The 49,879-nt window shown below is 44.0% G+C and carries 40 protein-coding genes (1 of these 40 running past the window's edge); 7 read left to right on the top strand and 33 right to left on the bottom strand.

All coding sequences use genetic code 11. The features are described 5' to 3' along the window. Positions 1–297 precede the first annotated feature (297 nt). Together D5281_RS10925 and D5281_RS10920 are read right to left on the bottom strand one after the other, a co-directional pair. Positions 298–1,371, bottom strand: a complete 1,074-nt coding sequence (locus tag D5281_RS10925) for a GmrSD restriction endonuclease domain-containing protein (RefSeq protein WP_160560191.1) — start codon at positions 1,369–1,371, stop codon at positions 298–300. A gap of 227 nt (positions 1,372–1,598) precedes the next feature. Next, positions 1,599–2,390 carry an SIR2 family protein gene (locus D5281_RS10920; RefSeq protein ID WP_160560190.1) on the bottom strand — a complete coding sequence of 264 codons (792 nt, stop codon included), beginning with the start codon at positions 2,388–2,390 and terminating at the stop codon, positions 1,599–1,601. A gap of 994 nt (positions 2,391–3,384) precedes the next feature. On the opposite strand from D5281_RS10920, the gene D5281_RS10915 reads away from it, so the two are divergent. After that, complete coding sequence (locus D5281_RS10915) at positions 3,385–3,789, top strand: ACT domain-containing protein (protein ID WP_160560189.1); 405 nt, start codon at positions 3,385–3,387, stop codon at positions 3,787–3,789. A gap of 85 nt (positions 3,790–3,874) precedes the next feature. On the opposite strand, the gene bioA is transcribed toward D5281_RS10915, so the two are convergent. The 14 genes from bioA to D5281_RS10845 all read right to left on the bottom strand — a co-directional run bounded on the left by bioA (position 3,875) and on the right by D5281_RS10845 (position 20,705). Next, entirely contained in the window at positions 3,875–5,071 is a 1,197-nt protein-coding gene (gene bioA, locus D5281_RS10910; RefSeq protein WP_160560188.1) for an adenosylmethionine--8-amino-7-oxononanoate transaminase, read from the bottom strand. A gap of 144 nt (positions 5,072–5,215) precedes the next feature. Further along, entirely contained in the window at positions 5,216–5,902 is a 687-nt protein-coding gene (gene bioD, locus D5281_RS10905) for a dethiobiotin synthase (protein WP_160560187.1), read from the bottom strand. Then, positions 5,895–6,869: a biotin synthase BioB gene (bioB, locus tag D5281_RS10900; RefSeq protein ID WP_160560186.1), complete on the bottom strand. Its 975-nt coding sequence runs from the start codon at positions 6,867–6,869 to the stop codon at positions 5,895–5,897. Before bioB ends, bioD begins: the two co-directional genes overlap by 8 nt. Before the next feature lie 68 nt (positions 6,870–6,937). Further along, a complete protein-coding gene (locus D5281_RS10895; RefSeq protein WP_160560185.1) occupies positions 6,938–7,486 on the bottom strand; it encodes a biotin transporter BioY in 549 nt (182 codons plus the stop codon). A gap of 313 nt (positions 7,487–7,799) precedes the next feature. Beyond that, positions 7,800–8,624 carry a GNAT family N-acetyltransferase gene (locus D5281_RS10890; protein WP_160560184.1) on the bottom strand — a complete coding sequence of 275 codons (825 nt, stop codon included), beginning with the start codon at positions 8,622–8,624 and terminating at the stop codon, positions 7,800–7,802. A 515-nt stretch (positions 8,625–9,139) separates the two neighbouring features. Beyond that, positions 9,140–10,576, bottom strand: coding sequence for a hypothetical protein (locus D5281_RS10885; RefSeq protein ID WP_160560183.1), 1,437 nt, complete (start codon positions 10,574–10,576; stop codon positions 9,140–9,142). Positions 10,577–10,590: 14 nt separating this feature from the next. After that, positions 10,591–12,093, bottom strand: a complete 1,503-nt coding sequence (locus D5281_RS10880; RefSeq protein WP_160560182.1) for an MBOAT family O-acyltransferase — start codon at positions 12,091–12,093, stop codon at positions 10,591–10,593. Between the two features lie 289 nt (positions 12,094–12,382). Continuing rightward, a complete protein-coding gene (locus tag D5281_RS10875; RefSeq protein ID WP_160560181.1) occupies positions 12,383–13,294 on the bottom strand; it encodes a BadF/BadG/BcrA/BcrD ATPase family protein in 912 nt (303 codons plus the stop codon). A 36-nt stretch (positions 13,295–13,330) separates the two neighbouring features. Further along, complete coding sequence (locus D5281_RS10870) at positions 13,331–14,407, bottom strand: SIS domain-containing protein (protein ID WP_160560180.1); 1,077 nt, start codon at positions 14,405–14,407, stop codon at positions 13,331–13,333. 159 nt (positions 14,408–14,566) lie between these two features. Further along, a complete protein-coding gene (locus D5281_RS10865; protein ID WP_160560179.1) occupies positions 14,567–16,309 on the bottom strand; it encodes a glycoside hydrolase family 9 protein in 1,743 nt (580 codons plus the stop codon). Between the two features lie 31 nt (positions 16,310–16,340). Next, on the bottom strand, positions 16,341–17,201 hold the full coding sequence (locus D5281_RS10860; RefSeq protein ID WP_277935297.1) for a carbohydrate ABC transporter permease: 861 nt from the start codon (positions 17,199–17,201) through the stop codon (positions 16,341–16,343). A 13-nt stretch (positions 17,202–17,214) separates the two neighbouring features. Then, a complete protein-coding gene (locus D5281_RS10855; protein WP_160560178.1) occupies positions 17,215–18,075 on the bottom strand; it encodes a carbohydrate ABC transporter permease in 861 nt (286 codons plus the stop codon). 49 nt (positions 18,076–18,124) lie between these two features. Continuing rightward, entirely contained in the window at positions 18,125–19,492 is a 1,368-nt protein-coding gene (locus D5281_RS10850; RefSeq protein ID WP_160560177.1) for an ABC transporter substrate-binding protein, read from the bottom strand. Between the two features lie 22 nt (positions 19,493–19,514). Continuing rightward, positions 19,515–20,705, bottom strand: a complete 1,191-nt coding sequence (locus D5281_RS10845) for an MFS transporter (RefSeq protein ID WP_160560176.1) — start codon at positions 20,703–20,705, stop codon at positions 19,515–19,517. A gap of 507 nt (positions 20,706–21,212) precedes the next feature. Here D5281_RS10845 and D5281_RS10840 point away from each other — a divergent pair. From D5281_RS10840 to D5281_RS10830, 3 genes are read left to right on the top strand one after another with little or no spacing between them, the layout of a single operon-like run. Further along, the gene (locus tag D5281_RS10840; RefSeq protein WP_160560175.1) at positions 21,213–22,211 is read left to right on the top strand and encodes an SIS domain-containing protein; all 999 of its coding nucleotides are present in this window, start codon (positions 21,213–21,215) and stop codon (positions 22,209–22,211) included. Between the two features lie 2 nt (positions 22,212–22,213). Continuing rightward, positions 22,214–23,077, top strand: a complete 864-nt coding sequence (locus D5281_RS10835; RefSeq protein WP_160560174.1) for a PfkB family carbohydrate kinase — start codon at positions 22,214–22,216, stop codon at positions 23,075–23,077. Then, positions 23,077–23,832, top strand: a complete 756-nt coding sequence (locus tag D5281_RS10830; protein ID WP_160560173.1) for a GntR family transcriptional regulator — start codon at positions 23,077–23,079, stop codon at positions 23,830–23,832. Before D5281_RS10835 ends, D5281_RS10830 begins: the two co-directional genes overlap by 1 nt. A gap of 237 nt (positions 23,833–24,069) precedes the next feature. Here D5281_RS10830 and D5281_RS10825 read toward each other — a convergent pair whose 3' ends face one another. The 7 genes from D5281_RS10825 to D5281_RS10795 all read right to left on the bottom strand — a co-directional run bounded on the left by D5281_RS10825 (position 24,070) and on the right by D5281_RS10795 (position 33,001). Then, the gene (locus tag D5281_RS10825; RefSeq protein ID WP_330584951.1) at positions 24,070–24,987 is read right to left on the bottom strand and encodes an ABC transporter permease; all 918 of its coding nucleotides are present in this window, start codon (positions 24,985–24,987) and stop codon (positions 24,070–24,072) included. Further along, complete coding sequence (locus tag D5281_RS10820; protein WP_160560172.1) at positions 24,977–25,990, bottom strand: ABC transporter permease; 1,014 nt, start codon at positions 25,988–25,990, stop codon at positions 24,977–24,979. The genes D5281_RS10825 and D5281_RS10820 overlap by 11 nt, the downstream gene beginning before the upstream one ends. A gap of 49 nt (positions 25,991–26,039) precedes the next feature. Then, entirely contained in the window at positions 26,040–28,064 is a 2,025-nt protein-coding gene (locus tag D5281_RS10815) for a dipeptide ABC transporter ATP-binding protein (RefSeq protein WP_160560171.1), read from the bottom strand. Between the two features lie 620 nt (positions 28,065–28,684). Continuing rightward, the gene (locus tag D5281_RS10810) at positions 28,685–30,250 is read right to left on the bottom strand and encodes an ABC transporter substrate-binding protein (protein ID WP_160560170.1); all 1,566 of its coding nucleotides are present in this window, start codon (positions 30,248–30,250) and stop codon (positions 28,685–28,687) included. 427 nt (positions 30,251–30,677) lie between these two features. Beyond that, entirely contained in the window at positions 30,678–31,391 is a 714-nt protein-coding gene (locus D5281_RS10805) for an ABC transporter permease (protein ID WP_160560169.1), read from the bottom strand. 3 nt (positions 31,392–31,394) lie between these two features. Further along, the gene (locus tag D5281_RS10800) at positions 31,395–32,204 is read right to left on the bottom strand and encodes an ABC transporter ATP-binding protein (RefSeq protein ID WP_160560168.1); all 810 of its coding nucleotides are present in this window, start codon (positions 32,202–32,204) and stop codon (positions 31,395–31,397) included. Continuing rightward, positions 32,201–33,001 (bottom strand): MerR family transcriptional regulator, encoded by an 801-nt coding sequence (locus D5281_RS10795; protein WP_160560167.1) that lies wholly within the window; start codon positions 32,999–33,001, stop codon positions 32,201–32,203. Before D5281_RS10795 ends, D5281_RS10800 begins: the two co-directional genes overlap by 4 nt. Before the next feature lie 150 nt (positions 33,002–33,151). Between D5281_RS10795 and D5281_RS10790 the strand changes: the two genes are divergently transcribed. Next, complete coding sequence (locus D5281_RS10790) at positions 33,152–33,466, top strand: DUF4258 domain-containing protein (protein WP_160560166.1); 315 nt, start codon at positions 33,152–33,154, stop codon at positions 33,464–33,466. 2 nt (positions 33,467–33,468) lie between these two features. Next, positions 33,469–33,696, top strand: a complete 228-nt coding sequence (locus tag D5281_RS10785) for a YgiT-type zinc finger protein (RefSeq protein ID WP_160560165.1) — start codon at positions 33,469–33,471, stop codon at positions 33,694–33,696. 179 nt (positions 33,697–33,875) lie between these two features. Here D5281_RS10785 and carB read toward each other — a convergent pair whose 3' ends face one another. From carB to D5281_RS10735, 10 genes are all read right to left on the bottom strand, one after another. After that, positions 33,876–37,100: a carbamoyl-phosphate synthase large subunit gene (gene carB, locus D5281_RS10780; RefSeq protein ID WP_160560164.1), complete on the bottom strand. Its 3,225-nt coding sequence runs from the start codon at positions 37,098–37,100 to the stop codon at positions 33,876–33,878. Between the two features lie 212 nt (positions 37,101–37,312). Then, on the bottom strand, positions 37,313–37,993 hold the full coding sequence (locus tag D5281_RS10775) for a polysaccharide deacetylase family protein (RefSeq protein ID WP_160560163.1): 681 nt from the start codon (positions 37,991–37,993) through the stop codon (positions 37,313–37,315). Between the two features lie 101 nt (positions 37,994–38,094). Then, positions 38,095–38,724 carry a metallophosphoesterase family protein gene (locus tag D5281_RS10770; RefSeq protein WP_330584949.1) on the bottom strand — a complete coding sequence of 210 codons (630 nt, stop codon included), beginning with the start codon at positions 38,722–38,724 and terminating at the stop codon, positions 38,095–38,097. A gap of 165 nt (positions 38,725–38,889) precedes the next feature. After that, positions 38,890–40,809: a BMP family ABC transporter substrate-binding protein gene (locus D5281_RS10765; RefSeq protein WP_160560161.1), complete on the bottom strand. Its 1,920-nt coding sequence runs from the start codon at positions 40,807–40,809 to the stop codon at positions 38,890–38,892. Between the two features lie 260 nt (positions 40,810–41,069). Continuing rightward, the gene (locus D5281_RS10760) at positions 41,070–41,246 is read right to left on the bottom strand and encodes a DUF4250 domain-containing protein (protein WP_160560160.1); all 177 of its coding nucleotides are present in this window, start codon (positions 41,244–41,246) and stop codon (positions 41,070–41,072) included. 29 nt (positions 41,247–41,275) lie between these two features. Beyond that, positions 41,276–43,864 carry an ATP-dependent chaperone ClpB gene (gene clpB / locus D5281_RS10755; protein ID WP_160560159.1) on the bottom strand — a complete coding sequence of 863 codons (2,589 nt, stop codon included), beginning with the start codon at positions 43,862–43,864 and terminating at the stop codon, positions 41,276–41,278. A 197-nt stretch (positions 43,865–44,061) separates the two neighbouring features. After that, complete coding sequence (locus D5281_RS10750; RefSeq protein WP_160560158.1) at positions 44,062–45,423, bottom strand: MATE family efflux transporter; 1,362 nt, start codon at positions 45,421–45,423, stop codon at positions 44,062–44,064. After that, complete coding sequence (locus D5281_RS10745; RefSeq protein ID WP_160560157.1) at positions 45,420–46,535, bottom strand: acyltransferase family protein; 1,116 nt, start codon at positions 46,533–46,535, stop codon at positions 45,420–45,422. The genes D5281_RS10750 and D5281_RS10745 overlap by 4 nt, the downstream gene beginning before the upstream one ends. 116 nt (positions 46,536–46,651) lie before the next feature. After that, a complete protein-coding gene (locus tag D5281_RS10740) occupies positions 46,652–47,800 on the bottom strand; it encodes an Mbeg1-like protein (RefSeq protein ID WP_160560156.1) in 1,149 nt (382 codons plus the stop codon). A gap of 68 nt (positions 47,801–47,868) precedes the next feature. Beyond that, positions 47,869–48,996 carry a DUF3810 domain-containing protein gene (locus D5281_RS10735; RefSeq protein WP_160560155.1) on the bottom strand — a complete coding sequence of 376 codons (1,128 nt, stop codon included), beginning with the start codon at positions 48,994–48,996 and terminating at the stop codon, positions 47,869–47,871. 198 nt (positions 48,997–49,194) lie between these two features. Between D5281_RS10735 and D5281_RS10730 the strand changes: the two genes are divergently transcribed. Then, positions 49,195–49,879 carry the 5' portion of an alanine/glycine:cation symporter family protein gene (locus D5281_RS10730; RefSeq protein WP_160560154.1) on the top strand. It continues 641 nt past the right edge of the window, so 685 of the gene's 1,326 nt are visible here — the first part of the coding sequence; its start codon is at positions 49,195–49,197; the stop codon falls past the right edge of the window.

Here is a 49,879-nt window from a genome sequence, read left to right as displayed (position 1 = left end):
AGCAGGCAAAAATATATGAGGCTCTCGGAGTGAAGGTACCAACCTCGTCATGTTAACTCCGAGAATCCAGGACTTAAGTCAAAAAAACGGCAACAAAAATGCAGCGCCCCAGAGTTGCGAGGCGCATGTTAAATAGGTTCTTCACATCCTCTAGATACATTGCACGCAGAGATAAATTCACATTAACATACATATTCTCTTTGTTTTCAAATTAAATTCAATCAATTTTCGAGTCCTTAATAATTTTTATTTGAACAAAAACTCAAGCATCAACTTTCACTGTAATCACAATTCGTTTTATATTGTCCTATATCCCAAAAATCTAAGCATAGCATTTATACGCTTCTTCCTTGATGATTTCGAGCGACTTGCAGATTGCATTGATTGCTGATAGACAATAGTTTCTTCTATTTGTTGACCTCCTCTTAAATCCTCATAAAAAAAACATAGTTGCTGTTTAATATAATCGGTTTCTTCTATTCTTTCATTAACTACATACAATGCGATATACCAGAGTGCATAAATATGACTTACGCCTTCTATATGATACTTATCCAAATCAATATTCCAGTCTTGTAACAGTTTTCCAACCTTACTAAATTTACCTTTTGTAATACTAGATTTTTGAGCATCATATTTCTCTGCCTCATCTTCGAAAACCTTATCAATTTCTGATTCATTTCCATCAATAATCCCATTACGCAATGTCATAAGAAACAACTCTGTAATAAATCCTATATCATCCATTCGATTCTTATTTAATTTTGCAGTTAATTTTTTTATGAAACAGTCATTCCTATAATACTCAATATCATTGTAAAGTAATGAATCATAATACTGAGCTTTTCGCAATTCCTGTGGATTTAGGCGGCTCCCCTCTCTGTTTAATCTATCAAAAATATTATCAACTATCTTTACATCTGGATTTTCGATGTATTCGACTGATAATGAATATGCCCAAAAATCTGCTAAAATTGCCTTAATATCATCATCTGCCTTGGCTTTTTCTTTAATTTGTTCAAAAGCTAATCCATTAAGTTCCTCCTTTCCGTATATATCACTGCCATAGCTCAACGGAATAGAAACCTTATTATTTATAAAATCGATAATAGTTGATAATCTTTGTTTCCCATCAATAACATCGTAAGTTGTAACACCAGTATCCGGATTTATCTTCTGTTCTAAGAAAATGGGGGGAATAGGAAAATTTTTAAGAATAGTATCAATCAAAAATGATTTTTGTTCACCATTCCAAACATTAAAATCTCTTTGATAAGGTGGATCTAAACGATATTTTCCTAACTGATATTGTTCAAAAAAATTAGATATAGTAATTGATGTTGATTTTCGGTTATATCTCATATTTCCCATTATAACTCCTCCTTTAATAATGCCCCTTTACTATAATGTATATAATTAGCAAACAAACTGCTTAAAACTGCATCTAGTGACGTGGGCGGGGCAGGATTAACATATTTAACTTCCATTTGTGAGTCTATTGAAATAAGAATATCATCAATTTCATTTCTATCTACATGCCAATACGATATACCAAATAAAATTATTTCATCCTTTGAGGTACTGACTTTAGTTATTTCCTATACCCCTTGACGTATCTCCTTTATCCATCCTAAATTAAGTCGAGTTGAATCTCCAGCAGGTGGAATAATGGCATTTACAATAGGATAATCCTCAGACAAATCATATTTTATTTCAAAATTCTCTGCCTCTTGAGCAATTGACTCTTCTACCGCTGCTCTTATAGAATATGGACTGGATTCTTGTACCTTTATTCGAAAAGAAAAGCTTATAGAACCATGCGGTTTATATATTATTATATTTGCTCCAGTATTGACAAATCCATAGACATCAAACATGATTCCCTTTAAAGCCAACAACCTTTCAAGCAAAACATCATAATTATACGTTATCACATACACTTTTCTCCCTTTTTTTGTTTGACTTATAATATAATCCAAAAGTTCAATACCTGCAGAAACTTTTATTAGTTCTTCGTCTGTTATTAAATTATTATAATATATAAACAAATAACGCAGATATGTAGAAAGCTCACTATATGCACTTATATGTATACTTGGCTCCTTTTCTCCCGGTCTTTTCTCCGCTGACAAATTAAATACATTTGCGCATGTAATTATGTCTGTAATTAATTGCAAGGATTCTTCATACGAGTTATAGGTTCTAGCTCCTAATGTCCACAAACTCGGTGTGTACTTACGAGATAAAAATCCCTTTTCTGCCGTTTTAGGGTAACATACATTTGCTCCTTTGCTAAACAAATTTACTAAATCAATTTGATTTTCTTTGTTTAATTTTTTAATAATATCGATAGAAAAACCATTTCCTAACAGTAAATAACTATTTCTCATATTGTCCTCTCAAGGTATATTAATTTATATTTTTTATCCACAGTCTAATCTTTGGTAGTAAATTTAACTATTATATTTATTTAACCTATATCGTCTTGTTCTGTTTGCTCCAATAGTTTCAATTTTACCTTGCTCTTGTAACACTTAAAACAATTGCCTCTCTCTACTTTCCTTTATATCCAAAAAAGTGATATATCTCTACAAGAACTTTCTGATTGTTCCTATAAGTATTGGAATATCATCTCTAACTGCAGCTTTGAATATTAGCCAAAATTCACTATTACTCGACTTAAACTCTGGTTCATCATTGGTAATACCCCAAATTAAAGTGCCATCAAAACTATTAGCAAATGCGCTGGCACTTTTCAGTCAGCTCTTTACCTACTTTCTTTCTACCTACGCTACATTTCTTATCATATTCAGTTACTTCTCCAATTAATTTCTTTAAATCAATCCGCATCATTAATATCCCTTCCGGCTGTATAATATGAGAACTGATTCTATGTCTCTACAAGCCTATGCAAGAAGTCAAGAGTCATATGTTATTTTCAATCATTATATCAAATCGAATGATGATATCCCTTTTTATTTTATCTAAAAACTTTATTGTAAGCAACGAAAAAATCAAAATATATAGACTGTCCTCTATATGATACCAGCGTTTTTTGAGAAATCAATACTGTTCACGGTTCAGGAATATGCATAAACTGCATTTTTACTGAGAACATAATTCCCTATGTAAAGGTAATTTTAACGCAGCAAAACTTAAAATATTTTCAATTTATTAGTCATATAAAATTTTATAAAAATGTGATTTATGGTTGACAATTATAAACATAATAATTATCACTATATATAGCAATGAATGATATGTAGCAATGTATCTACTTAGTATCGTCTGCAGAACAAACTGTTCTCACACAAGAAAATGCTCAAAATACGGGCATTTACACACAGATTAATTTCACTACAAAACAACGACATGGAGGTCAGCATGGAACGCAAACACACACCCGCCTCACAGGCCGGCTTAACGATCAAAAAAATAGACTTTGCCTTCTCCGTATGCAAAGTAAAAGACTATTCCCAGGTAAATCTCCAATCAGAATTTTGTTTTACGGGTAAGACCGATGACGAAAATTCCCTGGTCTGCATCACCGACCATGTGCCCGGTAACGTGATTACCCGTGACGATGGATGGAGAGCCTTTCGGATACAGGGAATTTTGGATTTTTCACTGATTGGAATCCTTTCAAAAATAGCTGCCCTTATGGCAGAAAATGAGATTGGGATTTTTGTCCTATCGACCTATCATACGGACTATATTTTAACAAAAGAGTATCATTTCGAAAAAGCATTAAAAATATTATCTGAATCGGGTTACACGATCGTTGGATAGCCGGCTGGAAATTCTCTCTTTTTCATGAAAACAACTCCTGCTTCTCAGACTGTTACCAGGAGCAGGAGTTGACAAGCTGAAAATATTAACAAAACCATGCCTTCATGGTTCCAAGCACTTTAAGCAGTTCTTCCTCCGTTATAATATAAGGAACCATCGCATACATATAATTCAAAAACGGTCTGCTGAAAACACCATGTGCATAGGCAAACTGCTGGTATCCCTTTAAATCAGAAGCGTCATAAACCTCCACACATACGCACCCACCCATGATGCGCACTTCCTTCACCCGCGGATCTGCAAAGCCGGCCATTTCACGCCTTGTGACTTCCTCAATTTTACGGATTTTGGCCATATAATTTTCCTGTTCAAACAGTTCGATCGATTTAAGCGCCACACTGCACGCCAGGGCATTTCCCATGAAAGTAGGGCCATGCATCAGCGCCTTCTCCGGCTCGTCTCCATAAAAGCCATCGTACACTTTTTTGTTTGCCACCGTAACCGCATGTCCAATGTAGCCTCCGGTCAGCGCTTTGCCCAGCACAAGAATATCCGGCAGCACCAAATCCGCCACAAAGCGGTTTCCGGTACGGCCAAAGCCGGTGGCAACCTCATCAAAGATAAGCAGCACATCATAAGCGTCACATAATTCTCTCGCCCTTTTTAAGAAACCCACATCATACATGCGCATCCCCCCTGCTCCCTGCAAAAGAGGTTCCACAATCAGGCAGTTAAGCTCATGATGGTATTTTTCAAAAGCTTCTTCCAAGGCCGGAATCTTTGTAGGAACATGTATCACATTCTTCGACTCTCCATAAGCCTCCAAAATAAAATGATAATCCTCATCATCCCCCACTTCCATGGTTTTAAAGGTATCGCCGTGGTATGCATGCGTCAGGGAAAGTACCTTGGTCCGCTGCATTTCACCCCGGTTTACATAATACTGTAACGCCATCTTAAGGGCAACTTCCACGGCCACACTTCCCGAATCGGAAAAAAAGCTGTAGTCCAAATCCCCCGGCAGGTAGCTTTGCAGCTTCTTGGCGAGTTTTTCCACCGGTTCATGAGTGAGGCCCCCAAGCATCACATGTGAGAAATTCTCAACCTGGGTTTTTATAGCTTCGTTCAGCGCCGGATGCTTATAGCCATGAATCACGCTCCACCAGGAGGAAACCGAGTCTATCATCGCTCTTTCCTGCGTTTTTAAATAAACGCCCTCCGCATCTATAATTTTAAAAGGCGTTTTCATTGTCTTCATTTGTTGATATGGATACCAAATCATATAAATCCCCCATTCTTGCGCCCTCAAATCTGTGCGGAGAATGCCTGTCTTTTGGGCATTCTCCGGCGTGAAACTTAGAACTTCTTAGCGAAGCGTCCTATGGCGCGAGCTTTAGAAGTTCTTCTCACGCTAATCCCCCATTCTTTATGCCTCGTACAAAGACTCTAGCAGCTCCAAGTCCATATGCAGTTCCCTGCTCCCATCCTCAACACAGGCAAGCACAGGCAGACCTGTCATGTGCTCGCACATGCGCAGGTTATCTTCCTCCATCACGTTTCCCCTGTGGAAACGATTCAGGATAATGCCCTTTACAGGCAGCCCTCTTGTGCGCATATACTCCGCCGTAAGCACCACATTATTTATCGTTCCAAGCCCTGCATCCGCCACAATGATACTAGCTAGTCCCAGCTCTTTTATCACATCTTCCAGCTGGATTTTTGCCTCGTCAAAACAGATTGGGCAGCAAATACCGCCGCTCCCTTCCATTGTCACATAGTCATACTGGCCACAGACTTTCAAAAACCCTTCCCTGACCACTTCCATTTTTACCGGATTTCCTTCCAGCCTTGAAGCTAAGTGAGGGGAAACCGCCGTTTCGTAGACATAAGGGCACATATCCGCAAGAGGCTGGGAAATGCCGGACATATTTTTTACAAAAAGGCCGTCTCCCGGAATCAGACTTCCATCCGCCCTGCGCTCATTTCCGCTCATAGCCGCTTTATAATAAGCAGCCTTTTTTCCGCCCTCACTCAACTTCTTTACAATCAATCCGGAAACATAGGTTTTTCCTACATCCGTTCCTGTTCCGGTAATAAATATCTTTTTACTCATTACAAAGCCTCGTTTCAAATCCTAGTTTTTTGATTAATTCCAAATCTGTCTCCACCGTAATTCCCGCAGTAGTCAGCATGTCCCCGGAGATTGCGGCATTCGCCCCGCTCTGAAAGCATCCCTCGCCTTTATCCCCTATAAGGCCCCGTCCGCCTGCCAAACGGATCGCGCCATCCGGTATCAAAAACCGGAACAGAGCCACGCATCTACATACCTCCTCATTGGTAAGAGGCTTTCTGCCCTCATAAGGTGTGCCGGGAATAGGATTCAGCAAATTGACCGGGATGGATTTCACCCCAAGATCCCTTGCGGTCAGCACCATATCAATGCGGTCTTCCATCGTCTCTCCCAGCCCTAAGATTCCGCCTGAACAGACAGACAGCCCCGCTCTTTTCGCTGCCTTCAAGGTTTCTATCTTTTCCTCATACGTATGGGTGGTACAGACCTTGGGGAAATACCTTGCAGAGGATTCCAGATTACAGTGGACCCGAGACGCGCCCGCCTCCTTTATCTTGCGAAACTGGGCTTCATCCAAAAGGCCAAAGGAGACGCATACCTCAATTTTCACCTTCTTTTTGATTTCCCGGATACTTTCGCAAACCTGGTCCACTTCCGCCTCCGACAAACGTTTTCCTGAAGTTACGATAGAATAGCGCAGGACGCCGCGCTGCGCATTGTTTCTGGCTCCCTCCAGAATTTCCTCTGTGGAAAGCAGGGGATAGGTCTCCGTACAGGCAGTCTCATAATGGGCGCTTTGCGCACAATATTTACAATCCTCCGAACACCTGCCGCATTTTCCATTGATAATCGTACAAATGTCAAAACCATTTCCACACATAGTTTCGCGTATCTCGTCCGCCGCCTTTTGCAGCTCCATAAGCGGGGCTTCCCACAGGTTGATTGCCTCCTTTCGTGTGATCAATCCCCCATTCAATACTTTATCTTTCATTTCCTCTACAAAACTCATATGAATCCTCCTTTATCCTTCCGCATCTCAGATAGGCCAAAGATTATATGTATCAGATGCCTCTTTATCTACATATTTGCAATAACCGGTTTCAAACGCTTTGCCAGAATTGCCGCTATAAAACACAGGCAGATATCCCCAGGAACCGCCAACAAAAAGCAATAAAGGAACAGCGGCCATAATCCAATGGGCGTATGAATTACAAAATTACAGATTACATAATAATAAACCATTCCTGCCCCATAGACAATCCCAAGACCAATAAAATTAGCCACAAGAATTTTCCCAAGCGTAATGCCTTCCAGCTTTTCCGTCATTTTTCCGGTCACGTAACTTGCCACCACAAATCCAATGATATAGCCAAAGCTTGGCTTTAAAAGATACCATAGTCCGCCGCCCTCTGCAAATATGGGAAGTCCCACAAGCCCCAAAAAGGCATATAAGCCAACGCTGATTGCTCCCAGTTTCCCTCCAAGCAAAAGCCCTGCCAGCATTGTAAACAAGAATTGCAGGGTAAAAGGCACCACAGGCACCGGAATCTTTATAAATGCTCCTACCGCCGTCAACGCCGTAAACAATGCACATAATGCCATACTTTTCACTTTTGTCTGTTTCATCACAATCCTCCATTCTTGCCCACAGCCTGTAAATTAGGGTGTGGGCACAATCACTGTTCCTTCGCTGCATGTTCAATGTTCCATATAAAGGTAGCAAAAAAGCAAGATAATGTCAACTAAATATTATTTTTAGTTTACATTATCTTGCTTATGCCGACATCTACAGTCGTTACAAAGATTACGCTGACAAGAAACTTAAAAAGTGTAAAGCCCATGGTATTGCTATGCCACGATCAAAGGCTTTACACTTTTATTACAATAGGCCGCTCCGCAAAGACAACAGCGTCTGTTAACATAAGGTTCGCTCGGTGCGTTAACCATTCTTTGAGGATGTAGTGTTGTTCATTTCCTCTACCACGTGGATAGGTTTTGTCGTCATTTCCACCCAGGCCGGCACGAATCCGCTCCTAATCGCGTTTCGTACAGACCGGATATTTGACCAGGCGGAACAATAAAACGGCACTTTTCCCCTGTTTAAAATTTCAATTGCCAGCCGGCTTGTAAGTGCGGACGCTATCCCCTTTTTCCGATAATCCGGCAGCACGTCAACGCCAATCTGCCACATGGTATCACAATCGGCGGAACAGCCCGCAAGTCCCACAAGTTTTCCCGCATCAAAGGCCCCAATGCCCAGCACATCCAATTGCTTTCTGTCTTCACACAGAGCATTGCGCCACTGCGGCGTATATAATTCTCCAAAATCAGACTGCTCTAAGACTTTAAGTTCGTAATTACATTCCCCACAATGAAGCCTTTTTAAGTCCGGCAGATAATACTCCGCCATAAAACATACCGTCTGGCCCTTTTCCCTTAGCCGACTATCCAGCCAGTGCATGTTTGGCGTTTCAAAGCAGTGATAAAATTCAAACTTACCGATATATGTTTCTACCATATCCTTAAGTCCATCCGTTACAGATGCAACAATATTATTCCCGTAAGAAACAAGATTACAGGCAATGGGCTCTTTATAATATTTTCTTGCGCCGGTTCTCAGAGCAAACGGAACTATCACATGCTCCGTTCCAAGAAAATCCGCCGCTCTGCAGTTTATATCTATTGCAGACTGTTCCATGGCAATCTGCCAAATATCTTCATTCGTAAATTTCTCTCCGAAATGTGGCAATGTTTGATAACTCATTTTATTCCTCCATGGCGCTGCCCTTAAGCAACTTAAATCCCCACAAAAAATGCGCTTTCGTCTTCTAATGAAGCGCTTGCTTATCATAAGCCGGCTCACGAAGCATGACAGTATTTGTTACATTAGGCCAAACCGCATAGGGTGATGACCGCTGTTACAATAAACTGACTTGCAAAGCGTGACAGCGTCTATTTTTATATCGTCCGGCTTGCCAACATCCGTAATATCTCCACTTCTCTAAATTTATGTAACAGCTGTCCCAAGAATCGGAAAACCGGCTCATTTTGTATGTGGATGTTTATTACCAGGAAGATGCTATTGCACAAGAAGTATGCCGGCTGCTCGGATATGGCAAAGCTGAACATCTGTACGATAATCAATTCACACAAAATTATGTCCTGATAACGTAAAAATGATACTCTTTTCATCCGGTAAATATCCCGCTTTTTAGGGCACCCCGGATAGCTGGGATTCTGATAAAAGGCTTCTTTTCCAATTCCCGGCGCAGTCTTTGCTTATTGAAATATATGCATATCCACCACTTCACCCGTATTTTTATCCAAAACGGTTATTCTAATTTTGCCTTCGTCTTTATTTTCAATTTCATAAAGCTCCTTTTTATCCAAATATAAGCTGAAAGCGCCCTTATCAATACAGGATATTTCACCTATACCAGTGCTTATCTCTGAATCATCAAAATAAAAATACTCTGCATTTCCACTTTCATTGTCCAGTACAATTAAATTACAGTTATGAAAAGCCCGCTCAACATCTATTCCTATATTTTGAAACATTGCCGCATTACCATCTTCATGCAATATGTCAGAATGATTGATTTCGAATATTGTTTGATAATCTTCATCTGCCAAAAATATAAGATAATTTATAATACTTCCCTGCAAACGCAAATGTTCCTTTTTGCTTTCGGTAAATCTATGATAATCGTCCCACCAACGAACATAATTATCATCTTCTCTATGATCTTGCAGCTGAAAATGTTCTGATAAATATGCTCCAATATAAGATGTTAATTTTTCAGCGCCGGAAAAATTAACATGGATATTATTATCTGATGTGTCATATAAATCGGATTCAAAATTAATAAGATTCTCTTTCGTAAAATCTATATAAGGTATATTATATTCTTCAGAAATATCATAAACAGAGTCCGCAAAATACTTTGCTTCATCCGAACAGTCATAACCGGTGTTAATCAATAATAATGTTATATCCCTTTCTTTACATAATAATATCATTCTCATTAAATAATCTGCTGATATTTCATCATAATAAATTTCCTCCCCCTTATTTAAGTATACATACTCATTTCTTTTTGCAACCCCAGCCAGCGGATATGCACCTTTCCAAACGGCGGATCCTTCTTCTAACTTGGCCTGACCGTAAAAATCTTCTTTCTCCAATGATACCCAGCGGGTGTGATATTCTCCTAAATCCCAAAGTAATTCCCAGCGTTTATCATAAATATAATTTCCCTTCCCATCTTTCAATTCTTTATCATCAAACAAATCTTTTACCATTCTATATTTATTGATGCTTAAAGGAAATGCGTCAAATGTTTCATGCACCTGTCCCCAGACTTCACCAAAAATTCTCCCTGGCCACATATCGAAAACATCCATCACAACTACTTTGGGCATTTGATAATCTAATGCATTCACAAGGGTCCAATAACACACCGGTATTGTATTACCATTGCCAGCCAGATTAAACGAACTTATCCCATAGTCATTCCAAAGCTCCATTGGAAAAAAAGTATATCTTACATGACTGGAGCCTAAAAACAAAACGTCAATCCGAGCATCTTCCGCAAAATATGCTGCATATCTGTTATCACTTTCTTTTAACTGAAGAATAGATGAAACTTTATTTAGGCTAACCGTAACAAGCGTCAGTAAAACAATTGCGCTTATCACCTTTTTTATTTTATCCAAAGCTCTGTCCCCTCCTAAAACTGAAAATAAATAAAATTGGCAGCATCATATGTTGAGCCCCAGATTCCAAATACAAAAAGCGCAATAATTGCAGCATCTATAATCAGCCATCGGATCCACACATACTGTTTGGCTATCACTTCCCTTATAGCAATATGCTTTGATTTACAAAAATCTACTATCATCAAAAGAATAATTCCATAAATCATCAGCCAAAAATTTTTTTGATCCAGTCCACAATAGTAAATAGAGCCTTCGAATAAAATCCATGCATTTTTTGTTGTAAACATAGCCTTAATTACTTTAACAGCGTCCGCCATACTCTCCGCCCTGAAGAATATCCATGAGAAATCAACCAATATAAACGTTGTCAATATCCGGATTAACTTATGCCCCAAGGATTCTTTATCTAATTTAAGCAAGGTACCTGCCTTATATCTGACTGGCTGCAGAATTTCCCCAATGATTTGGTAAAGCCCGTTTAGCCCTCCCCAGACGACAAATGACATAGACGCCCCATGCCACAATCCACTTACAAGAAATACAATCAATTTATTTATGTATTTTCTCACTTTCCCCTTTCGGCTTCCGCCTAACGGTATATATAAATAATCTTTAAACCAGGATGTAAGAGAAATGTGCCACCTTCTCCAAAAATCGGATACGGAACCGGCCAAATACGGAGATTCAAAATTATCCATTAGCTCAAAACCTAATATTTCAGCCGTACCCATAGCAATTACGGAATATCCTGCGAAATCACAATAGATTTGAAATGCAAATAAGACTGTTGCAACTACTATGTAGCAGCCGGCAAAAGTTGTAAGATCTCCATATACGGAATCAACAAAAATTGCAATCCTATCCGCCAGCACCACCTTTAAAAAATATCCCCACAGCATCAATAATAAGCCGTCCCTTGCTCTTTCAAATTCAAATGGCCGGGGAGTGGAAATTTGCTTCAATAAATTTTTTGACCTTTCAATCGGGCCTGCTACTAACTGTGGAAAAAAAGATACAAACAACGCATATTGAAAGAAATTCTTTTCTGCACATATTTCATCACGGTAAACATCCATGATATAACTTAACGCTTGAAATGTAAAAAAAGAAATGCCAACCGGAAGCACTACATCAATCGGAGAAACATACAAATACAAATCAAGCTTTATCAGTGAAAAAAGCTTTGTTAATATTGCCAGGCCGAAATTGAAATATTTGAAATAAAATAAAACAATCAAATTTAATGCAAAACCGCCTGCCACAATTATATTTTTCAGATTTTTTTCTTTGTTTTTTTGATATCCTCCAGATTTTACTTTTTCAATGAGTAATCCACTTACATAGGTAACAATGGTAGCGTATAAAATCAGAAATATGTATTCGGCATTCCAACACATATAAAAGTAATAACTTGCTGCCAATAACCAATATGGCTTTATTTTCCGTGGCATGATAAAATAGACCAACGTAACAATCGGAAAAAATATTAAAAACTCAGCAGAATTAAATAGCATAATTGCCTCCGAACAATTTTTATCTATTCTCTAGTTTATCACAAAACTCTAAGTTTTCAACAACTTAAAAGCGCACCGTAATAACTCCCGCTCCTTTTCGACCTTCATGCCAGAACATAGAAAATAATTGAATTTGAGAAAAAGAAGACACAATAAAAATTACCCGGCAAAACCGGGTAAAAAATTTTTGTTTTTAATTGTCTGCTTAACGGGCAGCACACCAAAATCTAATTGTAATATCTTTATGAATACTATGCATTCCGTGCTTCCTGCCCAACAAGTTAAGGCGTTACCTTTGCGCCACCTCCAGTGCAATCTCAACCGCCTGCTTTTTCGGAATCCTGATTTCCACATTGGGAATATGCTCTCTCACCAGCTGGGCCACTCCTTCTTCCACCATTTGGTTTTTGCAAAGCACGCTCCCCCAAAAAATAAGCGTCAACGTATCCTTCTTGTCTACGGTCATTTTACAGTAATTATCCCAGGCGATTTTGTAAAGTTCGTCTATGGTCTCCTCCAAAATCTTCCGGGCAGTTTCGGAGCCCGCCTCCATGGCTTTCTCCGCCAAAGGCGCTAAATCGGCAATGGCATTTTTGGTCATAATATTGGCGTTTAACATATTATTTAAAACCTCCAAATCGGAAATCCCGGTAGCTTCATAAAACATCTGATATAATATTTCATCACCCCTTCGTCCGTCCAGGTAATCTCCTGCCGCCTTCACGATCTTAAGGCCGATGTGGAAACCGCTCCCTTCATCGCTCAGAATATGGCCCCAGCCTCCTGTGCGGACCATAACACCGTCCCTGCTTAGACCAAAAGAGATAGAACCGGTCCCGCCAATCAGTATCATGGAAGGCGCCCTGTATACCTGCAGAAAAACCTCGCAGTCATTGAACACAAACAATTTGGAGTCCCTAAATCCCATCCCCAGGAAAATCTCTCTGACACTCTCCCGCAGGGCCTCGGAGTCAATTCCCGTAGCCGCCACGCAAATACCTTCGCACTCTGCGGGCTCCAATTTCCTCTTTTTCAGTACTGGAAACACCAGATCTTCATATTTTCTCTGAGCTGTTTCCTCTCCCCCGGAAAAAATACTGACTCCTGCGGATTGGAAACGTTCCAGCACCTGCCCTTTGTCATCGCTCAAAATAATCCTTCCGCTGGTTCCTCCTATATCCAAACCTGCATAATATTTCATGAACGCCCTCCTTTGCCCCGAACCTGATACCTGTCCTTATTGAATACCGTTTTCGTTTTTCGCCTTGATTTGCATCACAGCATCCAGTCCCATAAATTTCCGGGAACCTCTGCCGGTCAGCCCTAAGTTTTCCGTAACCGCCGCACTGATTACCTGCATGGGCAAAATCTGTTCAAATGGCTGGGTATACCACTTCCCGGTCATCTTTAACAGGCAGTCCCGTCCGTCCTTTGATTCTTCCAGCCCCACCGTGTACACCGATTTACAAATGTCCCGGTGGTATTTTACCAGACGCTGCATTCTTTCATAATCGGAGTCATCCGGTGTGGGCAATAAATAAAATCCGCTGACATTTTCGCTAAGGGAACTGGCCGGGCCGTGCAAAAATTCTTCAAATTCATAAGCCACTCCCGGAATAAGCAAAGTTTCCATCACCTTAAGGGCGCCTTCCGCCGCAATCTTTGCCCCCTGCCGTTTTCCGGCCACATAGATTAACTCCATCTTACCCATCATTTCCATATTCTCCTGCACCCATTGTCTTGTGCGCACAATGTTTTCAGACAGATATTCCGAAGCCTGGGTAAGTCCTTCCACATATTCCTCATACGCCTGCCCGGAAATTTCCCCGGAGCGCTTTCCTTCCTCCAAAGCCATCAAATAAAGGGTAAGGAGGGTAATCGTGTAACCTTTGGTTTTAGGTCCAACGGTCTCCTCCCCGCAGGGAACCTCCATATAACGCTCTCCTTTGCTGTTGGCATAGCCATAGGGATTTCCCGTCATCACAAGGGTAGGAACCCCATGAAGCTTTTCAAATACTTCAAGGATATTGGTTGAGTTTCCTCCCTGGGATATGACAACTGCCAAGGGATTTAAGCCCTGAAGCTTTTCCACCTGGGAAGGCACAATCACGCTGACCGGTTTTGCAAGAATCTTTTCCATAAAAGGAGCGGCGGCGCACGCCACATTGTAGGAAGTGCCGCTGGCAATCAGACAGATTTGCCCCGGATTATTTTTCACTGCCATATCACAAAAAGCGGCGGCTATTTCCTTCCCGCGTGGGAGAACCTTCCGGAACAATTCCGCCTGCTCTGCAATGTAGTCCATCATTACCATAATTCATTCCTCCATTTGGTTCTATTTTTTGAATCATGTTAAAGCTTCGGACAGCACCTTTGCGAGCTGTCCTTATGTTAAACAAACGTTGCCTCGTTCTTTGGCCTTTATTGTAAAAAACGCGCAGCCTGTGCGCATTGCCGGGCCGTGGATAACGTTTTATTCTTTCTTTAAAGCCGTTGCATAGATAAACCAGCTTCCATGGGGAATCCACTGCTCCGCCCAGCGCCAGTTGTCGTTTATCTCCGAAGTCGGATGCTGCACAAAAGCGATTCCCTCCTCATCCGCAGGAGCGCTTGTGATACCGTTCACAATACCGCCCGGACAATTGATAAAATCATATCTGTTTTTGAAGAAATACTGGATGTTATTTCTGCCATATCCTTCTATCATGCAGCTGTCAAAAGGATTCAACCCCATGATCCAGTCAAGCGTATCCTGGGCCATACGGCGGCAGCGGACCCCCAGCGTTTCATCCGCCGTCACATAGGAAAGCTCCATGCTGGCTGCTGCAATAGACGCAATGCGCGCGTTGTCTCCCTGCCACCAGGGAGCCGCCGTACTGCTGTGGGGGAAGAAAAACTTTTCTACAATCTGATTTCCTTCCTTACTTTCCAGAACAGGATATCCAAAAGGATTGGAGCGATTATCCGTTACCATGAGTTTCCATCTCATGATATCCTCCGCATATTTCACCGCCTCCGCTTTCCTTCCATCTTCCGGCTCTATCTCCGCATACTGCAGCAATGCAACCACAGGCATCCCCTCGTCAGCAGCATGATAATAGGGAACCTCTTTCGTCACTTCCAGCCGTTTCAGTCCGCTGCCGGTGGGCGTTGTGCGGGCATAAATTTTCTTTGCCATTTGGCGGGCTTTTTGAAGATAATCATATTCTTTTGTGGTGATATATAGCTCGGTAACTGCCATCAAGGCGCAGTATTCATCCACCAGGTTCCATTTTCCATCGTTCACATAACGCTCATTGTTTTCAGACAAATAGGTCCATGCTGATTTTGCGGCCTGTATGTATTCCTTTTGCGTATGCTCCCCACTGGGATAGTAATTCCGTCCTGCTATGGCAAGGGCGGCAATTGCCAATCCCCCGCCGCTTCTTAGGCTCACCTCATAATTTTCATCGCCTATCATTTCTTCCCCTGCAGTCTCGGCAACATCACTGAACTGGTCACTGCTTCGTTTGTACTCAAACCCAATCCTGCGGGTGCCTTCCACACTGGCCAGTGCATCGCTCCGGTTTATGGAGCGGAAAAAACTTCCGGAGGGCGCGCGCATACGCATCACAAAATCCGCTCCAAAAAAGCCTTCATCCAGCATCCGGCGTTTCAGCATGGAGTATTGCTCATTTTTACTCTCCGTAAGAAAGTCGTGGGCTTTAAAAAAGGTATAAGCGCTGAAGGGAATTTGTTGGGGATTATGATAAGCGCTGTGGGAGAGATGGGAAAAATGAATGCCGTAATCTCCCGTGGCATCATACCATCCCCCATGAGCGTCCACCTCTCCTTCTCTTGGCCCCTTAAAGGGCAGACTTTTATCATCCACCAACCATTCACCGCTGGAGCGCTGGGCCTTGAAATAGTAGCTTACGGCGTTCAGCATTCTCATTGTAACCAGACATTTACTGATTTCAAATTCCTGGGAATAATGCTCCCCCACCTGTATGCGGTATGTCCCCTCCAACGTAATCTGGGAAAAATCCGCCCGGTAGTAAATGCCCGTATTCCAGTTAGCCACCGGGCCAACCAAAACCGGAACGCCGGTATATATCTTATTTCCTTTCAAATCCAGCACCGAGAATGCTTCCGCTCTTTCTTCTTCCCGGCATTTTATTACCGCTTTCTTAGGCCCCGCCGCGCTGTAACCTATATGATTCGTCAGAATATCCATTCATCAAACTCCTCTCTCTTATCAAACCTTCTTACCCCTTAACGGCTCCCGCCGTAAGGCCGGAAACCACCTGTTCCTGGGCAAATATATACAAAACCAGAGGCGGAAGAATCGTCACTACAATAGCGGCCATCATCGCGCCATAGTCCGTGCCAAACATATTGCTTACCATGGAAAGTATAACACAAATCGGTTGTTTGGAGCGCTCTGAAACATAAACCAGGGAGGTAAACAAGTCATTATAGCTCCATATAAAAACCATGATTGCCACTGTTGCCAGCACGGAGCGGCACAGGGGCAGAGAAATATAGGTAAATATCTGAGGAACGCTGGCCCCGTCAATAACCGCCGCCTCGTCCAGCTCCATAGGAAGGGAGCGCATAAATCCCTGTACCATAATAATGGAAAAGCACAGATTCCCGGCAGTCTGCGGCAATATCGCCGCTATACGATTTCCATGTACAAAGGGAATATTACTTAATGTAACAAAATTGGGTATGACAGTTGCAAAACTGGGAACCAGCAAACAGGCGGTAAGCACTGCCATAATGTACTTCCCCATCTTGTTCTCCATACGCCCCAGCGCAAAGGCTGCCATACTGGAAACTGCCACAACCAGTACAACCACTGCGCCGGAAATAATAAAACTGTTCAAAAACGCTTTTGGAATGTTTACGTCCGGGTAACTCATAATGGAAATAAAATTGGCTAAGCTAAGTGAAGCCGGCCATTCCAAACTGTTGCGGAGAATCTCATCAGATGGTTTAAAACAGTTTATCACAACCCAGTACAGGGGAAGAAATGTCATGGCCGCCCATCCAAACATAAGGAGCCATTTAAACATAACGATAATCCATCCTATGGGAGTGTGCTGCGGTATTTTGCTTTTCATCGGGCTCCTCCTTTCAATACGTTTCTTTTGGTTCTAAAATCCTGCGCGTGACAGTTGACAGCAATACGCCGAAAGCAACCATTACAATCGCGATGGCGCTGGCGTAGCCGCCGTTATAATTGCGGAACGCCGCGCTATACATGTAAGTGCTGAGCAGCTCGCTGGAATTCATAGGTCCTCCGCCTGTGATGACGTAGACCATATCAAACACCTTAAAGCACCCGGAAATGACCAAAATCACCACCGAAGTAATCACATCGCGAATCATGGGAATTGTAATATAAACGGCTTCCTGAAAGGGAGTGATGCCGTCCAGCTTCGCGGACTCGCTGATTTCCCCAGGGATTTTGGACATCCCTGTGAGGAAAATAACGAAGTAAAACCCTACATATTGCCACATAATCGGAATCGTAACCAGGAAAATAGATGTTTTTTCATTGATCCAAACCTGTTTTTCCCCTCCGAACCAAAGGATGATCAAATTCAGCAGACCGTACTCGTAACCGTAAATCAGCCGGAACATCAGCCCTATAGCAGTGGCAGAGATTAGAATCGGAATAAAATATACCGTGCGCAGAAACTTAAACATCTTTTTTGTCTTTGAAACCAAAATCGCCAACAGGAGCGATACTCCTACCTGGAATAAAAAAACCCCCGCCATCATAATAAATGTGTTCCGAAACGCAACCAGGATCACCGGATCATGGAATAAACGATCATAATTGGCTAATCCTGCAAAGCTCTGCTTTGGTGAAAAATTTTTCCACGATGTAAAGCTGTAATATATCGTCCGAAACAGCGGATAAATCAAAAACGTTAGAATAAACACCGCTGCAGGAGCCAAAAACAGGTAAAAATATTTCTTGCTCTTCATGGCAAAACCTCCTCCCTTTTTGGAAACCGCAAGATTGCGCTAGCCTTTCTTATTCTTCATTCAGGCTGCGGGATTGTGCCAGAATATCTTCCGGAGAACTTTGCCCTGTGGCAATATACTGGATACCCGGTTCCGTCATATTAAGCCATGCCTCGCGCACCACCTGGCTGTCGCAGGCAGCCACAAATTTAGTTGCCGTATTTAACATATCGTTTGCACTGATTTCAAGGGGGCTTGCACCTTCGGGCGCGTCACATGTAATGGCTGAACTTCCACCTACCGCAATCATACGGGTCATAACCTCCGGGCTGGTCATGTATTTCAAGAAATGAAGGGTGACATCATCCCGCTCCGCTGCCTCTTTGCTCATGTACCATCCGCTTCCGAAGCCTGAAAGAGCCACATCACTGCCTCCTTTGCCGCCAGGAAGGGCCGGCATAGTAATCATACGCATATTTTCATTATCTTTCAGTCCGGAAACTGTCCAGGAGCCATTGATCATCATCGCTGCCTTGCCATCCGCAAAAAGGACACGGATATCGTCTTCTGTCATTGTCATACAGTCGGCCGGGAAAGCACCTTTGTCATACAAATCTTTCATTGCCGCCAGAGCCGGCGCCCAGGAATTATCAAAATAATCCTTCTGTCCCTCTGCGCCTACCTGGGCCAGAATCAGCTGCTCTACCATGTAGCTTGGTTTCATCAGCGAAGTAGCAAAAGGAACAATATCATTCTCCACAAACACATCGATGCAGGCTTCTATGTTTTCCCAGCTGGTGGGTTCTTCCAGGCCATACTGGTCGAACAGTTCTTTATTATAGAACATTCCTTCAAAATAGCCGATGTATGGGATGCAATACTGCATTCCGTCTTCGTTACGTCCTGCTTCCATAGCGCCCTCTTTCAGATTGGCGCTCCATTCAGGATCCGCATCCATATAAGGCTTCAAATCCACAAACAATTCCGAATCCAAAGGCATTTTTGATTCTTCACCATTGTAATACAGCATCAAATCAGGGGGTGTCTTTGCCGCTACATCGGATTGCACCTTGGTACGGAATAAATCCTGTGTACCGGAGGTAGGCTGGCTCTCATCTACGATGGTAACGCCGGGATGCGCTGCCATATAATCGTTGATCACTTCCTTATATACCGGAGCCCACTGATCAGACCCTGCCAAAAAAGTAACCACGCGGATTGTCCCTTCATCCTCTGCCTCTGACTCCTTTGACATTTCCGGCGCTTGCTGTTCATCCGCCGCATCCATCTCCTCCTGGCCCGAAGCTTCTTCCGTTGCCGGAGCATCTGCGCTTTCACCGGAACCGGAATCTGAGGCGCCTCCGCATCCGGCCAGCAAACCAATGCTCATAGCGCAGGTTAGTGCCGCTGCCAGAATTTTTTTCATTTCTTTCTTCATATTTTTTTCCTCCTTTTTATTTTTAACGAAGGCTTACGCCATCGCTAAGTTCCTTGATTTTTCTGCTCCAAATTACAAATATGGCCGTTCCTGCCCCTATCAAGATGCTGCTAAAAAGCATCATCTTATCCGCCCCCATGTATTCGCTGATAAAACCGCCTACTAAGCCAAACAGTATCCGGGAAACCACATTTCCAATCAGTACGTTCAGCGTCTGTCCCGTAGCGCGCATATCCTTTGGCACTGTTTTCCCGATATAAGTGATAATACAGTAAGAAAAGCTGGTGTATCCTATGCCGTGAAGCAGATTGACCGGCACAATCAGCGCAGGCGTCTTTAAAAAGAATAACAGCAGCCAGCGCAGAGCCGTCACACTTCCCGCCATTACCAACGTTCTCTTGATTCCCAGCTTTTCTGTAATACGGTGTATCAGTATCAGCATGGGGATTTCGGAAACCGAGCTGGCAAACATCATAATACCCACCAGAGAACTATTGCCGCCTACCGCATCCGAAGTAAAATAAATCGCGTAAAAATTATGATAAAAATTAAGGCCGATAGAGAAAGACAGATTAAACAAAATCAATCCTACCAACGGCTTATTCCGAAGCAGTTCCCAATAGGAAGACTTATTCTCCTTTGTCCGGAAACCTTCAATCTTTGGCAGCTTTAAGCATATCAACCGGCAGATTGTCAAAAATGCCGCAACCATGCAGAAAATAGGACGGTAATTATCCTGCAAAAAGAAACCAATCACCAGGACGGTAAGGCAGTAGCCAATGGTTCCCCCTATGCGCACCTGCCCGTAATCCCACCTTTTGTCTTCCAGATATTCCAGAGCAAAATTATCCTGTAAGGGCATCAACGGATGAAAGAAAACGGAAAACAAAGTAACCGCCGCTGCCAAAAATAAAAAAGAACTGTTCAGATAAAAGATGAGCGCGATAACAGCTGCTCCTATATATAACAACTGCAAAACACTATTTTTCGTTTTAGTCCTATCGCTAATCAGTCCCCAAAAGAGCTGTGCGCACAAGATGCCAATCGTGGAGATCGATACCGTCATTCCAATCTGGCTCTCGCTAAGTCCCACAGAACTTAAATAAAGATTTACATAGGTATTGTAAATGGCCTGGCCCGCGTAAAAGAGAAAAAACAAAGCAAACAAAGGAACGGGAAATCTGTCCTGCTTTTCATTCGTCTGAACACTCATTAGCGCTGCCTCCTTTACATTTTTGGCTCTACGGTCCGAAATTATGTCCGTCGAAATCTATCATTGTCTACTGTTCTCACAATTGATACATAGCACTTGCTTTGTGCTTTTGATGTATTGTAATTACATTATGATAATAAAAATCATATTATAGTTTGACTTTTAAGTCAATACTGAATTAATTACAGTTTTGACCAATAGTTTTTAGGCATTTTGTACAAATCATCATTTTTATACAAATATTGCTTAGAACAAATTTACTATTATATATAAAATAGAACGTAATAATTATCCGAATCACAAATAATTCACTTGGCGAGATCAGCTAATTTCCAAGGAAGTTCACCTTTATATTCTTTGAAACAACCTGTTTTTTTCAAAAATATTGACATAACTCTAACGCGCTATTATAATATTGTTATTACAATAGACCTGTAAGCAACGACGGCAAGAAAAATACCCCGTTGTCTGCAAATGGGGTTTTTATAAAAGATAGGAGAAAGCTCTATGATTAATTTTAACGAATCACAAATAATTGAAAACGCACATTACATTTACCAGCAGCGCAGCAAAATTGAGGCAATTGCAGATGAAATCTGCGAAAGAGGCTTTGACCTTCTTTTTTTTACATCCTCCGGCGGTTCCATGTCCATGCTTTCGCCTTTTGATTTCTGGCTCAATTACACCTCCAATTTGCCTACGGCGGCCATGCTCTCCGCCGATTTGCTGATTACTGGCTGCAACCGGTTAACCGAAAATTCCGTGGTATTCATGACTTCCAAATCCGGAGATACAAAAGAAACTATGGATGCGGCGCAATATGTAAAAAATAAGGGCGCTTTCATTGTATCTGCAGTGGGCGTGGAGAACTCTCCGTTAGAAGCGGTCTCCGATGCCACAATACTTTACGCCGCAGGACGCCCCCAGGAATTGATTTTTTACCTGTTAATCGGGAAAATTCTATATAATAAGGGTTTCTTTCCGGCCTATCCGGATTTCGCCCATAATATGAAAAATTTAGGCGCCGCACTGGCAGATGTCCGCAAGCAGGCAGACGAAAAATGCAGACAGTATGCCGCCTCTTATCATCAGGAGCCTTACAATATCTGGATTGGTTCCGGGGATTTATGGCCCATGGCCTACTCTTATTCCATGTGCGTGTTGGAAGAATCTCAGTGGATTCCAACAAAGTCCGTCAGTTCCCCTGAATTTTTTCACGGAACTTTAGAGCTTTTGGAAAAAGATGTGTGCGTAACTTTGCTGCTCACCGAAGGCCCCACCCGCACAATGGATGAGCGTGTAAAGCGCTTTGCGCAAAAGCACACAACCAAGCTGACCTGCTTTGATGCCAGGGACTATCAGCTCCCCGGCATTAAGGACGAATACCGCTCTTTGCTCTCCCCTGTTGTTATGGCGGCAGTCCTTCAGAGAATCAGCAAAAATATTGAAGTGATTACCTCTCATAGCCTCGACATCAGAAGATATTATAGAAAGGGCGAGTATTGATTATGAAATTTCTTGGCTTAGGTGATAATTCTATCGACTATTATGTAAACAAAGGCGTCATGTATCCGGGCGGCAATGCAGTCAACACTGCCGCCCATGCGGCCCTTTTGGGCCATGAAGCCGCTTATCTGGGAAATTTCGGCGATGATGAGTATGTCCAGCTTATCCGATCCGGCCTGGATTTTGCCGGCGTTTCCTACCTGCTATGCCCCGTTGTCAATGACAGCCACACCAAAATATGCCATTATGAAATGATAGATGGGGAACGGCGTTATCTTGGTGTTGACACAGGGGAACTATGGTCCGGCCCCATCAAACTGACGCCGGAAATTTTAAATTCCATAGGCAAGTATGAGTTGATTCACAGTTGCGCTTATGCTAAAATAGCTAATGAAGTTTACAAGCTTTCTGCCTTACCGGCAGTCTTCACCTACGATTTTTCGGAAAAGGAAAAATACCACACATCGGAATATTTGGATCTAATTTGTTCGGACTTGGATTTGGCCCTTTTTTCCTGCAGCCACCTCGGTGATGGGGAAATGATGGATTTTACCCGCATGGTCCATCGCCATGGCGCCAGACATGTACTGATTACAATCGGAAACCGCGGCCAATATTTTTCCAATGGTTCTATCGGTATCCGGAATCCGGCCAATTATGTTAAGGCCAGGGATACCACAGGCGCAGGCGATGCATTTTTAGCCTGTTTCGTAACAAAACTTTACGAACAAGGCTGGCGTAAAGGGCAGATCATGCCGGAGAAACCCGTCCGCGCAGCCCTGGAGGCTGCCGCTGTTTATTCCTCTGAAAACTGCAGGAAGGAGGGCGGTTTCGGTTACAGAGCTATGAAAAAGGAGAATTGCTGATGACCAATGCCATCTCGTTGATTACCATAGATAAATATAATCAGGTTCCGCTTTATTTTCAGGTAAAAGAATCTATTCTCTCAGCTATCCGCAGCGGAAAATTCCTGCCCGGCGACAAGCTCCCAACTGAGGAAGAACTATGTAAAGAATTTGGCATATCCAGACCGGTTGTCCGGCAAGCCTATGCCGAATTGACAGCCGAGCATATTATTGAGCGTAAGCGCGGCCATGGAAGCTATGTAAAACAAATGAATATTTCCAATATGAATTTCCATCACCTTATGAATTTTGAGGAGGAAATGAAGATACTCGGCAAAAAACCGGGTACCCAATTGATTCGCGCCGAAGTGATTCCTTATGACAAAAATATATATGATCCTCTGGGCTTGGAGAAAGAAGAACCCTGTTTTTTGATTCTCCGTGTCCGTTATGCGGATCACCAGCCTTTTTCATTGATTTCCAATTATATTTCACTGGCCAGGTTCCCGGGTTTGGAGCGCTTTGACTTTGCGGTGGAATCCCTTTACCAGACACTTGAAAATCATTATCATACCAAGATATACAAGGCCAATCGGACTATGCGTTCCCAGATTATCGATCCTACCGCCGCCAACCTGCTTCGTACCCCAAAACAGTCTGCGGTGCACATTGTTACCAGCATCGATTATGACAGCCTTGATAAGCCCGTGGGAATGTCCATAGAAGTTTTTCCGGGTGAAACCCATGAATTTAGTTTTACGGTATATCGGCGCTGACTGCCGTAAAATGCCCTAATGACGATTTGAAAGGGAATCTTTTCAGAAAACAAAAATTTTATAGCTGCTGATGTGAAGCTCCCATACTCTGGGAGTTTTATATTTGATTTCTATTTGTTACAATTTCTTCCACCCAGCTTACAATCTCACCCGATAATTCCAGTGCTTCTTTTGCATGTTTTCCTCAAGAAACTTCGTGAAAAGTAACCATGTATAAAAACTTTAACCACCTTAACCCTACAAATTACTCTCACTTCCTCCCACTCCCCGCTTCAGGGCGCTGCCAAGGTTGGTAATGCACACCAAGGTTGCAACCAAGAACACACCCGGAAAAACAATCATCCACCAGGCGCCGGATAAAAGCGCCTGGTCCGCCAGGGTAAGCATGCTCCCCCAGGAAATAATGTCAAGGGGCAGACCAATCCCCATAAAGCTTAACGTTGACTCCGATAGAATGGCGCTGCGCACATTCATCACCACCATAAACATAATCGCAGAAATGAAATTGGGCGCTAAATGATTCCAAAGCACATGAAAAAAGCCGGCCCCCATACACTTTGACGCTATCACATATTCACTGCCCCGTATCTGCCTTACCTCCGTGCGTACCACCTTTGCAATACTTGCCCAGCCGGTGATGCCAATGACAAAAGAAATGCTCCATACATTTACCTGACCCAGAACCGCCTGCAGCAAAACCACTAAAAGCAGGTTTGGCACGCTCAGCAATATTTCCGTAAACCGCATAAGCAGCATATCCAGCCATCCGGGCGCAAGGCCGCTGACTGCCCCGAATATAATGGCTGTCAAAGTGGAAATTGCCGTTGCCAAAAAACCAATCAGCAGAGAAATCCGTCCTCCATACCAGAGCATCGAAAACAGGTCCCTTCCCATGGTATCCGTGCCAAACCAAAATTCCTTATCCGGCCTGTGGCTGTAGTTTGCCAAATCCATATAAAGAGGATCCTTTGGCATAAAAAGTTCACAGCCAAGACACCCCAGCACAATCACAGCCAGAAGGCAGAAGGAAAGCGCCGGCTTTTTGGAATACCTCTTTGCCAACTTCCCACTCCCGGCTGCCTTTCGGGATTCTTCCGCCCAGGATAAGGGCGGCGCATACGCTGCTCCCACCAGCTCAAACAATTTATCCTCCAAACCCTTCCACCTCCGATGTTTCGTTTTCCCTGCCCGGCCTGATGCGGGGATCTATCTGTTCATTGATTGTCTGTGCCGCCATATTACACAAAATAACTACCCCGCCGGAAATCATGCACAGCACCATCAGCAGGTTGTAATCCTTAAATCTGGCACTTTCATAGGACAGCGTTCCAATCCCCGGATAGGAAAAAACCGTTTCTATAATATAGGTTCCCCCCATAATATGCGGAATCGAAATTGCCATGATGCTTAGATACGCCGGCATAACATTCCTTAAGCACTGCCCAAACATGATCTTACACTTGCTTAGTCCTTTCGCCTTGGCTAACAGCACATAATCGGCCCTGACTTCCTCTAAAATCTTATTGCGAATCATAAAGGCATAGTACCATAGATGCCCCGTCACCACAATCGCCATGGGAAGAACCAGATGTAAAATACGGTCCCCTATCTCTCCCTCGCGGCCCGCCGTGTAAGCGCCGCTGCTGGGCAGGATACGCAGATAAACCGCAAAAATGAGAATCAGTACCAAACTCAGCCAAAATTCCGGTATGCAGCTTGTAACGATACCTATTTTGCAAATCATCCTGTCAGGGAACCGGTCTTCATACCACGCACACAATATCCCTAAAAACAGCGCCAGCACAAAAATAAGGATAAAGCCAATCCCCCCAAGAATCAATGTGTTGCCAATTCGTCCTCTGATGACTTCCATCACATCCATCTTATATTTGTAGGAAATGCCAAAATCTCCCTGTATGGCGCCCTTGGCCCAACGGATATACTGTACAAAAACCGGGGCCCTAAGACCCAGCCTTTCCTCCGCAAAGGCCCTCTCTGCCGGGGTCATCTTCTCAGCCCGCTCCCCGTAATAGGATACCAGCGCGTCTCCCGGCGCAAGGCGGGCAATGTAAAATACCACAAAGGATAAAACCGCCATACTTAAGATAAATCCCAGCGCTTTCCTGCCATAATAAAAATATATTTTTTTCCCGCTCATCCGCCATTTCCTCCCTCTGCCGGTTAACGCCTCAAAATTACAATTGCTGTCAAGCATTCTTAAGGACAAAGTGCATGGGCCCTACTTCCACCATTTCCCCTTTTTCAGGCCACTTTATTTCATCAAAATCAGGTGATTTTCTGTCCTTCTCGAGACGGGGGTCAGGGATGGGGATTGCCGACAAAAGAGCCTTTGTATAGGGATGTACAGGGGTTTTAAAAAGGTCTTCCGTTTTAGCCTCCTCCACCAGTCTGCCCTGGTACATCACGCCCACCCGGTCGCACAAATAGCGCACCACCGATAAATCATGGGCAATAAACAAAAAAGTAAATCCATGCTCCTTTTGCAGATGCTTAAAAAGATTAATAATCTGCGCCTGTATGGAGACATCCAGCGAAGCAATCGGCTCATCCGCCACTAAAAGCTCCGGCTCCATAGAAAGCGCCCTTGCTATGGCAACCCTCTGCCTCATACCGCCTGAAAGCTCCGGAGGATATTTGCTCAGATAAGAAGCGTCCATGCCCACATATTTCATCTGGAACTCCGCCTCTTTATGGTAACTTCCCCGGGGAGTTTTGATATGGTGGATGCGCATCGGCTCCTCAATAATGCGGGACACCTTCATACGCTGGTTCAGGCTTGAAGCCGCGTCCTGGAAAATCAGCTGCCTGCTTGCCTCCAGCAATCTCCGGTTGGCCTTCACCTGCTCTTTATCACATATATTGATTCCCTGATACAAAATCTTTCCTCCCGCAGGCCTGTAAATGTTCATGACACAGCGCGCAACGGTGGATTTTCCGCAGCCGGATTCTCCCACAAGGCCAAAAACCTCCCCTTTTCTGATTTGAAAAGAAATGTCATTCACCGCAGGAATCACCGTCTTTTTTCCCAGCTTAAATTGATGGGTCAAATGCTGCACATCCAAAATCACTTTGTCCCCATTTTCCCCCTCCTTACCGGCAGTGCGCTGTTCTGATAAAGACTTTCGTATGTAAATCTGCCGGTAACCATTCGGCGCAAAGGTCCCCAGCCCGGTCAGAGGGCTTTCCACCTTAGGCGAACGCATATCCAATAGCCAGGTGGCGGCATAATGGGTATCACTTATCTGAAACATGGGCGGTTCTTCTTTATAGTCAATTGCAAGGGCAAATTCATTGCGGCATGCAAAGGCATCTCCCCTGGGCATCTTTAGAAGATTAGGCGGCATGCCGGGAATGGTATATAATTCTTCATCAGGCCTGGCAAATATAGGAAGCGAACGCATTAGTCCCCAAGTATAAGGGTGTCTTGGGTCATAAAAAATTTCTTCCGCCCGTCCAATCTCAACAATTTTGCCCGCATACATCACAGCCACACGATCCGCCGCCCGGGCCACCACCCCTAAATCATGGGATACAAGTATCGCAGCCATCCCAAGTTTTCTTTGTATTTCACAGAGCAGATCAAGAATCTGCGTCTGAATCGTAACGTCAAGGGCTGTTGTAGGCTCGTCTGCAAATAAAATCTGCGGTTCCCCTGCCAGCGCTATCGCCATAACCAGGCGCTGACGCATCCCCCCTGAGAAATGATAAGGATACAGCTCATATCTTTCCTTTGGCTGCTTGATCCCCACAAGCTCCATCAGCTCAATCACCCGCCTGTAAATATCCTCCTTTTTCATTGGCAGATTTTTTCCCTGACCCTTACCGCGTTTTTGCCCCTTATAATGGACAGCCACCGCCTCCGCAATCTGCTCTCCCACCGGAATCGTTGGATTGAGCGTTGTCATAGGATCCTGAAAAATCATGGAAAAGAAATTTCCCCGTAACTTTCGCATGTCCCGTTCCCGGTACCTTGTAACATCCGTCCCATTTGCCAAAATCCTTCCTTCTTTTATCCGGGCATTTCCTGGCAGCAGCTTCATAATGCTTTTGCACAGAACGCTTTTTCCGCATCCCGACTCTCCCACAATGGCTAATATCTCCCCCTTTTTAAGGGAAAAAGAAGCGCTTCTGACAGCCTTCACTTCACCTGCGGGCGTATCAAAGCTTACGGATAAATTTCTTATCTCCAAAAGTTCTTCTATCGTACTCATTCTTCATACATTCCTAACGCACACTTATTCCTATTTTGCAGTCAATGTTTTACAATCATTTCCCTATTTTGTCGCAATGGATGTCTCATTTCACAGGGCAGCTTACTACAACAAATGCTATCATACTCCGCAAACCGGATTCTTGCAACAAATACTGTCATGCCCCACAAGCCGGCTTTTTGTAACAAGATAAAGGGCCAGCTGGCCGACCCTTTATAAGGAACTATCCTAAGATGCCGCTAATTTATTATTTTACAACTTTTTTCGATCATTTGAACCATAAATTTTTTAACACACGTAAATCAAATTTCAAGGATGCTGTGTGCTGGCAAGCAAAACACCAGCTCAGACGGTAAAATATTACTTGAACTGACCTTATAAAAACGCCACGTATTTATACGTGTGCGCTTAGCGAGGTTCTGCATGAGCTTAGCGTCTGTTGCGTTTTTATAGAGCGAAAGCGCGTCAGTGAAGGTAATATTTTTCCGTCTGAGCGTGGTTTTATTTAGTCTTGCACACAGCATCCTTGAAAATTGATTTCCGTGTTTATAACATCAAATAGAATGTAACAGTTCAGCCTTTCGGCTTCCCTGTTACGTAATCTCCCCATTCAGGCAGACTTAATTGTCTATCGTCCATTCATATATATTCCAGAAAATCCCTACCCCGTGATGCCCCATGACCGTATCGGTGGAAATTCCTGAAATTCCGGCATTCGCCACATAATCCGCATCAATATAGCAGATAAAGGCAAAGGCCGGATCCTTCGCCAGCTCCTCCTGGAATTTATCATATGCCTGTCTGCGCACCTGCTCATCATCAGACCTGCGCGCCTCGGTCAGATATCTGTCAACCAGCTCGTTGGAATAGCCGTTATAATTTGCCCTCTTATCTGTGCCAAACACTTTATAAGTGTGGTCATCCGCATCAAAGGGGCTGCCCCATCCAATCAAATAAGCCTGCTGTCTTCCCCAATCCACCACTGTCGGGACCTCCACATTCACATCAAGGCCAATTTCCTTAAGCTGCTGCGCCGCTGCCTGTGCAATGTCAAGCCGCACCTGGTCGCCGGCGCCCACGCTGATGGTAAAGCCAAGCTTTTCCCCATCTCTGTCATAAAACCCGTCCTCTCCCATTTCGCAGCCTGCTCCCTCTAAAAGCTCCTTGGCCTTTTGGGGATCATAGTCATAGTGTTCTACATCCCCGTTATCATAAATGTTTCTCTGGAGCGGCCCATAAGCAACAATCCCATGTCCTAAAACCACTGCGTCCAAAATCGCTTGTCTGTCTATTCCATAACAGATTGCAGGAATGATATCCCTGTTCTTTGTCCAGTATTCATTCCAAAAATTAAACAAAATTCCCCTGTAATCAGAAGTTTTCATGTGATAAACCTGATAGCCCTCCCTATCTGCAAAGCTCTCGGAATCTCTGGGCGTAAGCAGAGCAAGGTCAAGCTCACCGCTTTGCATCTGCAGGGTTTTTGCATTGTCGTCCGGAACGATTTTAAAGATTACCTTGTCAATGTTGGCAGCACCCTTAAAATAGTCTTCATTTTTCACAAGGGTTATGGCCTGCCCTTCGTCCCAGCTCTCCAGCTTATAGGGTCCTGTGCCCACAGGGGACCGGAAAAAGGCTGACTCCTGCATATCCTCCCCCTCAAGTAAGTGACTTGGCAGCACCGCCATGGTCATATAATCCAAAAACGCTACATTAGGAGCCGCCAGTTTAAAAGCAATCGTCACATCATCTATCACTGTGATTTCTTCCACATCCTCAAAATTAGGCGCATTTTCCGAACCGTTTTCCGGGTCCATAATCGCCTCAATGGTAAACTTCACATCCTTAGCTGTAACCGGTTTGCCGTCATGCCATTTTACCCCTTCCCTCATATGGAAGGTGTATATATTGCTTTCGTCATCAAACTCCCAGTTTTCCGCTAAGCCCGGAACCACCTTGTTCTCACCGTCATGGGCTGTTAAGCCGTCAAAAATCAAAATATTAATCTCGCCATGCTCATCCATAGCCGGATTGATGCGGGTGTAATCGCCGCTGCCATATACCAGCGTTGTTCCCTCAATTTCCTGTTCCATCGCATCACCTTGCATGTTTCCTTGCCCGCTGCCGCATGCCGCCAGAGAAAAGATCATCATAAAAGAAAAAAGAACCGCAATTATTTTTTTCATATCCGCCCTCCATGTTGCCATAACTTTTTAAAGCAGAAAAAAACCATTTGACATGTATTCTTACACGTCAAACGGCTTCTGCCATTTACATACATAATATGAAACCCAATAACATCCATTCAGCTTTTCACTTCTGAAGCTTAACTTTCCGGTGCATTCTTGCACCCTGTTGCCTTCATGACAACATACTCTCTCACACTCCGCGGGCCAGCTTAACGTAACAAACACCGCCACGCTCCGTGAAACAGCTTTTTACAGCAAAAGTATTGTAACGTGAAAATTTCGGACTGTCAATAGCTGCATCCTGATAATTATGGAAATAAAACAAAAATTTATACTCTATTATCCAGTAAATATCCCGCTTTGTAAGCGTCAAAGCTCAGGCAGTCTAAGGCCGATAAAGTATGGAAACTCTCGTATAGTTTTATTATTTATCAATCTTGTGCAGCAGTACAACACACAGACAAACAGCCAAAACAAAAATCACTGACAATGGCAACAGCTTGTCAAATTGAAAAGCGCTATCTGTCATCAGCCCGTATCCCCATGAAGCCGGAAACGCTTTTCCCATTGTTTTAAATATTGGGGGGAGCATTTCAACCGGAAACATAATCCCCGAAAGCATGGTGGAGGGAACAAAAACAATGATGGAAAACATGGAAGTTTTCGCCTGGTCTTTTACAGCCAAACCAATGATACTGGCTATGCTGAGCGATACCACAATAAAAATGGCAAGGAAGATAAAGTACATCCCCGGTTTTTTTGGTATTTGGGCATTGAACGCAAGCGGCGCAGCAATATACAGGATCATGCTCATAAGAAGCAGATGAACAAACGCCGATATATTGGTCAATGCAATACCCAGGTATAATGGAACACCGTTCGCTTTATAAACCTTTTTTATATCGCTGCTATAAATTTCAACAAGGGAAGGAGGCAGGCCAATCAGCGCGCCCATCGTCACACCAAATACAGTCATAGATTGAATCAGTGTATCCCTTGCTTCTGGCAGAACCGATGTGAATATGCCGCCCATGATTGCAAAAAATAGTAAAGGAACAATATAGCAGGTAATGAGTAATGTCTTACTCCGTATATCTAACTTCCACTGTAAAGAAACTCCATATAAAAAAGCGCCCATTTCTCATTCCCCCTTTGCAATTTTCATAAAGTGCTGTTCCAATGAACCGCGGTCAATCTGAATATCTAAAATCGTTTCCCCTTTTTCCCTGTACTCTGTAAGCAGTGCAAGTAAAGTTTCCCCGATATTATCAGACGCATATTTTCCAGTGCCGGATTCGGTTTGAATGGTGATGGTATAGTGTTTCCCCACTGTTTCATTCAGCTGCTTGATGGTTCCAATAAAGGAAATCCTGCCTCCGGAAAGAATGGCCATCCGATCACACAAATTCTCAACCTCGGCCATATCGTGGCTTGTTAATATGATTGTCTTTCCAGCTTCTTTTAACTGCCGGATTTGTTCATGTAAAGACACCCGTCCTTCAACGTCAAGCCCTGCGGTTGGTTCATCCAGGAAAAGGATATCCGGATTCCGCATCAGGGCAAGGGCCAAATGAAGCCGCCTCTTCTGGCCGGTGGATAATTGATAATACTGCTTTTGGGAAAAGTCAAGGATGCCAAGAGCGCCAAGCATTGTATTATCAAGCGCAACTTTATTCCATTTTGCAAACAGCTTAACAGCTTCTAATGCTTTCATATGCCCCGGCAAAGAAGCCGATTGTAATTGGATGCCCACCTTGCCAATTATAGCGATGTTTCCGCTGTCATATTTTCTTAGGCCCTCGATACATTCAAGCAGCGTAGTCTTACCTGCGCCGTTTACGCCAAGCAGAGCAAAAACCTCACCCTGCCGTACGCAAATATCTAAGCCATTCAGCACAAGATGCGTTCCGTAACTTTTCTTTAAGCTGCTTATTTTTATAGCTTCGTTCATTCTCCGCCCTCCTGAAATGGATCAATGCCTGATTGGGAAAAGTAAAAACCCAATGCCTGCTCAACATAACGATTGGCAAGGTTTTGCTTCTCTTTCCATTTTGGGTCTGTACCCTCAAATCGCCCTAATTCAATGAGCTTTGGGAGCATACTCATATCTCCGTCTGTGAAATCCATTATCATATCCCAATAAGCTTTTGCAAAGCTCTGCCCCTCATCACTGTCCCCAGGAACACCCGCATTTTGGAGCCTTATCGCTTCATTTTGAAGCTGTATGAAGGTGTCCATGAATACCCTTCCGCTGTCCTTATCAAAACGGCTGCGGATGTGGTCAAGGGTCTGGTCATCAAAGTGTTTAATCAGCCAATAAAAATCATTTTCCATCTGCAGATTCACAATGATGTCGGCGTACTTTTTGAAATTGACCGACTGCATTTGAAGGACTTCTTCCCGTAACCCTTCCAGCTCCCGCAACGATTCGGACAGGCTCTCTATTTTTTGCCGGACAGCAACCGCTTGTTTTTCCAAAACATCAGCAATTTCAGCCGGTGTATCAAGGGAAATCAGCCGGTTCTTTATATCGTCCAGAGAGAAACCTAAACGTTTGAGCGATAAGATCTGATGTAGTTTTACCATATCCTTATCTGTATATAGCCTGCGGCCTCCTTCGCTCATGGTGGAAGGCGAAAGCAATCCTGTCCTGTCATAATGCTGTAATGTGCGTACGGTGACGTCCATCTTTTTTGCCGCTTCGCCAACCGTCATATAGCCTTGTGGTATCGCTTTATATTTGTCCATGTCACACCTCCTGCTCATAGTGTATCTCATTACCCTACGTCACAAGCAAGTGTTTTAAGAAATTTTTTTGGGAATAGTAATTTTTAGTGAATCTTGAAAAAAATATGGGATTTGCTATAATAAGAATATCTCTAGAAAAGTTGGTATAATATGATTACGATAGAACAATTAAAGGCCTTGAACAAACCCGAAAATATAGCGGTAACAGAACATGCCCGAATACGTTTATATGAACGGCATCTTAATATTGATGATATCGTAAACGGCATCAATTCCGGAGAAATCATTAAGCAGTATTCGGATGACAGGCCATTGCCAAGCTGTCTGATATTGGGCTTTTCTGTGAAATCAAAATATATTCACATAGTTGCAAGCTGTGACACAGATTTTATATATCTGATAACTGCATATTTTCCCAATCCCACTATGTGGGAAAATGATTTAAGAACAAGAAAGAGGTGTTAACTATGGTATGTATAGCGTGTGGGGCAAAAGCTGAAAAAGGATACACAACAAGCGTAACGGATTTAGGGAAATGCCTCTTAATTGTTAGAAATGTTCCCTGCTATAAATGTACGGAATGTAATGAAATCATCTACACAGGCGATGTTATCAAGCGTTTAGAACAGCTCACAGAACAAGCAAAACAATTTTCACAGGAAATTTCTATTGTAAACTATAGCAGCGCCGCATAAAAATAGCAGAGCTCCGATTTTTTCTGTATTATGAGAAATCCGCCCTCCTCCAAAGGTGATATGGAATAGGGCGGATTTTTTAACACTAAAAATTCCCAAATCCGGAGCACTTGCCAAATGCAACTGTTCGGAACCATTGTTTGCATTTCATCAAAGTTGGATAAACCTGCTTCATACAATTATTTCTCATAAATTTCCCCATGCAGCTCCTGTAAGGATTTAACTTGGCTGCTTGCGTGGGTTTTCACATAATGAATCCCTTCCGCCGCAACCCTTGCAGCCGCAACGGTGGTAATATAAGGAGCCTTGGCCTTGATTGCCGCCTTGCGCAAATAACTGTCATCATAAATGCTGTCTTTTCCCACAGGGGAATTGATGATCAAATCGAAATCTCCATTGGTAATCATATCCCCCACATTGGGCCGGCCCTCAAAAAGCTTCTTTGCCATCTCGGCCTTGATTCCCGCTTCATTCAAAAGATTGCAGGTTCCTTCCGTTGCCACAATTTTGAATCCGTCTCCTGCAAGGCTTCTGGCAACCTCCACCACTTCGTCCTTGTCCTTTTTGTTCACGGAAATGAGCACTGTCCCCTCAACAGGCAGCTTTGACTGCACTGCCTCCTGGGCCTTATAATAGGCTTCGCCATAGGAACTCGACATGCCAAGGGCTTCACCGGTGGAACGCATCTCCGGACCTAAAATGGGGTCAACCTCCGGGAACATATTGAAAGGAAATACCGCTTCTTTTACCCCATAGTTGGGAATCACCTGTTCTTTCATATTCGAAATTGGGGAAGGGCGTCCCGTCATTTCAGAGGTAATAATATCCGTTGCAAGATGTACCATACGGATATTGCAGACTTTTGAGACCAGCGGCACCGTCCGGGAGGCTCTGGGATTTGCCTCAAGCACAAATACCTTTCCGTTTTCAATCGCGTACTGCATATTCATAAGCCCTTTAACATGCATCTTTGCCGCTATCCTTTTCGTGTATTCCTTAATGGTCTTAACCAGTTCATCCGGAATATGCACGGAGGGAATGATACATGCCGAGTCGCCGGAATGGATGCCTGCAAGCTCTATGTGCTCCATAACGGCCGGCACGAAAACCCTCTCCCCATCGCTGATGGCATCCGCCTCGCATTCCATGGCATGGCTTAAAAACCGGTCAATCAAAATAGGCCTGTCCGGTGTGACACCCACCGCCGCATTCATGTACTCTGTCATGCTCTCATCATCATAAACCACCTCCATGCCTCTGCCCCCTAACACATAGGAAGGGCGCACCATGACTGGATAACCGATTTTCTTTGCAATGGCAAGGGCTTCTTCCACATTGACCGCCATCCCTGATTCCGGCATGGGAATTTCCAGCTTTTCCATCATTTCACGGAACTGATCCCGGTCCTCCGCAAGGTCAATGACAGAAGGAGAAGTGCCTAAAATCTTTACCCCATTCTTTTCCAGATCTGATGCCAGATTTAAAGGCGTCTGTCCGCCAAACTGGGCAATCACCCCCAGAGGCTTTTCTTTTTTATAAATGCTTAAAACGTCCTCAAGGGTCAAAGGTTCAAAATACAGCTTGTCCGAAACATCATAATCCGTTGACACGGTTTCCGGGTTACAGTTTACAATAATGGTCTCAAAACCCAACTTTTTAAGGGCTATGGAGGCATGTACACAGCAATAATCAAACTCAATTCCCTGACCAATACGGTTAGGCCCGCCGCCCAAAATCATGATCTTGGGCTTGTCCGCACTGACAGGATTTGCATCCGGTGCGTTGTAGGTGGAGTAATAATAAGCGCTGTTTTCCGTTCCGCTCACATGCACGCCCTCCCAGGCCTCCTCCACCCCCAGCTCAAGGCGCTTATCGCGGATTTCTTCTTCAGGGATTTCAAGCAGCTGACTTAAATACTTATCGGAAAATCCATCTTTTTTGGCGGTAATCAGCATTTCATCCGCAGGCAGCCCTCCTTTGAATCTGATAAGGGCTTCTTCTTCCTCCACCAGCTCCTTCATCTGTTCGATAAAGTAAGCCTTCACCTTGGTAATCTCGTAAATTTCCTCTACGCTTGCTCCTTTGCGCAGGGCCTCATACATCAGGAAATGCCGCTCGCTTGAAGGCGTGATCAGTCTTTGGAGCAGTTCTTCCTTTGATAAAGTATCAAAATCCTTGGCATGCCCCAATCCATACCGGCCTGTTTCCAGGGAGCGGATCGCCTTTTGGAAAGCCTCTTTATAAGTCTTTCCAATGCTCATAACCTCGCCCACAGCGCGCATCTGGGTTCCTAACTTGTCCTCCACCTTCTTAAACTTCTCAAACGCCCAGCGGGCAAACTTAATCACCACATAATCGCCATCCGGTACATATTTATCCAATGTCCCGTACTTACCGCAGGGAATATCCTTTAAGGTAAGGCCTGCTGCCAGCATAGCGGAAACAAGGGCGATAGGAAAACCGGTCGCTTTGGACGCCAGCGCCGAAGAACGGGAGGTACGGGGATTGATCTCAATTACGATAATACGGTCGCTTACCGGGTCATGGGCAAACTGTACGTTGGTTCCACCGATTACCTGCACGGATTCCACAATCTTATAGGCCTGCTCCTGCAATCTCTTTTGGCATTCCCCGGAAATCGTCAGCATAGGCGCTGAGCAGAAAGAGTCCCCCGTATGCACGCCAAGGGGGTCGATATTTTCTATAAAGCAGACTGTGATGATATTGTTATCTGCATCCCGGACCACCTCCAGCTCTAATTCTTCCCAACCTAAAATGGATTCTTCCACCAAAACCTGTCCTACCAGGCTTGCCTGCAAGCCTCTTGCACATACCACCTTTAATTCTTCCTTATTATAAACCAGGCCGCCCCCGGCTCCGCCCATGGTATAAGCCGGACGCAGGACCACCGGATATCCCAGCTTTTCAGCAATAGAAAGGGCCTCCTCCACAGAATAGGCAACCTCGCTGCGTGCCATTTCAATCCCTAGGCTGTTCATGGTCTTTTTGAACTCTATGCGGTCTTCTCCCCGCTCAATGGCATCCACCTGCACACCAATTACCTTCACGTTATATTTGTCCAGAACTCCTGCGTTATATAGTTCCGCGCACAAATTAAGCCCCGATTGTCCTCCCAAGTTAGGAAGAAGTGCATCTGGGCGTTCCTTTTCAATAATCTGTGTCAGCCGCTCTACGTTAAGCGGCTCAATATAAGTCACATCTGCTGTTTCCGGGTCTGTCATGATGGTTGCCGGATTAGAATTGACCAATACGATCTCATATCCCAGCTTTTTAAGAGCCTTACACGCCTGGGTCCCCGAATAATCAAACTCACAGGCCTGTCCAATGATAATAGGCCCCGAACCAATAATTAAAACCTTATGAATATCTGTTCTTTTCGGCATAAACATCCTCCATTCTTATTAAGCCGCAAATTTTATCCGTACGCTTTTTCTGCTACTGTGCTCCATTTTAACATTACAAGAAGAAACTGTAAATAAATAACTTATAAGTGCAGCTGACTTTTGGTAACTATTCGTTACTTTTCACGGGTCAGGAATGCGCATTTACTGCGCATTCCGTGAGAACATGTTCCATAGGAACAAGCATCAGCTCTTTAATCAAATAAAAGTTCATCCACCGTAACAAACTCATACCCTTCCTTCTGCAGCTGGTCCACAATTTTAAGCGCCGCCGTTACCGTGCTTTTATATTGGTCGTGCATCAGGATAATCTCATTTTCGTCAGCCTTAGCGCAGACCGTATCCACAATACAGGATACATTGTTGCTGCACCAGTCAAGGGGGTCAATGGTCCACAGCACCGGAAACATATTAAGCTCCTTTTCAAATTCCTTGTTCCAGCTGCCATAGGGCGGCCTTACATAAATGGTATCCTCCCCGGTTACCTGCTTAATGGCTTCGTTGGTCTTTATGATTTCTTCCTTGAAGCTCTCTGTGTTTTTGGAGGTAAGCTGGGTATGGTTGTAGGTGTGATTCCCTATCAGGTGACCATCCTCATATATTTTTTTTACAATCTCCGGATATTCCTCCACATTTTTCCCGGTTATAAAAAAGGTGGCCTTGGCATCCCGCTCCTTTAGCCCCTTAAGAAGCTGCTCCGTATAATATGGATGTGGGCCATCGTCAAAGGTAAGCGCTATCTTACGCCCATCCTTATCTTCCGAAAGCTTCCCCATTGTAGGAATGATTTGCTGACGCGCTACGCCATAAATGCACAGGGCCGCCAACATGATAAGCAGGAGGATACAGGCCAAAATTCTTTTTTTTAAATGCATATAAAAAAGTCTTCTTCCCCGTCTCTTACTTCTATTTATATGCCATCTTTAAGCCGCCATGCATTCATTTGTTGTGAAAATCATTGGCAGTAGTTCAGCCATCACCAATGCTCTATCAGATGTTCCCTTGGGTTATCGTCCTCAAAGTCAAACAAACATTTTTCAAAGGCATTGATCACATGGGTGTCCTGATATTTGTCATACCGCTTATGCTGCCTTCCATAAGACATATGCACATGTCCGTGGAGAAAATATTTCGGCCGGTATTTTTCAATCAAAGTCCGAAACACCTGAAAGCCCTGGTGGGGAAGGTCTCTCCCATCGTTTAACTGATAAGCCGGCGCGTGGGTCACAAGGATATCAAAGCCACCCTTTCTAAACAGCTGAAACCACAGCTTTGCCACCCGCTGGCGCATCTGCCGTTCCGTATACTGATTCGTTCCCGTATTATAACGCATGGAACCGCCCAGCCCCAAAATCCGAATCCCTTCATGGACATAAATCCGGTCTTCTATGCAGATACAGCCGTCAGGTGGAATTTTCTCATATTTTCCATCATGGTTCCCATGCACATACAAAACCGGCACGTTGGTTAAAGTCACCAAAAAAGAAAGGTAACGCGGATCCAAATCGCCGCAGGAAATAATCAAATCAATTCCTTCTATTTTGCTCTTATCGAAATGATCCCACAAAGATTTCGATTCTTCATCCGCAATTACCAATATCTTCACGCTAACCTCCATGATTCCGCTTTGCGGAATCTCAAATCAGAATGAAAAATGCCGCCGCTTTGTGGCGGCATAAATCTGTATGGAGAATGCCAGTATTTGGGCATTCTCTGAAACATGAAGCAACCCTTAGGCGGCGTTTTTGAAGCCTTGGAGTTGTTTCCTGTTTTATTCATTGGTCCCAGCCGTATTTTTTACGCCCTGCTGTTTGATAACAGGTTCGGCCTGCTCTTTTAGTTCTTCCATTTTGGGTATCGAGCCAATTACATTTTCCGCCAGCCAATCCATGGTCATAATTTCCTCCGGCGAAAGACTCCTGTTCGGGTCATCTACTACTATGCCCGTTTGCGAATACAAAATACCGGAAAACGGATTGAAAGCCTCTGCGCTAATGGTTGTTTTTAAAAGCTCAATCAACCGCTTCGTGCCGATAGGCAGGTTTTGGGAACAGATTACATCTATCACGCCCGCCGACATGCCCCACCAATAATTGATGGCCTTTACCTGTGAAGAATCATCATCATATTTCCATTTTCCTTCCATTATCGTCCGTATCAGCCGTTCATAAAACTTTCCCCAATGACACAGTGGCATTGCAAGATTCCTGGGGTTCTCCCCATCCATATGGTAAATACCAAAATACCGGGAAGCCTCCTCGGGAATCACCATGTCCTTTCCTGAAACGCAGGATGCGCCTGTCTCCCTGATCCTTTCATCTATATCCGTCCCCTTTTTGGAGGACCATTCCAGATAAACCTGCGCCCGCGGGTTGATCATCTTCGCACCTAAAGCAAAGGCATTGATATTTGCAATCGATCCATAAATAGGATAATCCTCTATATAAACCATGCGGCTGTTCTCCGCCATGGCGCCGGCAATGGCCCCCATCAGGAATTTTGCCTCGTGGGTCCGCGGATAATATGTGCGAATATACCGATGAGAAGTATTCAGGGAACAGTTCAGAATCCGCACATCCGGATTTGCAATAGCGGCCTTTACACTGGCCTGCACAAAAGCAGGGGTGGTTGTAAAAATCAGGTTGCATCCTGCCTTTATGGCATCCTCCAGCTGGGCATCTATGTTTTCCTGGGTGACATTTTCATAAAATATGGTGCTGGCCTCATCCGGAAATGTCTGCTCTAAATAAAGCCTTCCAAGCTCATGGGCATACGTCCATGCGGAAGTCCCCGGGGTCTTCTCATAAATAAATGCTATCTTAAGCTTGGACGGGCCTAAAGGGATAAGCAGGCTCAGCAGAGGCTTTTTCTCCTCATTTGGCTTCATCTTAAGGTCAATCTCCTGCTCCTGGCCAAGAATCTCAAATTCTTCCCAGCTCTTGGCAATCAGCTCTTTTATCTCGTTGGTGGTCTTTTCCTCAATCGCGTTATATCCATACAAGGTAATAAACGCCAAGAAAGCATCCCCCGGCGTGTTTCGCAGCTTACCGCCGCCCTTTGCCTTATATTCCGAGCTAAACCGCGTATAGACCGCGCTAAAATCAAGTAAATCCTCCTCCGTCCACACTTCATCCGGCTCTTTTCCCACAGCCTCCTGAAGCTTCGCAAAGCTCCCCTCCTGGGAAAACCAAATATAATTAATGGGAGCCTTTTGATAGAAATTCATAAATTCATAATAAATCTTATTTTCCTTATCGTCCGTGCGGTTTGGTACAATACGAATCACATTCCCCGGAATGGAGACCACCTCAAAGTACTTCATAACACTGACCCGCTTGTTGCCTTCTTCCACATAAAACTTGTTCATATATTCGTAAGCCTTAATGGGGTCCCTGATTCCCTCCTCCACATGGCTGGTGCTCAGGCTCGCCCATTTACTGGCAAATTCGCTGCCCTCCTGGAGGATAGGCATAAAGTTCCCTGCAAAGGAATTGCTTCTGCCAACCGTTTTCGTTCCCACAATCTGCTCTGCCGGAATCTGCACGATTCCCAGCGGCTGCTCATAATAAGCGCCCTTCTGAGGCATAATATCATCTAATACCTCAAGTGTAGGCTTTTCCCCGCGCAGCAAACGCATCTGGTAATCCTTTTTTCCTGATTTTAACGCTTTATTATAATCTTCTCTTCCCATATCTCTCCTCCCGCTTTAAGCTCCTATACCGCCAAAGGCGGTACAAACACAACATATCGTTCAACCAAAAATTGGAATATTTCGCAACAGTTCTGTCCAGTCTTCGTAACATTATAGGGAAGAACCCCGTTAAATGCAAGAAAAGAAAGCGAAATATTTCCTAAAACCCAAAGATATGTATAAATAAATGAGGCGTACATGGAATATACGCCTCATTCATTTGTGTACACGCAACAGCAATCCCTCTCTCTGAACACTCTCTAAACAAACTGATTACGCTCACTGTCATAGATATAACCTATACTTTTCAGTTTTTCTTCTATTTCGCTTTTACTGACATCCATGTCATCACACATGACATCCAAGTTGGAATAGAAATCACGGAGTTTTAAGTTTACATAACTCAACAACATATTAGGGTCTTTCGGTATCTGCATCTTCTCCTCCATTCTTGTCCCTGGTCAGCTTACCCTTCCTTTACTTCTGCTGCCAGCTCATCCTTCTTTACCACAATGAAAATCGTATCTCCCTGCCGAACCTGATCTGCCAAAATCAATTTGGCCGAAAGTGTCTCCACATACTTTTGGATATAGCGCTTTAAGGGTCTTGCACCGTAAACCGGGTCGTAAGCCTGCTCCACAATAAACTCTTCCGCCTCCTTGGTAAGCTCCACTGTCAGCTCTCTGTCTGAAAGTCTCCTGTTTAAATCCTTTATGATCAATCTGATAATTCCACTGATATTTTCCTTGGACAAAGGCTTAAACAGAATCATCTCATCCAACCGGTTCAGAAATTCAGGCCTGAAATGAGCGCGCAGGTCATTCATAACCATTTTTTCAGCATCTTCATTTATATGACCTTCCTGGTCAATTCCGTCCAGAAGATAGGATGCGCCAATATTGGAGGTCATAATCAAAATCGTGTTTTTAAAGTCCACGGTACGTCCCTGCGAGTCTGTAATACGCCCGTCATCTAGCACCTGCAGCAGCACATTAAACACATCGGGATGCGCTTTTTCAATCTCGTCAAAGAGCACAACCGAATAAGGCTTTCTTCTGACCGCTTCGGTTAACTGACCGCCTTCTTCATATCCCACGTATCCGGGAGGCGCCCCAATCAATCTGGACACAGAATATTTCTCCATATACTCACTCATATCAATCCGGACCATATTGTTTTCATCATCAAACAGGGAGAAGGCAAGGGATTTGGCAAGCTCTGTCTTACCCACCCCCGTAGGCCCCAAAAACAGGAACGAGCCGATGGGCTTGGTGGGGTCTTTGATTCCCGCCTTGGAGCGGATAATCGCCTCCGTTACCTTGGTGACGCCTTCCTCCTGTCCCACTACCCGCTTATGCAGCTCCTCATCTAAATGCAGCGTTTTATTCCGCTCGCTTTCTGTCAGCTTTGCCACCGGAATCCCAGTCCATCTGGATATGATCTTCGCGATTTCCTCCTCCGAGACACTCTCATGCACCAGGGATAAATCCTTCTTTTTCACCTGTTCTTCTTCCGCCTCCAGCTGCTTTTTCAGAGCAGGTAGTTTGCTGTAGCTTAACTCCGCCGCTTTTTCATAGTCCCCTTCCCGCTGGGCTATCTCTATCTGACTGCCCACCGCATCAATTTCTTCACGCAGCTTCGAGAGCCTTTCAACGGAGGTCTTTTCATTCTCCCACTGGGCTTTACGGTTGTTGAGCTCCTCCTTTAACTCAGCCAGTTCCTTCTGCAAATCCGCCAACCGCTCTTGACTTATTCGGTCGTCCTCCTTTTTCAAGGCCGTTTCCTCTATTTCCATCTGCATAGCCCGGCGCTGCAGTTCATCCAGCTCGGTAGGCATAGAATCCAGCTCCGTCTTAATAAGCGCACAGGCTTCATCCACCAGGTCAATTGCCTTATCCGGCAGGAAACGGTCTGAAATATAACGGTTAGAAAGGACAGCCGCACTTACCAGCGCATTGTCCATAATCTTTACGCCGTGGTACACCTCATAGCGCTCCTTCAATCCTCTCAAAATGGAAATCGTATCCTCTACCGTAGGTTCGCTCACCATAACAGGCTGGAACCTTCTCTCCAGGGCAGCGTCCTTTTCGATGTACTGTCTGTATTCGTCTAAGGTGGTAGCGCCGATACAGTGGAGCTCTCCCCTTGCCAGCATAGGCTTTAGCATATTTCCCGCATCCAGGGCGCCGTCTGTTTTCCCGGCTCCCACTATGGTATGAAGCTCATCTATAAAAAGAATAATTTGTCCATCGCTGTTTTTCACATCCTCCAAGACAGCCTTCAAACGTTCCTCAAATTCTCCTCTGTACTTGGCTCCTGCAACCAAAGCTCCCATGTCAAGGGCAAATATCTTTTTATCCTTAAGGCCCTGGGGTACATCTCCCCGCACAATACGCTGGGCAAGGCCTTCCACCACCGCAGTTTTGCCTACACCCGGTTCTCCAATCAGCACAGGATTGTTCTTGGTCTTCCTGGAAAGGATGCGGATAATATTTCTTATCTCACTATCTCTGCCGATGACAGGGTCCAGCTTTTGCTCCTTTGCCTTTTCCACCAGCTCCTGCCCATACTTGGCCAATGTGTCATAGGTGGCCTCGGGATTGTCGGAAGTAACCCTCTGATTGCCCCTTACCGTGGAAAGGGCCTGCAAAAAGCGTTCCCTTGTAATGCCGAACTCCCGGAACAGCTCTTTGATTGCCCTGTTGGGATGCTTAATCATTGCAAGGAATAAATGCTCCACAGACACATATTCGTCAGAGAGCGTCCTCGCCTCATCTTCTGCGGAAACCAGCACTTTATTCAGATCCTGCCCCACGTGTACCTGGCCTCCCTGCACCTTCACTCTCCGGCTTAGTGCTTCCTCCACCTTATTTAAGAAGTACTGGGTGTTAATTTCCATTTTTTCAACTAATTTTAAAATCAGGCTGTCGTCAATGGTCAGCAGGCTGTATAGAAGGTGCTCCTGCTCAATTTCCTGATTGCCGTATTCATATGCAAGCTTCTCGCAGCCTTCTACGGCTTGCATGGATTTTTGTGTAAATTTTGATATATTCATAAACACTCCTCTCTGCCTTTACCATAAGTAAATGCCTGTTTTTCTATATAGCTAAATACAGTTAAATTGAAAGCCGGTCCTGCCGGACTGATACCTGAATTTATCTTAATATATAAAAAAATATTTACTTACAGTATATCCAGCTTATTTCTTACTTATTTTTGTCCCCTTGTTATAGTATGAATATAACACTTTTATTAGCACTCGTCAATAGTGAGTGCTAATATTTTTTGTTTTTTCCTGTAATACACATAAAATCCAACACAAATAAGCGCTGACAGCAAAGAACCAAGGGGCGCCGCCCACCCCATTGGATAAAGCGAATCCTGAAAGAACCTGCTCGCCAGCCAGGCTCCGGGAATACGGACGAGTATAATTGCAGCTATATTATGAATAAAAGATACCATGGATTTCTGATTACCACAAAAATACCCGCTAAAGCAAAAATGCACTGCCGCAAATGCACAGTCAAAGGCATATGACCGCAGATACTCACAACCTGCCAAAAGAACAGCCTCATCCCTGGTAAAGATTCCCACCAGTGTGTGTGGCAGGAATTGATTGTAAAGCGCACACAAAAGTCCCCAGCTCACCGTAATAATCAGACTATAATACAGTGACCTTTTGGCCCTCTGTGGTTTGTTCGCTCCCATATTCTGTGCCGTGATGGTGGAAATTGCGGACAAAAATGCGGAAGGCACCAGAAACATGAACCCAATCAGCTTTTCCACGATTCCTACTGCTGCCGATACAATCAGTCCCCGACTATTGGCAATCACAGTAATCACAATAAACGCAACCTGGATGAAACCATCCTGCATGGCAACAGGCGTTCCCACCTTCAGAATCCTGGAAATCACTTCCCTGTCCACTCGAAAGTTCTCTCTGCCCACCCTAAATCCCAGGTTTTGTCTTCGTATCACCAGGAGAGAAACCACTACGCTCACTGCCTGTCCACAGACCGTACCAAGGGCGGCGCCAGCGGCGCCCAAGCCGCACATACCAATAAATACGAAATCCAGCACGACATTTGTCACACAGGCTGCCGCCACGAAATACATAGGTCTTTTGGAATCGCCCGTTCCACGAAAAATGCCGCTGATTACATTGTAGGCGACAATAAACGGAACCCCTGCAAAACAAATCAGCAGATAAGTTTTCGTCTCCTCCACTGCTTCCCCCGGCGTTAACATAACTTTAACAATCGGCGCCGTGCACAAAAGCAGCGCTGCTGTTACCAGGGCTGCGAACACGGAAAAAAATACAGTCGATGTTCCTACCGTATCTGCAGCCGACTTTTCATCCCTGGCTCCCACACACTGTCCAATCTGTACCGTGGTTCCCATAACAAATCCTATGATAATGACTGTCAGCATATGCATCACCTGACTGCCTATGGATACCGCAGTCGTTGTCTTAGAACCATTATACACTCCCACCACAAACAAATCCGCCATCCCGTAAAAGGTCTGCATAAAGCTGGATAAAAGATAAGGCAGGGCAAACAGAATGAGATTTCTCCCCACGCTTCCCTGTGTTAAGTCGTTCTTTTCCTTCATTTTCGTTCTCCACTTCCGTACTTAATATTCATTTTCAATTTTATCACGCCTTTTTCTATCAAAAGCGGCACGCCAATTCCGGCCAGCAGAAATATCCACTTACTTCCCTCTGTTCCTCCTGCCAAATATACGTATCCAATATCATAAAAAAACATTTCTCTGTCGAACTCTTTGCACAAGGGTGTTAACAGACTGCACAGATAGAATGCTCCATTCACCAGCACAAACACCGCCGCATGATGCATCATAATAGAATATGTATTCCTCCCAATATAGACTAACTTCTCTGAAATATTAGGAACCGAACCAATTATCTTTGCGATTCTCAGCCAAAATGCAATTCCTGTCATCACCGTAAGATAGGGCACCACCGGACCATTGGCAAAACTTCCAACCCACACTGCGCCAAATGCAAGTCCTGCACAAAAAATAGAAATGAAAACCTGGGCTCCTATCACGATTAGAAAATAGATTCCATCTGGCAACGTATCATGGATTTCCAGCTTTTCCCTGTAAATTCTTCCCATTTGAAAGCCCGGTAGCATAAGCAAAAGTCTTCCCGGAAGTTTATACAGCCCCCAGACATGTCCTCCAATTGCCAGCTGTACCGTTACCATCCCCAGAAGCAAACATACTGCTAAGATAAGCCACTCATTTTTCAAATGAAGGATTTCCAGAGCTTTCCGCATCACCACATTTATTATTTCAATCAAAAACAGCGCCGGAACAAACCATGCCGAAAAATTGTATAAAAATTGGTGTCCATCTAAAAAAGGAGAAAGGAAAAGTGTTTTAAAAGACAGGTTTTCTCCGAAAGAAAAGCCTACCTTGTGAAGTACTTGTGCCAATATTCCATAAAACAGATTCCACAAAAAGTAAGGAACCATTAATGTGACACACTTTTTTAAAATATATCCAACGATATCCTCCTGCGCCTGTTCCTTGTAAAAGTATCCCGATACAAATAAAAAAATGAACACATGAAAAGAATAGTATGGAAATAATCCGCCTATATCCAGCAGGTTATATCCCAAATGTCCAACCACCACTAAAATAATGCCCAATGCGGACAAAATCCTAAACTGCCTGTTCTCCCCTGTATTTGTTTTCATCTTTATACCCTCCGCATATCGCAGGCTTTGCTTGCGATACTGCCGCCAATAAAGAGTTTGGAAGTTTACTTCCAAACGTTACGCCCCCTGCTGCTTTTGTAAATTGGAATGCACCTTCAAGAGTCAATGTCCGATCGGAATATTTCTTCCTTTTTAAGATGCCATCCTTGCGCTTTTACATTTTCGAATAAGATCTGAAAAAATAACTGTATTGTCTTTTGGATTCCTTTTTTGGTCTCCTCGTCCACCTCTTTAGCCGCCAGCATTACATTTTGCACACACTTTTTCCAGTCCGCCTCAAATTCAAACACATTGGAGACCTGCGCTGCTGACACTATCTCATACAAGGTATCTACAAATAAATGAGTCTGCTCCTCGGTAAGTGAAAGAATCCATTCATTTAAAGCAACATCGCGCAGAACCTTAGCACCGGTTCTATTTTTCGCCCGAACGAAAGCGCCATCCTCCACCTTCCAGCTGTAGGTATTATGTTGGAACAATCCTATTCCCCAGCTTTCAATCACCTCATAATCACTTTCCTCCTCCAAAATCATCCCTACAAGGGAAGCTCTGGGAATAAACTTAGTTATTCTGTCTGAAATTGCCCGAAAATTCCCCTGAGCCTTAATTTCCGGCCGGAATCCTGGACCGTCATGATTAAAAATCCGGAGCAGTTTTGCCCTCGTCTCATCCTTGCAGTTCATAGCCCCGTATACCGCCAGGTTGCCTCCTTTAGAGTGGCCGCCCGAATAATAACCTGTATATCGATCACTTGCCATCTCACCGGTCACCTGCTCCATATATTCTACTGCCAGGTACTGGCTGCGCAACGGCTTTGAAAATGCAAGGTTTAAGTCTTCCTTCCACCCCACAATGGTTGCATCCGTTCCACGATACGCAATATAAACCTTTCCGTCTTCAAGAAAATAGGACATGGCCGAAAACTGGGTCTGCTGTTCTTCATCAATCACATTGATGTAATAATTCATTTTCATCCGGCTAAATCTTGCTGACTTTGCCACTACCTCAAAAAGCTCCCTGTTATTTTCTTTATACCAGTAATCCTCTAAAATCTGCTCCCACTGGGGGTCTTCCCAAATACTGCCAATACTTACAGGCGCGCTTTTTTCACTGAAAGCCGGTACATACTGCTCATAGTTTAGATAAACCAGCTGACATAAGACCAGGCTATCTACCTCGTTAAAGGTTTTTTCCGAGAAAGTATATTTACCCCATTTTTTTACATAACCAATCAAATTTTCCATAACTGCCACCTTTTACCTTATCCATCATATTCCAAAGTCAAAATTACACAGGGACCAATTGATAATCCTTAATATAACTTCCCATCATAATACTGCAAAAGCAGCTTCACCACACGGCTATAACTGATTGTACCATCCGCCACACCATTTAAAGTCAATGTGGTATCCAAAAAAGTGTCCGCGGCCTGTTTCACTGTTTCTGTTTTCAGCACTGCCTTTTTCTCCACCTGTTCCCAGGCTTCGTTCGTAAGGAATTTCTTATCTGCCGCCACCTGAGCGGAAATCTGTGGATGAGAGCGATAAATTTCTTCCTCCTCACCGATTGCTTTCACAAAGTCCCTGTCCAGATAACCGATTACACTTAAATAAGCGCTATAGCGAAACAGCGGATCTTCCGAGTCCACGCAAGCCAGATATCCGATAAAATTAGCTTCGTCCTCCAATATAAAGCCCTTTAAATGGGAAAGCTCATGGCACATGGTAACCGGAACATTTGTGATATACATCTGTCTGTTATAGTTTGCCTCCATAGAAAAAGGAAAATAGTACCCCATAATATACTGCTGACTGTAAAACCCTGATAAAGCCAGTTTCTTTGGCCTTGGGTAATACCCTTCCAGATTACTGAATTTCTCTCCCAGTCTTCTCATTTCCTCCCTGGCCTTTTGTTCCAGATTCTCCTCATAAAGCAAATACCCATTCTCATCCCGCTCAAACTCCGGCGCTAAAGCGTTGGCATTTATCACCACATAGTCCCGCAGCGCAGCAATCTCCTCCGGCCCGTATTCCTTATCCGGCCTGCCGCCAATTTCAAATCTCACATTTACAGTTCTGGCCTGGTAAAGCAAAAAACAGTTAAGTGTCATGACCACACACACAATACCGAACACCCAGTACAAGAAAAAGGCATATTTCCGGTAGCCTGTCTTAAAAATCTCCGGTAACTTTTTCCCAAACAGGGCATAAATAATTCCCCCTATCAACAAGAGAAACACAAGTAAAACTGCCAGATACAGCATCCATTCCCCTACGGAAAATGGGAAAATTCCCGTGAAACGTCCATAGGTTTCCGCCCAAAGGGGAAAAATAGTATCTACATAAAAATCCGTAAATCCCTGCCATACCCTTCCTGTGATATTCAGTAATATTGCAAATAAAACCAACCATGCCGGTATCCATTTTTTCCAGCCCTTCAATTTCTTTATCCTCTCTCGGAATCCTCTATTTTCTGTTTCTATAAAAAATGCTATAACAATTCAACTAGAATAAAAACGCATATCCTCCGCCCTAAGCTACTATAATTAATAGTAAAATATCCAAAGGCAACGCGCCTGGTGCACCATCGGCAGGATCCGATACAAATTTTGCCAGACAGTGTACCAGATAGGAAATCTATGCAGGCAGTTCTAAATTTTATTCAATCTACCAATCAATTTTTATGGAGCGGTCCTCTTTTATTTCTGCTAATGGGTACACATCTTTATTTTACCATGAAACTCCATTTTCCGCAGAAAAATATTTTAAAAGCCATCCATCTTTCCGTAACCCCCAAAAGCTCTGTGGACGGAAACAACCTTTCTGTCTTTGCAACCCTCTCCACTACGCTTGCCGCCACCTTAGGCACCGGCAATATCATAGGCGTATCCACCGCCGTTGCCTTGGGAGGCCCCGGCGCTATTTTCTGGTGCTGGATTACCGGCATTCTCGGCATGGCGACCACTTACGCGGAATGCTTTTTAAGCGTCCGCTTTAGGAACCGCACGCAAAACGGCACCTATCAGGGAGGCCCTATGTATATGTGGCAAAATGGTTTACATAATGTTGCCGTAGGGAAATTTTACGGCCTGCTTACATTAATTGCCGCTTTTGGCGTAGGATGCACCACCCAGTCCAATTCCATCACCCAGACCACCTCCATAAGCTTTGGCTTAAATCCTCATATTGCAGGATTTCTTGCAGCCATTCTGGCAGGCCTTGTGATTGTGGGCGGCATCCGCTCTATTGGAAATGTCTGTATGAAAATCGTACCCTTTTTGGGAATCCTTTATACAGCCAGCTGTATATTTCTTCTCTTAAGGA

This window comes from Parablautia muri (assembly GCF_009917485.1).
GTDB lineage: Bacteria > Bacillota > Clostridia > Lachnospirales > Lachnospiraceae > Suilimivivens > Suilimivivens muri.
Note: the sequence above shows the minus strand (reverse complement) of the source record. Positions and strands in the feature narration are given on the sequence as shown.

Coding starts and splice junctions, on each gene's coding strand:
- D5281_RS10820 (WP_160560172.1), bottom strand. CDS start 25,990: ATGAGCGGGAAAAAAATATATTTTTATTATGGCAGGAAAGCGCTGGGA.
- D5281_RS10830 (WP_160560173.1), top strand. CDS start 23,077: ATGACCAATGCCATCTCGTTGATTACCATAGATAAATATAATCAGGTT.
- bioA (WP_160560188.1), bottom strand. CDS start 5,071: ATGATTTGGTATCCATATCAACAAATGAAGACAATGAAAACGCCTTTT.
- D5281_RS10740 (WP_160560156.1), bottom strand. CDS start 47,800: ATGGAAAATTTGATTGGTTATGTAAAAAAATGGGGTAAATATACTTTC.
- D5281_RS10840 (WP_160560175.1), top strand. CDS start 21,213: ATGATTAATTTTAACGAATCACAAATAATTGAAAACGCACATTACATT.
- D5281_RS10810 (WP_160560170.1), bottom strand. CDS start 30,250: ATGAAAAAAATAATTGCGGTTCTTTTTTCTTTTATGATGATCTTTTCT.
- D5281_RS10890 (WP_160560184.1), bottom strand. CDS start 8,624: ATGAGTTATCAAACATTGCCACATTTCGGAGAGAAATTTACGAATGAA.
- D5281_RS10790 (WP_160560166.1), top strand. CDS start 33,152: ATGATTACGATAGAACAATTAAAGGCCTTGAACAAACCCGAAAATATA.
- D5281_RS10765 (WP_160560161.1), bottom strand. CDS start 40,809: ATGGGAAGAGAAGATTATAATAAAGCGTTAAAATCAGGAAAAAAGGAT.
- D5281_RS10745 (WP_160560157.1), bottom strand. CDS start 46,535: ATGAAAACAAATACAGGGGAGAACAGGCAGTTTAGGATTTTGTCCGCA.
- D5281_RS10835 (WP_160560174.1), top strand. CDS start 22,214: ATGAAATTTCTTGGCTTAGGTGATAATTCTATCGACTATTATGTAAAC.
- bioD (WP_160560187.1), bottom strand. CDS start 5,902: ATGAGTAAAAAGATATTTATTACCGGAACAGGAACGGATGTAGGAAAA.
- D5281_RS10850 (WP_160560177.1), bottom strand. CDS start 19,492: ATGAAGAAAGAAATGAAAAAAATTCTGGCAGCGGCACTAACCTGCGCT.
- D5281_RS10750 (WP_160560158.1), bottom strand. CDS start 45,423: ATGAAGGAAAAGAACGACTTAACACAGGGAAGCGTGGGGAGAAATCTC.
- D5281_RS10880 (WP_160560182.1), bottom strand. CDS start 12,093: ATGCTATTTAATTCTGCTGAGTTTTTAATATTTTTTCCGATTGTTACG.
- D5281_RS10895 (WP_160560185.1), bottom strand. CDS start 7,486: ATGAAACAGACAAAAGTGAAAAGTATGGCATTATGTGCATTGTTTACG.
- D5281_RS10815 (WP_160560171.1), bottom strand. CDS start 28,064: ATGAGTACGATAGAAGAACTTTTGGAGATAAGAAATTTATCCGTAAGC.
- bioB (WP_160560186.1), bottom strand. CDS start 6,869: ATGAGTTTTGTAGAGGAAATGAAAGATAAAGTATTGAATGGGGGATTG.
- carB (WP_160560164.1), bottom strand. CDS start 37,100: ATGCCGAAAAGAACAGATATTCATAAGGTTTTAATTATTGGTTCGGGG.
- D5281_RS10860 (WP_277935297.1), bottom strand. CDS start 17,201: ATGAAAAGCAAAATACCGCAGCACACTCCCATAGGATGGATTATCGTT.
- D5281_RS10785 (WP_160560165.1), top strand. CDS start 33,469: ATGGTATGTATAGCGTGTGGGGCAAAAGCTGAAAAAGGATACACAACA.
- D5281_RS10795 (WP_160560167.1), bottom strand. CDS start 33,001: ATGGACAAATATAAAGCGATACCACAAGGCTATATGACGGTTGGCGAA.
- clpB (WP_160560159.1), bottom strand. CDS start 43,864: ATGAATATATCAAAATTTACACAAAAATCCATGCAAGCCGTAGAAGGC.
- D5281_RS10855 (WP_160560178.1), bottom strand. CDS start 18,075: ATGAAGAGCAAGAAATATTTTTACCTGTTTTTGGCTCCTGCAGCGGTG.
- D5281_RS10845 (WP_160560176.1), bottom strand. CDS start 20,705: ATGAGTGTTCAGACGAATGAAAAGCAGGACAGATTTCCCGTTCCTTTG.
- D5281_RS10760 (WP_160560160.1), bottom strand. CDS start 41,246: ATGCAGATACCGAAAGACCCTAATATGTTGTTGAGTTATGTAAACTTA.
- D5281_RS10875 (WP_160560181.1), bottom strand. CDS start 13,294: ATGAAATATTATGCAGGTTTGGATATAGGAGGAACCAGCGGAAGGATT.
- D5281_RS10925 (WP_160560191.1), bottom strand. CDS start 1,371: ATGGGAAATATGAGATATAACCGAAAATCAACATCAATTACTATATCT.
- D5281_RS10800 (WP_160560168.1), bottom strand. CDS start 32,204: ATGAACGAAGCTATAAAAATAAGCAGCTTAAAGAAAAGTTACGGAACG.
- D5281_RS10775 (WP_160560163.1), bottom strand. CDS start 37,993: ATGCATTTAAAAAAAAGAATTTTGGCCTGTATCCTCCTGCTTATCATG.
- D5281_RS10920 (WP_160560190.1), bottom strand. CDS start 2,390: ATGAGAAATAGTTATTTACTGTTAGGAAATGGTTTTTCTATCGATATT.
- D5281_RS10870 (WP_160560180.1), bottom strand. CDS start 14,407: ATGGTAATGATGGACTACATTGCAGAGCAGGCGGAATTGTTCCGGAAG.
- D5281_RS10805 (WP_160560169.1), bottom strand. CDS start 31,391: ATGGGCGCTTTTTTATATGGAGTTTCTTTACAGTGGAAGTTAGATATA.
- D5281_RS10865 (WP_160560179.1), bottom strand. CDS start 16,309: ATGGATATTCTGACGAATCATATAGGTTACAGCGCGGCGGGGCCTAAG.
- D5281_RS10915 (WP_160560189.1), top strand. CDS start 3,385: ATGGAACGCAAACACACACCCGCCTCACAGGCCGGCTTAACGATCAAA.